51 protein-coding genes and 1 tRNA gene (1 of these 52 running past the window's edge) are annotated in these 56764 nt (G+C 69.6%); 36 read left to right on the top strand and 16 right to left on the bottom strand.

Annotated elements, in window-relative coordinates:
* The 12 genes from ACIOHC_RS00320 to ACIOHC_RS00375 form a co-directional block, all read left to right on the top strand.
* A protein-coding gene (locus ACIOHC_RS00320) for an extracellular solute-binding protein (protein ID WP_351073515.1) crosses the window boundary here: on the top strand, positions 1-238 show its 3' end. The gene continues 1067 nt to the left of window position 1, outside the view; only the last 238 of its 1305 coding nucleotides appear in the window; its start codon lies off the left edge, out of view; its stop codon occupies positions 236-238.
* Positions 239-240: 2 nt separating this feature from the next.
* Positions 241-1215 carry a sugar ABC transporter permease gene (locus ACIOHC_RS00325; RefSeq protein WP_365689139.1) on the top strand — a complete coding sequence of 325 codons (975 nt, stop codon included), beginning with the start codon at positions 241-243 and terminating at the stop codon, positions 1213-1215.
* Between the two features lie 11 nt (positions 1216-1226).
* On the top strand, positions 1227-2060 hold the full coding sequence (locus tag ACIOHC_RS00330; RefSeq protein ID WP_389635977.1) for a carbohydrate ABC transporter permease: 834 nt from the start codon (positions 1227-1229) through the stop codon (positions 2058-2060).
* A gap of 4 nt (positions 2061-2064) precedes the next feature.
* Positions 2065-3735: a beta-N-acetylhexosaminidase gene (locus ACIOHC_RS00335; protein ID WP_351073511.1), complete on the top strand. Its 1671-nt coding sequence runs from the start codon at positions 2065-2067 to the stop codon at positions 3733-3735.
* A gap of 465 nt (positions 3736-4200) precedes the next feature.
* Complete coding sequence (locus tag ACIOHC_RS00340) at positions 4201-5097, top strand: FAD binding domain-containing protein (protein ID WP_351073509.1); 897 nt, start codon at positions 4201-4203, stop codon at positions 5095-5097.
* Positions 5094-7289, top strand: coding sequence for a 2Fe-2S iron-sulfur cluster-binding protein (locus ACIOHC_RS00345; protein ID WP_365689143.1), 2196 nt, complete (start codon positions 5094-5096; stop codon positions 7287-7289). The genes ACIOHC_RS00340 and ACIOHC_RS00345 overlap by 4 nt, the downstream gene beginning before the upstream one ends.
* Complete coding sequence (locus tag ACIOHC_RS00350) at positions 7286-9622, top strand: xanthine dehydrogenase family protein molybdopterin-binding subunit (protein ID WP_401840743.1); 2337 nt, start codon at positions 7286-7288, stop codon at positions 9620-9622. The genes ACIOHC_RS00345 and ACIOHC_RS00350 overlap by 4 nt, the downstream gene beginning before the upstream one ends.
* A 194-nt stretch (positions 9623-9816) precedes the next feature.
* Positions 9817-10308 carry a hypothetical protein gene (locus ACIOHC_RS00355; protein WP_351073503.1) on the top strand — a complete coding sequence of 164 codons (492 nt, stop codon included), beginning with the start codon at positions 9817-9819 and terminating at the stop codon, positions 10306-10308.
* Between the two features lie 63 nt (positions 10309-10371).
* Positions 10372-11841 carry a translation initiation factor IF-2 gene (locus ACIOHC_RS00360; RefSeq protein WP_351073501.1) on the top strand — a complete coding sequence of 490 codons (1470 nt, stop codon included), beginning with the start codon at positions 10372-10374 and terminating at the stop codon, positions 11839-11841.
* A gap of 27 nt (positions 11842-11868) precedes the next feature.
* Complete coding sequence (mycP, locus tag ACIOHC_RS00365) at positions 11869-13266, top strand: type VII secretion-associated serine protease mycosin (RefSeq protein ID WP_351073499.1); 1398 nt, start codon at positions 11869-11871, stop codon at positions 13264-13266.
* Between the two features lie 509 nt (positions 13267-13775).
* A complete protein-coding gene (gene mycP / locus ACIOHC_RS00370; RefSeq protein WP_351073497.1) occupies positions 13776-14945 on the top strand; it encodes a type VII secretion-associated serine protease mycosin in 1170 nt (389 codons plus the stop codon).
* Positions 14946-15356: 411 nt separating this feature from the next.
* Positions 15357-16019, top strand: coding sequence for a hypothetical protein (locus ACIOHC_RS00375; protein WP_351073495.1), 663 nt, complete (start codon positions 15357-15359; stop codon positions 16017-16019).
* A gap of 203 nt (positions 16020-16222) precedes the next feature.
* On the opposite strand, the gene ACIOHC_RS00380 is transcribed toward ACIOHC_RS00375, so the two are convergent.
* On the bottom strand, positions 16223-16630 hold the full coding sequence (locus ACIOHC_RS00380) for a hypothetical protein (protein ID WP_351073493.1): 408 nt from the start codon (positions 16628-16630) through the stop codon (positions 16223-16225).
* 123 nt (positions 16631-16753) lie between these two features.
* Here ACIOHC_RS00380 and ACIOHC_RS00385 point away from each other — a divergent pair, with 123 nt between their 5' ends.
* From ACIOHC_RS00385 to ACIOHC_RS00410, 6 genes are all read left to right on the top strand, one after another.
* Positions 16754-17530, top strand: a complete 777-nt coding sequence (locus ACIOHC_RS00385; protein ID WP_351073491.1) for a helix-turn-helix transcriptional regulator — start codon at positions 16754-16756, stop codon at positions 17528-17530.
* Positions 17527-17775: a DUF397 domain-containing protein gene (locus ACIOHC_RS00390; protein WP_351073489.1), complete on the top strand. Its 249-nt coding sequence runs from the start codon at positions 17527-17529 to the stop codon at positions 17773-17775. The genes ACIOHC_RS00385 and ACIOHC_RS00390 overlap by 4 nt, the downstream gene beginning before the upstream one ends.
* Positions 17776-17783: 8 nt before the next feature.
* On the top strand, positions 17784-18338 hold the full coding sequence (locus ACIOHC_RS00395) for an AAA family ATPase (RefSeq protein ID WP_351073487.1): 555 nt from the start codon (positions 17784-17786) through the stop codon (positions 18336-18338).
* Between the two features lie 161 nt (positions 18339-18499).
* Positions 18500-18925: a hypothetical protein gene (locus ACIOHC_RS00400; protein ID WP_351073485.1), complete on the top strand. Its 426-nt coding sequence runs from the start codon at positions 18500-18502 to the stop codon at positions 18923-18925.
* Positions 18926-18941: 16 nt separating this feature from the next.
* Positions 18942-21029 (top strand): hypothetical protein, encoded by a 2088-nt coding sequence (locus tag ACIOHC_RS00405; RefSeq protein WP_401840749.1) that lies wholly within the window; start codon positions 18942-18944, stop codon positions 21027-21029.
* Entirely contained in the window at positions 21026-21610 is a 585-nt protein-coding gene (locus ACIOHC_RS00410; protein WP_365689156.1) for a hypothetical protein, read from the top strand. The genes ACIOHC_RS00405 and ACIOHC_RS00410 overlap by 4 nt, the downstream gene beginning before the upstream one ends.
* A 111-nt stretch (positions 21611-21721) precedes the next feature.
* Here the strand turns inward: ACIOHC_RS00410 and ACIOHC_RS00415 are convergent.
* A tRNA-Cys gene (locus tag ACIOHC_RS00415) sits at positions 21722-21796 on the bottom strand.
* Between the two features lie 268 nt (positions 21797-22064).
* On the opposite strand from ACIOHC_RS00415, the gene ACIOHC_RS00420 reads away from it, so the two are divergent.
* The 4 genes from ACIOHC_RS00420 to ACIOHC_RS00435 all read left to right on the top strand — a co-directional run bounded on the left by ACIOHC_RS00420 (position 22065) and on the right by ACIOHC_RS00435 (position 26024).
* A complete protein-coding gene (locus ACIOHC_RS00420; protein WP_401841211.1) occupies positions 22065-23480 on the top strand; it encodes an MFS transporter in 1416 nt (471 codons plus the stop codon).
* Positions 23481-23512: 32 nt separating this feature from the next.
* Positions 23513-23710, top strand: a complete 198-nt coding sequence (locus tag ACIOHC_RS00425) for an Arc family DNA-binding protein (RefSeq protein ID WP_114249050.1) — start codon at positions 23513-23515, stop codon at positions 23708-23710.
* Complete coding sequence (locus ACIOHC_RS00430; RefSeq protein WP_351073477.1) at positions 23710-24078, top strand: type II toxin-antitoxin system death-on-curing family toxin; 369 nt, start codon at positions 23710-23712, stop codon at positions 24076-24078. The genes ACIOHC_RS00425 and ACIOHC_RS00430 overlap by 1 nt, the downstream gene beginning before the upstream one ends.
* 164 nt (positions 24079-24242) lie before the next feature.
* Positions 24243-26024, top strand: a complete 1782-nt coding sequence (locus ACIOHC_RS00435) for a DEAD/DEAH box helicase (protein WP_365689160.1) — start codon at positions 24243-24245, stop codon at positions 26022-26024.
* A 225-nt stretch (positions 26025-26249) separates the two neighbouring features.
* Here the strand turns inward: ACIOHC_RS00435 and ACIOHC_RS00440 are convergent, their stop codons facing one another.
* A complete protein-coding gene (locus ACIOHC_RS00440) occupies positions 26250-26798 on the bottom strand; it encodes a hypothetical protein (protein WP_365689161.1) in 549 nt (182 codons plus the stop codon).
* A 303-nt stretch (positions 26799-27101) separates the two neighbouring features.
* Between ACIOHC_RS00440 and ACIOHC_RS00445 the strand changes: the two genes are divergently transcribed.
* The 4 genes from ACIOHC_RS00445 (at position 27102) to ACIOHC_RS00460 (ending at position 32734) form a co-directional block, all read left to right on the top strand.
* Positions 27102-28715 carry a hypothetical protein gene (locus ACIOHC_RS00445; protein ID WP_351073473.1) on the top strand — a complete coding sequence of 538 codons (1614 nt, stop codon included), beginning with the start codon at positions 27102-27104 and terminating at the stop codon, positions 28713-28715.
* Between the two features lie 250 nt (positions 28716-28965).
* A complete protein-coding gene (locus tag ACIOHC_RS00450) occupies positions 28966-30900 on the top strand; it encodes a hypothetical protein (protein ID WP_401840753.1) in 1935 nt (644 codons plus the stop codon).
* A 335-nt stretch (positions 30901-31235) separates the two neighbouring features.
* Complete coding sequence (locus ACIOHC_RS00455) at positions 31236-31877, top strand: IclR family transcriptional regulator (protein ID WP_148838225.1); 642 nt, start codon at positions 31236-31238, stop codon at positions 31875-31877.
* A 68-nt stretch (positions 31878-31945) separates the two neighbouring features.
* Positions 31946-32734, top strand: a complete 789-nt coding sequence (locus tag ACIOHC_RS00460; protein WP_401840757.1) for a S16 family serine protease — start codon at positions 31946-31948, stop codon at positions 32732-32734.
* Here the strand turns inward: ACIOHC_RS00460 and ACIOHC_RS00465 are convergent.
* The 8 genes from ACIOHC_RS00465 to ACIOHC_RS00500 all read right to left on the bottom strand — a co-directional run bounded on the left by ACIOHC_RS00465 (position 32673) and on the right by ACIOHC_RS00500 (position 39454).
* Positions 32673-34058, bottom strand: a complete 1386-nt coding sequence (locus ACIOHC_RS00465) for an MFS transporter (protein WP_401840759.1) — start codon at positions 34056-34058, stop codon at positions 32673-32675. The genes ACIOHC_RS00460 and ACIOHC_RS00465 overlap by 62 nt on opposite strands.
* Positions 34055-34252, bottom strand: a complete 198-nt coding sequence (locus ACIOHC_RS00470) for a hypothetical protein (RefSeq protein WP_401840762.1) — start codon at positions 34250-34252, stop codon at positions 34055-34057. Before ACIOHC_RS00470 ends, ACIOHC_RS00465 begins: the two co-directional genes overlap by 4 nt.
* Positions 34253-34446: 194 nt before the next feature.
* Positions 34447-35055, bottom strand: a complete 609-nt coding sequence (locus ACIOHC_RS00475; protein WP_351073463.1) for a winged helix-turn-helix domain-containing protein — start codon at positions 35053-35055, stop codon at positions 34447-34449.
* A gap of 86 nt (positions 35056-35141) precedes the next feature.
* Positions 35142-36125, bottom strand: a complete 984-nt coding sequence (locus ACIOHC_RS00480; protein WP_389635933.1) for a glycine betaine ABC transporter substrate-binding protein — start codon at positions 36123-36125, stop codon at positions 35142-35144.
* Between the two features lie 2 nt (positions 36126-36127).
* Positions 36128-37027, bottom strand: coding sequence for an ABC transporter permease (locus ACIOHC_RS00485; protein ID WP_401840763.1), 900 nt, complete (start codon positions 37025-37027; stop codon positions 36128-36130).
* Positions 37024-38223, bottom strand: a complete 1200-nt coding sequence (locus ACIOHC_RS00490) for a betaine/proline/choline family ABC transporter ATP-binding protein (protein WP_351073605.1) — start codon at positions 38221-38223, stop codon at positions 37024-37026. Before ACIOHC_RS00490 ends, ACIOHC_RS00485 begins: the two co-directional genes overlap by 4 nt.
* A gap of 94 nt (positions 38224-38317) precedes the next feature.
* Positions 38318-38965 carry an ABC transporter permease gene (locus tag ACIOHC_RS00495; protein ID WP_351073458.1) on the bottom strand — a complete coding sequence of 216 codons (648 nt, stop codon included), beginning with the start codon at positions 38963-38965 and terminating at the stop codon, positions 38318-38320.
* 15 nt (positions 38966-38980) lie between these two features.
* The gene (locus tag ACIOHC_RS00500; protein ID WP_351073456.1) at positions 38981-39454 is read right to left on the bottom strand and encodes an Lrp/AsnC family transcriptional regulator; all 474 of its coding nucleotides are present in this window, start codon (positions 39452-39454) and stop codon (positions 38981-38983) included.
* A 133-nt stretch (positions 39455-39587) separates the two neighbouring features.
* Between ACIOHC_RS00500 and hppD the strand changes: the two genes are divergently transcribed.
* Positions 39588-40733, top strand: coding sequence for a 4-hydroxyphenylpyruvate dioxygenase (hppD, locus tag ACIOHC_RS00505; protein ID WP_365689174.1), 1146 nt, complete (start codon positions 39588-39590; stop codon positions 40731-40733).
* A gap of 118 nt (positions 40734-40851) precedes the next feature.
* On the opposite strand, the gene ACIOHC_RS00510 is transcribed toward hppD, so the two are convergent.
* Positions 40852-42564 carry a tetratricopeptide repeat protein gene (locus ACIOHC_RS00510; RefSeq protein WP_401840766.1) on the bottom strand — a complete coding sequence of 571 codons (1713 nt, stop codon included), beginning with the start codon at positions 42562-42564 and terminating at the stop codon, positions 40852-40854.
* 97 nt (positions 42565-42661) lie between these two features.
* On the opposite strand from ACIOHC_RS00510, the gene ACIOHC_RS00515 reads away from it, so the two are divergent.
* Positions 42662-44029 (top strand): FAD-linked oxidase C-terminal domain-containing protein, encoded by a 1368-nt coding sequence (locus ACIOHC_RS00515; protein ID WP_351073451.1) that lies wholly within the window; start codon positions 42662-42664, stop codon positions 44027-44029.
* Positions 44030-44052: 23 nt separating this feature from the next.
* Here the strand turns inward: ACIOHC_RS00515 and ACIOHC_RS00520 are convergent, their stop codons facing one another.
* On the bottom strand, positions 44053-44529 hold the full coding sequence (locus tag ACIOHC_RS00520) for an SsgA family sporulation/cell division regulator (RefSeq protein WP_351073449.1): 477 nt from the start codon (positions 44527-44529) through the stop codon (positions 44053-44055).
* A 212-nt stretch (positions 44530-44741) separates the two neighbouring features.
* Here ACIOHC_RS00520 and ACIOHC_RS00525 point away from each other — a divergent pair, with 212 nt between their 5' ends.
* Together ACIOHC_RS00525 and ACIOHC_RS00530 are read left to right on the top strand one after the other, a co-directional pair.
* On the top strand, positions 44742-46385 hold the full coding sequence (locus ACIOHC_RS00525; RefSeq protein WP_365689178.1) for an RDD family protein: 1644 nt from the start codon (positions 44742-44744) through the stop codon (positions 46383-46385).
* A 191-nt stretch (positions 46386-46576) separates the two neighbouring features.
* Positions 46577-47293 (top strand): RDD family protein, encoded by a 717-nt coding sequence (locus ACIOHC_RS00530; protein WP_401840769.1) that lies wholly within the window; start codon positions 46577-46579, stop codon positions 47291-47293.
* Between the two features lie 87 nt (positions 47294-47380).
* Here ACIOHC_RS00530 and ACIOHC_RS00535 read toward each other — a convergent pair whose 3' ends face one another.
* On the bottom strand, positions 47381-47746 hold the full coding sequence (locus ACIOHC_RS00535) for a hypothetical protein (RefSeq protein ID WP_351073444.1): 366 nt from the start codon (positions 47744-47746) through the stop codon (positions 47381-47383).
* Between the two features lie 371 nt (positions 47747-48117).
* Between ACIOHC_RS00535 and ACIOHC_RS00540 the strand changes: the two genes are divergently transcribed.
* Both ACIOHC_RS00540 and ACIOHC_RS00545 read left to right on the top strand, forming a co-directional pair.
* Positions 48118-50517, top strand: coding sequence for an immune inhibitor A domain-containing protein (locus ACIOHC_RS00540; RefSeq protein WP_401840772.1), 2400 nt, complete (start codon positions 48118-48120; stop codon positions 50515-50517).
* A gap of 124 nt (positions 50518-50641) precedes the next feature.
* A complete protein-coding gene (locus ACIOHC_RS00545; RefSeq protein WP_365689180.1) occupies positions 50642-50977 on the top strand; it encodes a hypothetical protein in 336 nt (111 codons plus the stop codon).
* A 43-nt stretch (positions 50978-51020) separates the two neighbouring features.
* Here ACIOHC_RS00545 and ACIOHC_RS00550 read toward each other — a convergent pair whose 3' ends face one another.
* Together ACIOHC_RS00550 and ACIOHC_RS00555 are read right to left on the bottom strand one after the other, a co-directional pair.
* The gene (locus tag ACIOHC_RS00550; protein ID WP_351073440.1) at positions 51021-51605 is read right to left on the bottom strand and encodes an isochorismatase family protein; all 585 of its coding nucleotides are present in this window, start codon (positions 51603-51605) and stop codon (positions 51021-51023) included.
* A 199-nt stretch (positions 51606-51804) separates the two neighbouring features.
* The gene (locus ACIOHC_RS00555; RefSeq protein ID WP_351073438.1) at positions 51805-53133 is read right to left on the bottom strand and encodes a nicotinate phosphoribosyltransferase; all 1329 of its coding nucleotides are present in this window, start codon (positions 53131-53133) and stop codon (positions 51805-51807) included.
* Between the two features lie 78 nt (positions 53134-53211).
* On the opposite strand from ACIOHC_RS00555, the gene clpS reads away from it, so the two are divergent.
* The 4 genes from clpS to ACIOHC_RS00575 all read left to right on the top strand — a co-directional run bounded on the left by clpS (position 53212) and on the right by ACIOHC_RS00575 (position 56639).
* Positions 53212-53526, top strand: a complete 315-nt coding sequence (gene clpS / locus ACIOHC_RS00560) for an ATP-dependent Clp protease adapter ClpS (RefSeq protein WP_093900291.1) — start codon at positions 53212-53214, stop codon at positions 53524-53526.
* 49 nt (positions 53527-53575) lie between these two features.
* Positions 53576-54160: a DUF2017 domain-containing protein gene (locus tag ACIOHC_RS00565; protein WP_351073435.1), complete on the top strand. Its 585-nt coding sequence runs from the start codon at positions 53576-53578 to the stop codon at positions 54158-54160.
* 483 nt (positions 54161-54643) lie between these two features.
* Positions 54644-56083: an amino acid permease gene (locus ACIOHC_RS00570; protein WP_365689185.1), complete on the top strand. Its 1440-nt coding sequence runs from the start codon at positions 54644-54646 to the stop codon at positions 56081-56083.
* 124 nt (positions 56084-56207) lie between these two features.
* On the top strand, positions 56208-56639 hold the full coding sequence (locus ACIOHC_RS00575) for a M67 family metallopeptidase (RefSeq protein WP_351073431.1): 432 nt from the start codon (positions 56208-56210) through the stop codon (positions 56637-56639).
* Positions 56640-56764 lie beyond the last annotated feature (125 nt).

Genomic DNA, 56764 nt, shown 5'->3' on the forward strand with positions numbered 1-56764 from the left:
GACCTACACGGACGTGCGGGCGACGGTCGCGAAGAAGCAGCCGTTCGTCGAGCCGTTCGTCAAGACGCTCGGCGCGGGCGCGAAGTTCGTCCCGGCCTCGCCGGGCTGGGGTCAGATCGACTCCTCGCTGGTCCTGCCGACGATGTTCCAGGAGATCGTCAGCGGCCGCAAGGACGTGGCGAAGGCCTCGGACGACGCGGCGAAGAAGATGGACGCCGCGTTCACCGACGCGGGCTGACGATGGCCGCGAACAGTACGGCGTACAAAGCGCCCAGTACGTCCGGGGCGGGCGGGACCTCCGCCCGCCCGCCCCGGCGCCGCCGCCCCGCCCCGTCCGCACGCCGCTCCGGCTGGACCCCCTGGCTCTACCTCCTGCCCGCGCTCGTGCTCCTCGGCGGGCTGCTCGTCTACCCGATCTACCAACTCGGCCTGATCTCCTTCCTGGAGTACACCCAGGCCCAGGTCAGCGGTGGTGAACCGGCCACCTTCCAGGGGTTCGGGAACTACGCGACGCTCTTCGGGGACGGCCAGTTCTGGCAGGTGCTCCTGGCGACCGTGGTCTTCGCCGCCGCCTGCGTGCTGGCCACCCTGCTGGTCGGCTGCGCGCTCGCCGTCCTGCTGACCCGGATCCGGGCCGTGCCGCGGCTCGCGCTGATGCTCGCCGCGCTCGGCGCCTGGGCGACCCCCGCGATCACCGGTTCCACCGTCTGGGTGTTTCTCTTCGACCCGGACTTCGGCCCGGTCAACCGGGTGCTGGGGCTCGGCGACTTCTCCTGGACGTACGGGCGCTACAGCGCCTTCGCCCTGGTGCTCCTCGAAGTGCTGTGGTGTTCGTTCCCGTTCGTGATGGTGACCGTGTACGCGGGCATCCGGGCGATCCCCGCCGAGGTACTCGAAGCGGCCGCGCTGGACGGCGCGTCGCAGTGGCGGATCTGGCGCTCGGTCATGGCCCCGATGTTGCGGCCGATTCTCGTCGTCGTCACCATCCAGTCGATCATCTGGGACTTCAAGATCTTCACCCAGATCTATGTCATGACCAACGGCGGCGGTATCGCCGGCCAGAACCTGGTGCTCAACGTGTACGCGTACCAGAAGGCGTTCGCGTCCTCGCAGTACAGCCTCGGCTCGGCGATCGGCGTCGTCATGCTGGTGATCCTGCTGGCCGTCACGCTCGTCCATCTGCGGCTGACGCGGCGCCAGGGGGAGGAACTGTGAGCGCACGGAGCATGCCGAGCATCCGCCGGCCGGGCCGGCTGGCCGCCGAGGCCGCGGCCCTCCTGATCGCCGCGGCGGTCGCCTTCCCGCTCTACTGGATGGTGCTCTCCGCCCTCAAACCGGCCGGCGAGATCCAGTCCACCGATCCCCGCCCATGGACGCTGTCACCGTCCCTGGACTCGTTCCGCCGGGTCTTCGAACAGCACGACTTCGGGCGGTACTTCCTCAACAGCCTGATCGTCGCCGGGACGGTCGTCATCGCCTCCGCGCTGATCGCCTTCCTGGCGGCGACGGCCGTGACCCGGTTCAGATTCCGCTTCCGCACCACGCTGCTGATCATGTTCCTGGTCGCGCAGATGGTGCCGGTCGAGGCGCTGGCCATCCCGCTGTTCTTCCTGATGCGGGACTTCGGCCAGCTGAACACGCTCGGCTCGCTGATCCTGCCGCACCTCGCCTTCTCGCTGCCGTTCGCGATCTGGATGCTGCGCGGCTTCGTCAAGGCCGTCCCGGACGCGCTGGAGGAGGCCGCCTGGATCGACGGCGCCGGCCGCGCCCGTTTCCTGTGGCAGATCCTCTTCCCGCTGGTCTTCCCGGGCCTGGTGGCGACCAGTGTCTTCTCGTTCATCTCGACCTGGAACGACTTCCTGTTCGCGAAGTCGTTCATCATCAGCGACACCTCCCAGTCGACGCTCCCGATGGCGTTGCTGGTCTTCTTCAAACCCGACGAGAACGACTGGGGAGGGATCATGGCAGCCTCGACGGTGATGACCATTCCCGTGCTGGTCTTCTTCGTACTCGTACAGCGCCGCCTGGTCTCGGGACTCGGCGGAGCGGTAAAGGACTGACGCCATGGCCATGGAACTGATCCCTGCGCTGATCCCGGCACCCGTGCACGCCGCTGACGCGGCTGATTCCGGTGATGCGGCGGAACAGGGCGGATTCCCGCTGGACCCGCATACCACCATCACGGCGGCCCCCGGTACCGAGGACACCGAACGCTGGCTGCGCTCCACGCTCGGAGCCGCCTTCGGCCTGCCCCTCGCGCCGACCGGCGAGGACACCGCGCACACCATCCGGCTGCGCATCGACCCGGCTCTGAACCCTGAGGGGTACCGGCTGTCCACCGGGCCCGGCGGCCGGTGCGTCGAGATCACCGGAGGGAGCGCCGCCGGAGTCTTCTGGGGCGCGCAGACGCTCCGCCAGCTCCTGGGACCGGAAGCCTTCCGCCGCGCGCCGGTCAACCCCGGAACGCGGCGCGTCATCCCCGTCACGGACATCGAGGACCGGCCCCGCTTCCCGTGGCGCGGCATGATGCTCGACGTGGCACGGCACTTCCTGCCCAAGGACGACGTCCTGCGCTACCTCGACCTCCTCGCGGCCCACAAGCTGAACGTCTTCCACTTCCACCTCACCGACGACCAGGGCTGGCGCATCGAGATCAAGCGCTACCCGAGGCTCACCGAGGTCGGCTCCTGGCGGGCCCGCACCAAGCACGGCCACCGGGCCTCCGAGCTGTGGGACGAGACCCCGCACGGTGGCCACTACACCCAGGACGACATCCGCGAGATCGTCGCGTACGCGGCGGAGCGGCATATCCGGGTCGTCCCCGAGATCGACATCCCGGGCCACTCGCAGGCCGCCATCGCCGCGTACCCCGAACTGGGCAACACCGACGTCATCGACACCACCACCCTCTCCGTCTGGGACACCTGGGGCATCAACGCGAACGTACTCGCCCCCACTGACAACACCCTGCGCTTCTTCGAGGGCGTGCTCGAAGAGGTCCTGGACCTCTTCCCCGCCGCCACCTCGCCGTTCATCCACATCGGCGGTGACGAGTGCCGCAAGGACCAGTGGAAGGAGTCCCCGGCCGCCCAGGCCCGGATCGACGAGCTCGGCCTGGCCAACGAGGACGAGCTGCAGTCCTGGGTCATCCGGCACTTCGACACCTGGCTCACCGCGCGTGGCCGCCGCCTGATCGGCTGGGACGAGATCCTCGAAGGCGGCCTCCCGACGGGCGCCGCGGTGTCGTCCTGGCGGGGGTACGGCGGCGGCATCACGGCCGCCGAGGCCGGCCACGACGTCGTGATGTGCCCGGAGCAGCACGTGTACCTCGACCACCGTCAGGACGGCGGACCCGACGAACCGATGCCCATCGGGTTCATCCGCACCCTGGAGGACGTCTACCGGTTCGAACCCGTGCCCGCGGGCCTGACCGAGGAGGCGGCCCGTCACATCCTCGGCACCCAGGCCAATGTGTGGACCGAGGTCATGCAGAACCGGGCCCGCGTCGACTACCAGGTCTTCCCGCGCCTCGCCGCGTTCGCCGAGGTCGCCTGGTCGCCCCTGCCCGCCCCCGCGGAACGGGACTACGCCGACTTCGAACGCCGGATGACCACGCACTACGCCCGCTTGGACGCCCTCGGCGTCGATTACCGGCCACCGACGGGCCCGTTGCCCCGGCAGCAGCGCCCCGGCGTCCTCGGACGCCCACTTGAGGGACCGCCCCCGAACGTGTGATCCCGGCGCGCTCCGGGACCGGCCGTCACGCTCCTGGGGGGCGTGACGGCCGACGCGCGTCATCCGGTACGCGCGCCGCGGACACGCCGCCACGGGTAGGTCTCACCCGGTACGCACGCCCCGGACATGCCGCCACGGGTACGTCTCACCGGAACACCCGCACCCGTACGCGCCCCGCCGATACGCCGCACCGGTCCGCACCTCCGGCGGAACGCGCCCTGTCGGAACGTGAGCCGCCCGAGTGCGAACGACCCGTGGGGGCCCGCCGGGAAGCGGCGATTCACACTCCGCACGGAAGAGGGGCGAATCGGGATCATCCCCCAGGTCGGGGACGGATATGCCCTTCGTGGACCCTCGCGTCGGTCCGATCGGAAGATGTGCCAGAGTTGCCACGTCCAGGCTTTGAGCACGTACCGTACGGCGATACGAGCCGGACAGCCGGGACACCGGGAAGGGGCAGCTGGGTTGACCACGCACGCACCGCAGGCGACGCAGTCGGTGACGCTGCCGGCCTCGCTCGACGAGGCCGTGGCGGCACTCGGCGCCATGCCCGCCGCCGTTCCTGTGGCAGGCGGAACAGACCTGATGTCGGCCGTCAACAAGGGGCTGTTGCGCCCCTCGGGACTGGTCGGCCTGGGCCGGATCAGTGAGCTGCGCGGCTGGCACTACCAGGACGGCCACGCCCTGCTCGGTGCCGGACTCACCCACGCACGCATGGGGCGGCCCGACTTCGCCGCCCTCATCCCCGCTCTGGCCGCGTCCGCGCGCGCCGCGGGCCCGCCCCAGATCCGCAACGCCGGAACGCTCGGCGGGAACATCGCCACCGCCGCCCCGACCGGTGACGCCCTGCCGGTGCTCGCCGCCCTGGAGGCCGAGCTCGTCATCGTGGGCCCGGGAGGCTCCCGCCGCGAGATCCCGGTCTCGCACCTGCTGGCCGGCCGCGACATGCTCGAACCCGCCGAACTGATCGGCTTCGTCCGCGTACCGCTGCTGCACGCCCCCCAGGTCTTCCTGAAGGCCACCGGCCGCACCGGTCCCGGCCGCGCCACCGCATCCGTCGCGATCGTCCTCGACCCGGCCCGGCGTGGGGTGCGCTGCGCGGTCGGCGCCATCGCGCCGATGCCGCTGCGCCCGCTGGAGGCCGAACGCTGGATCGCCTCACTGATCGACTGGGACGGCGAGCGGGGCCTGGCCCCCGACGCGCTGGCCGCCTTCGGCGAGTACGTCGCCGCGGCCTGCATCCCGGACCAGGCACCGCCTGCCGACGGGGGAGAGGCACCACCGCTGCCCCCCGCCGTACTGCATCTGCGGCGTACCGTCGCCGCGCTGGCCCGACGCGCGCTGGGGAGGGCACTGTCGTGAGCAACGAGGAACACAACGAACAGCACGGGCAGCGGGAGCGGCCGCAGCACGGGGGCTGGCAGCCGACGCCGCAGGGCGGCGAGTACGACGCCGAGGCGACCGCGTTCGTCCACCTGCCGCCGGAGGACCTGGCGAACATCCCGCTGGCCGCGCCCGGCCACGGCTACGTACCGCCGATGATCGTGCCGCTGACACCCGCGGCCGGACTCGACCCGGCGGCCACGGGCAGCTGGGTCGTACAGCCACAGGGCCGACAGGAGCGGGGTACGGGAGCGGAGCAGCCGGAACCCGGCGCGGTGCACTGGCCGGACCCGAACCAGCAGCCGCAGTACGGGTACGGGTACCCGCAGCAGGAGCACTACCCGGGAACGCCGGCCGCGACCGGCCAGTGGAACTTCACCGAGTCCGCGCAGGCCGCCGGATCCACGGAGTTCGGCGGGCACGCCGACCACTCGGCCCATGTCGACCAGGGCGGTCATGTCGGCCACGGCGGTCACACCGGCCACGGTGGTGTGGTCGGCCACGGTGACCACGGCGGCCATGGTGGTGCGACCGGCCACGGTGATCAGGGTGGTCCGGTCGGCCACGGCGGCCACGGTGATGCGCTCGGCCACGGCGGCCACGGTGATGCGCTCGGCCACGGCGGTTCGGCTGGTCACATCAATCACTCCGACCACACGGGCCAGTCCGGACCCGCTGACCACATGGGCCAGTCCGGCCACACCGGTCAGTGGACGATTCCGGTCGCCGACGGCGACCTCCCGGAGGAGTCGGGCGAGTTCGCGGCCTCGGCCCTGGCATCCCAGTGGTACGCGGACCGGACTCCTCCGGCCACGTTGCCGGGCGGTGCTCCCGCGCCGTGGGCGACACAGCAGCCGGTCGCGGAGCCCGAGGTCGAGGCCGGGCCCGAGCCCGCGGTGGAGCCGGCCCCCGGCGCGGACATCGAGCCGCAGCACGCGCCGGAAGCCGATTCCGCACCCGATGCGCAGCTTTCCACGACGCCCTCCGCGGCGCCCCCGGAGACCGCGCCCGCATCCCCTTCCGCGACGCCCACGGCGTCTTCCGTGGCATCCTCCGCGACGTCTTCCGTGGCGTACGGGGAGTCCCCGCAGGTCCCCGGGGCGGCATCGGAGACACCGGTCGCCGCCGCGCAGGACGGCCCCGCACCCGCTGCCGGAGACACTCCGGTTCTCGGAGTGGACCTCACGCAGGTCCCCGCCGCCGACGCCGCCGCGACGGTCGACGTCGACGGTCGGCCCGAGCAGCGCCCGGCCGAGCCGTCGACCGGCGCGGCGCCCGACTCCGAGCCGGGTACGACAGCCGACACGGACTCCGGCACGCCCCTGGGGGGCACCCCGGGAGAGGCGCCACTGCCGGAGGCCCCACCACTCGAAGCGCAGACCTCCGAAGCGCAGACCTCCGAAGCCCATTCCGCCGAAGCCCGATCCCCTGAAGAACAGATCTCCGAAGTTCGATCCCACGAGGCCGAGCCGCCCGGAACCGAACCCGTCGAAGCTCAGCTCCTCGAAGCCCAACCCGTCGAAGCCCCTGTCGAAGCCCCTGTCGAAGTCCAGCCCCTCGACGTCCCCAGCGAGCACCCCGCCACCTCCTACGTCCTGCACGTGAACGGCGCCGACCGCCCCGTCACCGACGCCTGGATCGGCGAATCGTTGCTCTACGTGCTGCGTGAGCGCCTCGGCCTCGCCGGTGCCAAGGACGGCTGCTCGCAGGGCGAGTGCGGCGCCTGCAACGTCCAGGTGGACGGCCGTCTGGTCGCCTCCTGCCTGGTCCCGGCGGCGACCACGGCCGGGAGCGAGGTCCGTACGGTCGAAGGCCTGGCCGTGAACGGCGAGCCGTCCGACGTCCAGCGCGCCCTCGCCAAGTGCGGTGCCGTCCAGTGCGGTTTCTGCATCCCCGGCATGGCCATGACCATCCACGACCTCCTGGAGGGCAACCACGCCCCCAGCGAACTGGAGACGCGTCAGGCACTCTGCGGCAACCTCTGCCGCTGCTCCGGCTACCGGGGCGTCCTCGACGCCGTGAACGAGGTCATCGCAGACCGCGAGGCCGGCGCCGGACCCGCCTCGTCGGACTCCCCGTCCCCGGAGTCCGACGAGGCTCGCATTCCGCATCAGGCCGCCGCCGGCGCCGGTGGTGTCGAGTCGCACTCGCAGGACGGAGGCATGGCGTGAGCAACGACGCAGCCACCGCTGCCAACGCGACCAGCACACGGATCACCGCCCCATCGGTCGAGGGTCCCGACACCGAGCCGCCCGCACTCGGCCTCGGCGTCTCCCTCCCGCCCGCCGACGCGCGCGCCAAGACCGAGGGCACCTTCCCCTACGCCGCCGACCTCTGGGCCGAGGGCCTGCTCTGGGCGGCCGTCCTCCGCTCCCCGCACCCGCACGCCCGCATCCTGTCCATCGACACCTCGGGCGCCGCCGAGATGCCGGGGGTACGGGCCGTCATCACGCACGCGGACGTCCCGGGGGAGAGCGCGTACGGACGCAGGGTCGTCGACCGTCCGGTCTTCGCCTCCGACCTGGTCCGCCACCACGGTGAGCCGATCGCCGCGGTCGCCGCCGACCACCCCGACACGGCCCGGCTCGCCGCAGCGGCCATCGCCGTCGAGTACGAGGTCCTGGAACCGGTCACCGACCCGGAGAAGGCGTTCGAGGCCGAACCGCTGCACCCCGACGGCAATCTGATCCGCCACATCCCGCTGCGCTACGGCGACCCGGAGGTCACCGGCGAGGTCATCGTCGAGGGCCTGTACCGCATCGGCCGTCAGGACCCGGCCCCGATCGGCGCCGAGGCCGGACTCGCCGTGCCCCGGCTCGACGGCGGCGTGGAGATCTACACGGCCTCCACCGACCCGCACACCGACCGCGACCTCGCCGCCGCCTGCTTCGGCCTGGAACCGGACCGGGTGAAGGTCGTCGTCACCGGTGTCCCCGGCGCGACCGGCGACCGCGAGGACCCCGGCTTCCAGCTCCCGCTGGGCCTGCTGGCCCTGCGTACCGGCTGCCCGGTCAAACTGGCCGCCACCCGCGAGGAGTCCTTCCTCGGCCACGCCCACCGCCACCCGACGCTCCTGCGCTACCGCCACCACGCGGACGCCGAGGGCCGGCTGGTGAAGGTCGAGGCGCAGATCCTGCTCGACGCGGGCGCGTACGCCGACGCCTCGTCCGAGTCGCTGGCCGCGGCGGTCGCGTTCGCCTGTGGCCCGTACGTCGTCCCGCACGCCTTCATCGAGGGCTGGGCGGTCCGTACGAACAACCCGCCGTCCGGCCATGTGCGCGGCGAGGGCGCGATGCAGGTCTGCGCGGCTTACGAGGGCCAGATGGACAAGCTGGCCGCCAAACTCGGCATCGACCCGGCCGAGCTGCGGCTGCGCAACGTCCTGTCCACCGGCGACATCCTCCCCACCGGCCAGACGGTGACCTGCCCGGCACCGGTGTCCGAACTCCTCGCCTCCGTACGCGACCTCCCCCTCCCCGCTCTTCCCAAGGACGCCCCGGAGGACGACTGGCTGCTCCCCGGCGGCCCGGAGGGCGCGGGTGAGCCCGGCGCGGTGCGCCGGGGCGTCGGCTATGCGCTGGGCATGGTCCACATGCTCGGAGCGGAGGGCGCCGACGAGGTCTCCACGGCCACCGTCAGGGTTCACGACGGCGTCGCCACGGTCATCTGCGCCGCGGTGGAGACGGGCCAGGGCTTCTCGACCCTCGCCCGCCAGGTGGTCCAGGAGACCCTGGGCATCGAAGAGGTCCATGTGGCGTCCGTCGACACCGACCAGCCCCCGGCGGGCCCCGCCACGCACGGCCGCCACACCTGGGTCTCGGCCGGAGCGGTGGAACGTGCCGCCAAGATGGTCCGTACGCAGCTTCTCCAGCCCCTGGCCCACAAGTTCGGCATGTCCACGGAACTGCTGCAGATCGCGGGCGGCAAGATCACCTCCTACGACGGGGTGCTGTCCACGACCGTCGCGGAAGCGATGGACGGCAAGGAACTCTGGGCCACCGCCCAGTGCCGCCCCCACCCGACCGAACCCCTGGACGAGTCCGGCCAGGGCGACGCTTTCGTCGGCCTCGCCTTCTGCGCGATCCGCGCGGTGGTGGACGTGGACATCGAACTCGGCTCCGTCCGGGTCGTGGAGATGGCGGTCGCCCAGGACGTCGGCCGGGTCCTCAACCCGTCCCAACTGGCGACCCGTATCGAGGCGGGCATCACCCAGGGCATCGGCGCCGCCCTCACCGAGAACCTCCGCAGCGCCCGCGGCCTCATCCGCCACCAGGACCTCACCGGCTACGCACTGCCGACCGCCCTGGACGCTCCGGACATTCGCATCGTCAAACTCATCGAAGAACGAGACGTGGTCGCCCCCTTCGGCGCCAAGCCCGCCTCCGCGGTTCCCGTGGTGACCTCCCCCGCCGCGGTGGCCGCAGCGGTACGAGCCGCCACCGGCCGCCCGATCAACCGCCTCCCGATCCGACCCCAGGCGGCGGTGGCAGCCCCCAAGTCCTGAGCCCTGCACGGTTGGCGTGATCCGATGCGGTCCGGGTTGCAGGTGCAACCCGGAGATGCGCGCTGTCACCGGTGGTGACTAAGGTGAACCCCGAGGCTGAAGTCGAAGCATCAATCGGCTGTTGCTAAACGGGGGAGGTTGCTGTGGGACAGAGTGATCCGGGGGCGGAGTCTTCGCCGTATCCACTGAGTTTCGTGGGTGCCGTGGGTGGGATGGGGGCGGTGGCCCCGGGCGCCGCGAACGAACTGTTCACCGAGCTGTCGTCGTTCACCAAGTTCCGCGACCGCATCGACGAACTCCTGCGCAACCTCAAGGCGTCTCCGGCCGGTCCGGGGAAGGTCGGCGAGGACACGATGGGGCGCGAGAAGTTCGGCGGCGGTGAGAAGGGGTGGATAGAGGCCGAGGCTCTCCACGGCTCGTACTCCGCGGTCATCAAGGAGCTGGAAGGGCTGTCTAAGCTGCTGTCCGACTCAATCGAGGGCATGAGCATCGCGGTCCTCGCGTCCCACAAGGGTTACGAGCACGTCGACTTGGACGTCCGTCAGCGAATGCTTGCGATCCAGGGCAGCACGGAGGCGCACCACAAGGCCGAACAGGCCGCGGCGGACGTTGCTGCGAAGAGCGCACACAAGCCTCCGGCCAAGTCGGATGAGCCGGGGGACACGTCTGACAGCCGTGCCTATTGATGCCGGTGGAGTTGTTCTCTGCATGCGAAGGACAGGGACGAGGGCGGGGAGAGAGGCGGCGTCATGGGTACGGATTTTGACAAAAAAACTCACGAGGAAATGCTGAAGTGGCTGGACCAGGCACACAGCGGTGAGATCCAGGGGGCCGCTGACCGTCTGAAGAGCGCCGCGTCGGAGATCCGTAAGATCGCCGAGGAGCTGAAGGTCCGTCCGCAGTGGGTGGAGTGGAAGGGCGAGGGCGCCGAAGCATTCCGTACGTGGAGCGCGGACCTGGCCAACGCGACGCTGCGCCTGGGTGATTACAGCGAGGGCGCCTCGAAGTGGCTCGGTGAGGCATCGAACGCGATCGCGTCGGCACAGGTGTCGATTCCTCGGACGGAGGCGGGCGCACAGGCGAATCTGGAGGCCGCCCTCGCCGCACGAAACGATCCTGACGCTTCGGCGGTGGCGAAGAAGTCAGCAGAGACGTTGATCGCGTCGAGGGAGAAGAACCGCGAAGAGGCGGCTGCGCAGATGCGGAAGTTGGCGCAGACGTACAGCTTCTCGTCGACGCAGATGGCCGGCCTGGAGAAGCCGGTGTTCCCGGCTATGCCGGAGGTGATCGCGCCGCAGGCTACACAGAAGCGCGACGGGGCACAAGACGGACACGTCGCGCTTGGAGGTGGATACGGGCCTGCTGCCAGCGGCGCGGGATACACCACCACTGCATCGGGACATAGCACCGATGCAACAACTGGTGTGACGGCGCTCGGGGGCATGGGCATGACCTCGCACACCGTGTCGCCGCCCGCGTCGAGACCGGTGGACATGGGGATTGACGGACTGGCCGTGCTGCCGGATGCTCCATCCACCCCGCTGGCCAACCCGGTGTTGCCGCCGACCGGACCCAGGCAGGACACCGTCCTCCCGCCGACTGTGGGAACACTTCCGCCTGTCCCCAATATCAGCCCCTCCGCACCGCCCCGCACCAGTGGAGGAGGCAGAACGCTCGGGATGCCACGTACGCCGGTGTCTGCACCGGGTGTGAATCCGCTTGCCTCTGGGCCCGTGGGCCGTTCCGCCGGGCCTGGGATCACCGGCGGGCGTGTTGTGCCCCCAACCTCAGGCCGTCCTGCGGTCGGTATTCCGCGTGGGATGGTCATGGGCACCGAGAACGCTCACGGCTCGGCACCCATGGGACGTGCTCCAAGCATGAGCGGTGGGATTGGTCCCGGCGTCTCTCCGAACTCAGCTGGCGGCGGACGTCGACTGGCCAGCGAGGCGGGTGGCGTAGTCGGGGGGCGCCAGCAGCAGGGCCGAGCGGGTGTCCGACCGTTCACGCCTGGAGGGTCAGGTCTGCTGAGAGGTGGCGCCTCGGGGGAATCGGAGCGCGGCGCAGGGCTGGCAGGACGGGGTGGTGGGATCGCTCCTCAAGGCCCTCGGACGAATGGGGCAGGGCGTGACGAAGGCGGAAAGCGGCCGGACTACCTGGTTGAAGACGATGAGACCTGGCAACAGGGTGAACGACGGGTTGTCCCGCCGGTCATCGACTGATCAACACAGAACTGATAAGGGATTCGGATGCGCATCAGGAGCTGGGAACTAACACGACGGCAAACCGCGACGTCGGCCGCGTTGAGCCTGCTTCTGATGGGCGGCGCCGCCATGCCCGCGTCTGCCGACACCGCACGCTCCATGCAGTGGCACCTCGATGTCATGAAGGCCGAAGAGATGTGGAAGACGAGCACGGGCAAGGGAGTCATTGTGGCCGTGCTCGACAGTGGTGTGGATCCATCGAACCCTGACCTTGGCGGGCAGGTGCTCAGGGGAAAGGACTTGGAGCCGGATGCCGCAGGTGACGAGCACACCGACTACGACGGTCACGGTACGAGCATGGCGGGGCTGATCGCAGGGACGGGAAGGAGCAACGGAGGGAGGGGTGCGTTCGGGCTTGCGCCGGGGGCCAAGATTCTCCCAGTCCGTATGCCTGAGTCCGGGGTTGGTGCAAACCAGGCAGAGGGGGATGCCGAATTCAACCGAGTTGCTCCCGTGGCGATTCGGTATGCGGTCGACCGAGGCGCAAAGGTCATCAACATATCCCTGGGCGCGCACGCAGGGTCGCAGGCGCTGTCGGATGCCGTGAAGTACGCACTTGACAAAGGGTCGTTGATCTTCGCTGCGGCGGGCAACAGCGGTGACGGAGCCAACCTGGTCGAGTATCCAGCTGGTACACCAGGGGTTGTCGGTATTGGGGCCATCGACCAGGATGGGAAGAAGACTGACGAGTCCCAGCACGGGCCGCAGATCGATTTCACGGCGCCAGGCATTGACATGGTCCACCCCTGCACAGGCGGAACTCAGTTGTGCAAGACGAGCGGAACTAGTGACGCCACTGCCATCGCCTCCGCATCCGCCGCCCTCATCTGGTCCAAGCACCCTGACTGGACCAACAATCAGGTCCTCCGCGCCATGCTGAATACGGCCGGTGGTCCGACCAGCGGTGCCAAGCGGAATGACTACGTGGGTTACGGCTCTGTCCGTCCCCGTATTGTGCTGAAGAACCCGGGCAACCCCGGACCGGCAGACGTGTACCCGCTCCCTGACCTCGCAGCGGCCGAGAGCCCCAGCCCCTCCGCCGAGCCTTCCAAGGCGACCGGAAGTTCAAAGGACACTGACAAACCCGCCGCAGCAGCCCCGGCATCCGGCGACACCAGCAGCAAGACCGGCCTCTGGATCGGCCTAGGTATCGGCGGAGCCGTGCTCGTCGGCGCAGTGGCCACCGCTCTGGCTATCCGATCCCGCCGCCGCGGGTCCGCCCCCGCAGCCGCGCCACCCGCGTACCCGTACCAGCCTCCGCACTCCAACCCGTACCAGCAACCCCAGCTGCAACATCAGCCCACGCACCCGGCTTTCGGTCCCCCACCCGGCTCCAACTCGCCCTACGGCGGACCTCCATACGGTGAAGAGCCAAGGAACTGATCAGGCGCTGAAAGACAACAAAGCCGGCCAGCCGACCGTCAGACGGGGACGACATCGTCGGCGGCCATTTTTGCTCCGCAGGCTTCCGGTTGACTGACGGGCAGTCTTTCTCACGGCACTGCAATCGATGGCGAGGAACCTGCTCCAGCCGCGCGTCAATGGGGCATGGCAGGGCATGAGCGGCATCGGTGCGGCCAGAAGTGCATCGTTGGCAGTAGACGTCTGTCAGGTGCGACCGGCTGCCGCCCACAGCAGCCCGGACGTGCGAGTGCTCGCCCCTTCACTCCAGGTGGCACCGGTTTGGTACGGGGAGCTGAGGTCGCGGGTGCCAGCGGACCGGCAGGACGGGCGGGCGCATTCGCTCGGCAACGCCAGGGCGATGTCCGTCGCGACGTGGCGAAGAGAGGCCGAATTACGTCACAGAGGATGAGGCGACCTGGCATACGGGCGACCGGCGTGTCTTGCCTCCGGTCATCGACTGATCGCCAAGAGACATGTGAAGGAATCGGATGCGTAGCAGCAGCTTGGGAGTCACTCGCTGTCGAACTGTGGTTTCCGTTGCCTTGGGGTTGATGCTGGTCGGTGTCACCCCCTTGTCCGCGCATGCGGATTCTGTGCGTTCCCGGCAATGGCACTTGGATGCCATGAAGGCCAATGACATGTGGGTAGTTAGCACCGGTGAGAAGGTGACCGTTGCAGTCGTCGACTCAGGTGTGGACTCTTCGAACCCGGACCTTCTGGGGCAAGTGCTCAGGGGCAAGGATCTGGCGCCGGACTCTTCTGGCGATGAACGCGTTGACTGCAACGGTCACGGTACCGGAATAGCGGGTCTTATTGCCGGAACAGGCGAATCTGGGGGCGGAGACGGAGCCTTCGGCCTTGCACCCGACGCGAAGATTCTTCCGATTCGATTGCGGGATGACTCCGGTAAGGTCAATGGTGCTACGGGCAGTGCCAACTTCAACAGAGATCTGACCGTAGCAATTCGCTATGCTGCGGATAAAGGGGCGAAGGTCATCAACGTCTCGCTAGGAAACGAGGTTGGAACGCGACAGCTTTCGGATGCCGTGAAATATGCGCTCGACAAGGGCTCGCTCGTCTTCGCGGCTGCCGGGAATAGCGGTGACAAGGGCAACTCGCTTGAGTACCTGGCGGGGACCCCAGGTGTTGTGGGAGTGGCATCGATCGGCAAGAATCTCACGACGGACAAGACGTCGCAGCACGGGCCACAGGTTGATCTTTCGGCCCCTGGGACGGGCGTGATCCATGCATGTGGTGGTGGGGCCGAGCTCTGCGAGACAAGCGGAACCAGTGACGCGACTGCAATTACTTCCGCTTCCGCAGCCTTGATCTGGTCCAAGCACCCGGACTGGACGAACAATCAAGTTCTGCGTGTCATGCTCAATACTGCCAGTGGACCGGCCGACGGGGTCAAGCGTAACGATTATGTGAGGTACGGCGGCGGTCGGCCGAGGACCGTTCTGAAGATTCCGACGCCGCAGTCACCCCACCCGCGTACACGCCCCAATCCCCGTCCCCCAACCCGTACCAGCAATCCCAGCCTCACCAGCAGTCCGCACACCCGGCCAATGCGCCCCTCCCGACCGCTCCCCCCGGCTCCCACTCGCCCTACGGTGGGCCTCCCTACGATGAAGGGCAGCGCTGAAGCGCCGTCTTGATGCACCAGGCGATTTCGCGCGTCACCGGCTGTCGGTTCGGGTACTGGGAGCAGCAGGGCTTCCACGTCGTCAGCGTCGTCCGCGACAACGACACGCCCCGGATCCGGGGCGAGCACCCCGACGGGTCCACCGTCTCCATGGAAGTCGGCGGCATCGGCAACGTATCCCTCAGTGCGGGACTCAGCTGTGCCGAGAACTCTGCGATGACCTGTCCGACGGGTGCACCCGGCCGCCCTGGTGGACCGAAGTCGGAGGAGTCGGGGGCAGTCGGCCTTCTGGTCGTCCGGCGCGAGTCGTTGACCCGAAAAGGCTGTTGCACTCAGAGTCCCGTGTCCCGCCCGTCGAACCTGCCGCTTCGCCGCTGCCGGCCGCGGCCTCGGCGTATCCGGGTCGGGGCCCTACGATCAAGGCATGGCTAAGCGCAAGGTGCACCAGAGGACCAAGAAGGTCCTGGGTGCTGAACCGTCGGCCCTGGTGTGGTGCAGCATTCCCCAGGCCATACCGAAGCCACCGAGAGACGTACACCGGGCCGCCGGCAAGGGGCGGCTGAAAGGGCGTCACCACTGGCTGCTGTACGTGGGCGCGGTGGTGTTCTGTGTCGTCATCATCCCGGTCTATCTGATCGACATGCTCGGGAAGCGGATCGACAGGATGCTCCAGGGTCGGGCGCGGCGCAGTGAGCCCGGCCGGAGAAGAGAGACGCCGTCCAGAGACCGCGGGCCCGGGGACGGTGTCTTCGACGGAGACTGGAACCTGGCGGCAGGTCAGCTGCTGCTGCGGTGGTTCTCGCAGTCGCCCAGTCCGCGACGGCTGGTCCTGTTGGACCGGGACCGTGTCTGTGTCGCGGCCTCGCCGCGTCGCCGTCTTGCGGCAACGAAGGCCAACGACTTCGAGGTCGTGGCGGAATTCAGGGCCGACGAGGCGCGCATCGAGGCGGAGGCGGGGCAGCCGCGAGGCTTCGCCACGTTCCGTATCCGCTTCGCGGACGGCTCCTGGCTGGAGCTCGGCAATCTGGCCGAGCCCGAGGACGCCGACCACTTCCTGCGGACGGTGGCGGCCGGGGCCGGAGGCTGAGCTCGGCCGCCGATGCCTCGCTGGCACGACAAGCGGACTGCGTCCATGGACCAGACCGTGGTGCCGGGATGACGTGCGCGGTGACACCAGTACGGCTTCTGCGATGTGTGCTTCGGGCGTCGGCGCTCGCGGCTTGTCCGGACCGGTAGCGAACACGGCCGGGAGGGTCGAAGGCCGAGCAGATGAGGGCGGCGCCGTCCGCCTCACGGCTCCTCCGGAGCCAGTTGCGCCATCACCAGCCCGTACAGCAGCTCCACGTCCACGAACTCCCCTTCTTCCGGTGCCCCGCATCGCCAGCTCAGCGGGTACGTGTTGCCGTCCGGTGCGGGGATTCCTACGTACTGGTCACAGGCAGCCGGCCCGAAGCACCTGGTGCCCGGTGGCCAGTCGTACTCCTTGCTCGACCCGGGCGGGATCAGGAAGTACGTCCACCGGGCGCCCGCGATCTCCCGTACGACCGGGCCCGGTTCGCCTTCGGTGAGCGTCCCGAGGTGCTGAAGTACTGCCTCGCCTCTAACTCCTCGTAGCCGGATGGCGTCGAAGTGGATTCCGGCCAGGTGGAGTTGGAGCCCGGCAGCAGGTACCCATTCGGGGAGTTTCTTGCTCGTCATGACCTCAAGCATCCAGGCATATGCATAGCGTGACCAGGAGGACGCGGTCCACATCGACGGGATGTGGTGAGGGTGGTGGTGGCTGTGGGGACGAGTGGTGAGCCGTCGCAGGTGCGGCGGCTCGTGGGCGAACTGATCCGTATCCATCGGGTGCGGGCCGGGCTCACGCAGAAGGACGCGGCGGACAAGCTGTTGATCTCGGAGTCGCTGATGGGGGCGGTCGAGCGGGCGGAGCGCATTCCGTCGCTGGAACTGCTGGCCGACGCGGACCGGGTCTTCGTCGCGGGCGGTGCGCTGAAGGCGTGCATCGAGCTGATCGACGAGGAGAAGTACCCGGCGAAGTTCCTGGACTGGGCGCGGCTGGAACGGCAGGCGCGGGTCATCAGCGCGTACGAGACGATGCTGATCCCGGGGCTGCTCCAGACGGAGGCGTACGCGTACGCCCTCTACCGGGCGCGCAAACCCGCGTACACCGAGGACGAGATCGTCCGGCACGTCGAGGCTCGACTGGAGCGGCAGGCCGTGCTGATGCGTACGCCTCCGCCGTACGTCGGGTTCGTCATCGAGGAGTCGATCCTGGACCGGACGCTCGGCGGCGCGGAGGTGCTGAAGGAGCAGTTGCTGCATCTGCTGGAGTGCATGCGGCGGATGAACCACCTCACGGTGCAGGTGATGCCCTCGGATCAGCACACACACGCGGGATTGAACGGGCCGATGCAGTTGATGTGTACGGCGGAAGGCCGCAATCTGGTCTTCGCGGAGAGCCAGGGCGGCGATAGGTTGATCTCCAGGCCGGAGCAGGTGGGTGACACGTTCGACCTCTTCGGCATCCTGCGGGCCCAGGCGTTCAACCCCTGGAAATCGGCGGAGATCATCGAAACGAAGGCGAGGCAACTGTGACCACCGGGCCCCAGTTCTCCTGGTTCAAGTCCAGCTACAGCGGCAACGAGGGCGAAGCCTGCGTCGAAGTCGCCTACGACTGGCGCAAGTCCAGCTACAGCAACAACGAGGGCGGAGCCTGCGTAGAGGTCGCCACCTGCCCCCACACCGTCCACGTCCGCGACTCCAAGGTCACCGACGGCCCCACCTTCGCCGTCACCCCCGACGCATGGGCCGCCTTCCTGGCCGGCGCTGTCGCGGGCTGACCGCGAACGTGTCGCAAGCTGCCGATCCCGGTCCCGCTGTCATCCTCATCACCGGTGTGATGGCCTCCGGTAAGTCCACCGTCGCCCAGGCGCTCGCCGAGCGGCTGCCGCGCGCTGTCCATGTGCGGGGGGATGTCTTCCGGCGGATGGTGGTGTCCGGGCGGGCCGAGATGGTGCCGGGGGCGTACGAGGAGGCTGCCGCTCAACTCCGGCTCCGATACCGGTTGTCCGCGATGACGGCCGACACGTACGCGGACGAGGGCTGGACCGTCGTGGTGCAGGACGTGGTGCTCGGGGAGGAGTTGGCCGCGTACGTCGATCTCGTACGGACCCGGCCGCTGTACGTCGTCGTGCTCGCCCCCGAGCCGCGAGTCGTTGCCGAGCGGGAGGCCGGGCGGGGCAAGAGCGGTTACGGGGCCGGTTGGACGGTCGAGTCGCTGGACCGGGTGCTGCGGGAGGAGACGCCGCCGATCGGGCTCTGGCTGGATACGACCGGTCAGGCCGTGGAGCAGACGGTCGACGCGGTCCTCGCGGAGCTCGGCCGGGCGCGGGTGATGGAGTGAGTGGGGCGGGCCGGAGCAGGGGCGGGGCGACGCGGGCCATGTGCGAGATGCCGGGAAGGTGCCCTGACTCGCCCAGGTGAATGCGAGCGGATAGCGTTGACGCCCAGCGAACGCGGAACGCAGGGTTCGGCGCTGCTTGGGATGTTGATACGGGGGATCGCGTGACGTTCGACGCGGAATGGGCGACGCTTCGTGCGGAATCCACGCAACGAGTCAATATGCGACTCAATGGTACCGGCGGAGGACAAGGCGGATCCGGTGGTCCGGATCTGGAAGTAAATCAAGATAACCTGGGTGAAATCGGGCATGAAGCCTATGAGTTGCATACCCGGCTGTCCAAGGATGGCGATCAGGCCCGGCCCTCGACCTTCGACGCGGCGATCGCGCTCACCAACGGGAACTTCGAGAGCGGTTCGGCGCTGCTGAAGGTCCACGACCGTTGGAACACGCACTTGCACACGCTGCTCGATGCCTGCGCGCAGATCTCGAACCATCTCGACTACACGAAATCCGCGCATGCGAAGGACGACGTCCAGATCGGTGGCGACCTGATCTCGGTGTCCAAACTCAACGAATATCTCAAGTAGTTCACGGGGAATGTGCATGTTGAAGTTCGAGGACATCATTGACGCGCCGGTGGCCAAACTCAAGACGGCCGCAGAGGCGTGGTCGAACATGGTCACCCAGTTGGACCGTCTGGCGGAGGATGCACGGGACGGCATGAAGGCCAAGGCCGACAAGGCCGAATGGGAAGGGGCCAACGCGGGGGTGACCAAGGCGTTCATCGGCAAGTCCGCGAAGGAGTTCGCTGATGCCGCCGCGGAGGCCAAGGGGGTCAAGCAGCTCCTTCAGGACGCGCATACGGCTGTCCGGCAGGCCCGTGACGACCTCGTGCGCATACGTGACGACGAGGGGCCCGCCGCCGGCGTCCATGTCGATGCCAAGGGGAAGGTGACGGCACGGCACCCGCTGGAGGACGACTTCGGAGCGCGGCACGACCCGGACTACCCGGACGCTCTGCGAAAGCAGCGCGCCGCAGTCGATGCCTGGCAGAAGAAGATCGATCAGGTCGTCAAGAACTGCAATGAAACTGACGAATCGTTCAAGCGGGCGCTCGAAGCGAACGTGACGGAGCGCCCCGACTTCAACGCACCCGAGTACGAGAGCCTGGGCGAGGAGCAGAAGGATGCCGTGGAGGCCATCAAGGCGGCCGAGGACATGGCGCGGCTCGCCAAGAGCAAGGGGGACGACATGTCCCCCGAGGAGTTCGACAAGTTCAACCAGACGCTGGCGCGGTACAAGGACAATCCGCTCTTCCAGGAGAAGTTCGCCACCACACTCGGTGCGCGTGGGACGCTCGACTTCTGGGCGGATCTGGCCGATGTCAGCGACGGCGGTGATCTGATGCGTTCCCGCCGTGGCGACATGGCTGAGATGCAGAAGAACTTCAGCCTGGTTCTGGCCGGAGCGACGCATTCCGACAGTCCTGCGATGCAGAGCTGGGAACGCGACATGGTGAAGCTCGGTGACGAGCAGATCCAGAGCCGGGGCACACGTGTCTACGGTTTCCAGATCATGAGCAACTTCATGCGGGTCGGGGACTACGACAGCAAGTTCCTCAACGACTACGGAAATGCGCTGGTTGCCACCGAACAGAAGATGAAACTGCCGTCCCACTACTGGAACAACGGTATGGGTGGGCCTGGAAAACTGAACTTCATGGGCGAGGAGTTCGGTCGGGATCCGATGACGGGCTTCATGACGGCGCTGTCCAACAATCCCGATGCGGCAACGGATTTCTTCAACACGACGGAACCGAACGACAACGCGCAGTATTTGCTCTCGGGCAAGCGTGACGTGTTCGACGACACTCCGCTGAACCACGGTGACGCGAACCAGGCGAACGACGCCACGGGCAAGGCCTTGCTCGCCGCGGCCACCGGAATGAACCCGAACGATCCCGATGCCCCCCTGGCGGCACACGGCCCGCAGCACCGGGAAGTACTGGAGCGCTCACTCAAGTACATCGCGGAGGCGGGCGACGACTTCCCGCCCGAGATGCGCGACGACATGGCCATCGTGCTGGGCAATCACTCCGACGAAGTGCACTACACGGCGAGTGCCCTGGCGGACGATCCGAATGACCCGAAGCTTCTCGACCGGCACGATCTGGTCGAGGTCGCCAAACAGGTGTCACGTGATCAGAACGCCTACGGTGTTCTGAACGAGGCATTGAACAAGGAGATGGTCCGGGACATCCACGACGACCATCCCAAGGATCCCAGGGAGACCCTGCTGCGGGCCGGTCACACCACCGGGTTCCTGGAAGAGGCGCGCTACCAGGCGCTCAAGACCGACAAGGACGACCCCTCCTGGGACGCGAAGTGGCTGTACCACGGCTTCGGCGGTGCGGCGAACTTCATTCCGGTGGCCGGTGATGCCGTTCAGCGTGGTGTCGACGCCCTCGCCTACCGCTGGCAGTTGGAGGAGCAGGCCCGGATAGACGGGGAGATACAGGAGACCAACTCGAAGGTGTTCGGGCAGCGGGAGCAGCAACTGGCCGAACTCGCGCGGCAGTGGGAGGCCGCCAACCCGGAAAGCGGGCGCAGCACCTACACCGCGACCGACGAGATCAACGGGGCGGCTTTCGACGGCAACCATCGGGCCAAGGGCCTTCTGGGGGTTCAGTGAACATCTCGACCGGCCGGGGCCGTACCCGGCTCCTCACACGACACGCGGCCGTTACCGCCGGCCTGTGCGCCATGCTGCTGGCCGTATCGGCCTGTGGCGGTGACGACGGCAAAGATCGCGACTACGCCGTGCCGGACCGGCTGTGCGGGGTTGACGTCGATGAGGGCACGCTGGCCCCGTTGCTGCCGACCGGTAAGAAGCTCGAAGAGCGGGATTCCGGTTCCGTGCCGGGCAGTGCCCGCTGTGCGCTCACTGTCGACGGACTGCCGGCGCTGTCCGTTCTGGGTGACGTCCTGGACGCCGGCGCCGACCCCTTCGCGAAAGCGGACTGGTATCTGAGGCTGGGGAAGGACGCGGGGGGAAAGGACGGGGCGCGTTACGAGGGCGTTCGCGTCCTGGACCGTTTTGCGCTTTCCGTGGCGAAGTGTGCGGATCCTGATTCCGCGCGGAAGTACGCCGTACTCGTCGAACTCTCCGAGACCGATCCGGTGCCCGAGAACGTCGCCGACCGGCGAAAGGCGTTGAAGGAATTCGTCGACGGGTATGCACCCGCCGCGCTCAAGACGCACGGTTGTTCCTGAGAGGGGGCTGTTCCTGAGGCGTGGGACCGCGCCTGGGACGCGGGGCTGTTCCTGAAAGGCCGAAAGCCCGCCCGGCGCGACGTATGACGCGTGCTGGGCGGGCGTACTGCGTGGAGGCCGTGACCGGATTCGAACCGGTGTAACTCGAGTTGCAGTCGAGCCCCTGAACCACTCGGGCACACGGCCGTGTGTTTCTTGCTGTGGTTCGACCGTAGGGGCGGGTGTTCTCGGTGCTCAAGAGCGCGGGGCGGGTCGCAATGCGACTGCCACACCGCGTTCACGATCGGGTTCTGCCCCGCCCGCCCGGCACGTCGCGGTCCTACGACCAACGGACGAGCGGCGGACCGTCTCGCGACAGGGTCCATATGAGATCTTGCCCCTTACTCTTGGGCTCATGAGTGCCCTGGAACCACGAGACGCCGGTACCGATACCGGTACCGCCGTCCCTGCGGCGATGTCGACCCCACCCGTCGAATCCGAAGGCGTGCTCGGTCGCACCTATCGGGCGCTCAGTGTCGGCATCGTCTCCGTCGTGTTCCTGATCGCCTTCGAGGCGACCGCCGTGGGGACCGCGATGCCGGTCGCCGCCCGTGAGCTGCACGGCATTCCGCTCTACGCGTTCGCGTTCTCCGCGTACTTCACCACCAGCCTGTTCGCCATGGTGCTCTCCGGGCAGTGGGCGGACCGGCGTGGGCCGCTGGCGCCGCTCGCCACCGGGATCAGCGCGTTCGGGGCGGGGCTGTTGCTGTCGGGCACGGCGGGCAGCATGTGGATGTTCATCGCCGGACGGGCCGTCCAGGGGCTCGGCGGCGGGCTGGTGATCGTGGCGTTGTACGTGGTGATCAGCCGGGCCTATCCGGAGCGTCTGCGGCCGTCCATCATGGCCGCGTTCGCCGCGAGCTGGGTGATCCCGTCCGTCGTCGGACCGCTCGCCGCCGGGAGCGTGACCGAGCACCTGGGGTGGCGGTGGGTCTTCATCGGTATCCCCGTGCTCGTGGTGTTCCCGCTGGCGCTCGCGCTGCCCGCGATCCGGCGGCGGGCGTCGGGACCGGCCGATCCCGCGGCTCCCGTCGAGCCGTACGACCGGCGCCGCATCGTGCTCGCGCTCGGGATCTCGGTGGGGGCGGGGCTGCTCCAGTACGCGGGGCAGGAGCGGAACTGGTTCGCGCTGCTGCCGGCCGTGGTGGGCGTTGCCCTGCTCGTTCCCGCCGTGCGGGGGCTGCTGCCCCCGGGTACGGGCCGGGCGGCGCGTGGGCTGCCGTCGGTGGTGCTGCTGCGCGGGGTGGCGGCCGGGTCGTTCATCGCCGCCGAGTCGTTCGTACCGCTGATGCTGGTGACCGAGCGCGGACTGAGCCCGACCCTGGCGGGGCTCTCGCTCGCGGCCGGGGGCGGGACCTGGGCACTCGGTTCGTACGTGCAGTCCCGGCCGCGCCTGGAGCCGTACCGGGAACGTCTGATGGTGGGCGGCATGGTGCTGGTCGCCGCGGCGATCGCGGCGGCGCCGTCGGTGCTGATCGACGCGGTGCCGGTCTGGACGGTGGCCGTGGCCTGGGCCTTCGGGTGCTTCGGCATGGGCATGGTGATCGCATCGACGAGCGTGCTGCTGCTGAAGCTGTCGGCGCCGGAGGAGGCGGGGGCGAACTCGGCCGCCCTTCAGATCTCCGACGGACTGTCCAACGTCCTGCTGCTGGCCGCGGGCGGGGCGGCCTTCGCCGCACTCGGCGGCGGGACGGTGGGGGCGGTGCACGAGGCCGTGGAGGCGGGGGTCTCCGGATCCCACCCGGGGGCGTTCGCGGTGGTCTTCCTGCCGATGGCGGGGGTGGCGCTGGTGGGGGCGTGGGTGGCGGGGCGGGTGCGGGCAAAGTCTTAGCACCGCGTGGTACCGCGCGGTACCATTCGCGCATGGCTGGTCTGAATCTGCGGTTCACCGAGGAAGAGCTGGACGCACTGCGCGCGCGTGCCGAGTCGGAGGGGCGGAGCATGCAGTCCTTCGCGCACGACGCGGTGATCACCGCCATAAACGAACACTCGCGCCTCTTCAACGAGGCGGCGGACCACGTGCTGAAGGTGAGTGAGGAGCTCAACCGGAGGCTCGCCTGATGAAGTACCTGACCCTGCCCGAGCTGCTTAATCTTGCTGAGCGTCTTGGGGCTGCCGAAGTGCGCGATTACGGGCTGCTCGATTCGGCACTCGCCCGCCCGCAGGCGAGCGTCTTCGGCCAGGACGCCTATCCGGACGTCTGGCAGAAGGCCGCCGCACTCATGGAGTCCCTCGCACGCAACCACGCGCTCGTCGACGGCAACAAGCGCATCGCCTGGTATGCCACCTGGGTCTTCCTGCACATCAACGGGCACCGGCTGAGCGTGGACTTCGATGTCGACGAGGCCGAGAAGTTCGTGCTGGACGTGTGCCAGGGGGTCCTCGACATGCCCAGGATCGCGGAACGGCTCCCCGGGTTCGCCGCGTAGCAGCGACCTGTGAAGAGGGTCTCAGCAGGCTCGAACCACCGCTCGTCCATACGGGGTTCCGGTCGGCCCCCCGGTAAGGTGGCCCGGTTGTCGTATCGCGTACGTGCCCGTCCCGGTCCGTACGGACAGCGCCCCACGTACCCGAGAGACCCGAACCGGAGACCGTGACTACTACCGCCTCCCACCACCTCTCACCCGCCTTCCCCGGCCGCGCCCCCTGGGGCACGGCCGGCAAGCTGCGAGCCTGGCAGCAGGGCGCCATGGAGAAGTACATCCAGGAGCAGCCGCGCGACTTCCTCGCGGTCGCCACCCCCGGCGCGGGGAAGACCACCTTCGCGCTGACCCTCGCGTCATGGTTGCTGCACCACCACGTCGTGCAGCAGGTCACCGTCGTCGCGCCGACCGAGCACCTGAAGAAGCAGTGGGCCGAGGCAGCGGCCCGGATAGGGATCAAGCTCGACCCCGACTACAGTGCGGGCCCGCTGAGCAAGGAGTACGACGGCGTCGCGGTCACCTACGCGGGTGTCGGCGTCCGCCCGATGCTGCACCGCAACCGGTGCGAGCAGCGCAAGACCCTCGTGATCCTCGACGAGATCCATCACGCCGGTGACTCGAAGTCCTGGGGCGAGGCGTGCCAGGAGGCGTTCGACCCGGCCACCCGGCGGCTCGCGCTCACCGGTACGCCGTTCCGGTCCGACACCAATCCGATCCCCTTCGTCGTGTACGAGGAGGGCAACGACGGCATCCGGCGCTCCTCGGCCGACTACACGTACGGCTACGGCAACGCGCTCGCCGACGGCGTCGTCCGGCCCGTGATCTTCCTCAGCTACAGCGGCAACATGCGCTGGCGGACCAAGGCCGGTGACGAGATCGCCGCCCGGCTCGGCGAGCCGATGACCAAGGACGCCATCGGGCAGGCCTGGCGTACCGCGCTCTCGCCCACCGGGGACTGGATCCCCAATGTGCTGAGCGCCGCCGACAAGCGGCTGACCGAGGTGCGCAAGGGCATTCCGGACGCCGGTGGGCTGGTCATCGCCACCGACCAGGAGTCGGCGCGCGCGTACGCCAAGATCCTGAAGCAGGTCACCGGCGAGAAGGCCACCGTGGTCCTCTCCGACGAGAAGGCCGCGTCGAAGAGGATCGACCAGTTCAGCCAGGACGAATCGCGCTGGATGGTTGCGGTCCGCATGGTGTCGGAGGGCGTCGACGTGCCGCGTCTCGCCGTGGGCGTGTACGCGACCACCATCTCCACGCCGCTCTTCTTCGCGCAGGCCGTCGGGCGTTTCGTGCGCTCGCGCAGGCGCGGCGAGACCGCTTCCGTCTTCGTGCCGACCATCCCGATGCTCCTCGACTTCGCGAACGAGATGGAGGTCGAACGGGACCACGTCCTCGACAAGCCCAAGAACGGCAGCGACGAGGAGAACCCGTTCGCGGAGGAGGACAAGCTCCTCGCCGATGCCGAGAAGCTGGAGGACGAGGAGACCGAGGACCAGCTGCCCTTCGAGGCCCTCGAATCCGACGCGGTCTTCGACCGGGTGCTCTACGACGGTGCCGAATTCGGCATGCAGGCGCATCCCGGGAGCGAGGAGGAGCAGGACTACCTGGGGATTCCGGGACTGCTGGAGCCCGACCAGGTGCAGCTGCTGCTCCAGAAGCGGCAGACCCGTCAGATCGCCCACAGCCGTCAGAAGCCGGCCGGGGAAGCCGATCTGCTGGAGAAGCCGGCCGAGGCGCGGCCGGTGGTCACCCACAAGCAGCTGCTGGGGCTGCGCAAGCAGCTCAACACGATGGTGTCGGCGTACACGCACCAGAGCGGCAAGCCGCACGGTGTGATCCACACCGAGCTGCGCCGGGTCTGCGGCGGGCCGCCGAGCGCCGAGGCCACGGCCGGGCAGATCCAGCAGCGGATCAAGAAGGTTCAGGAGTGGGCCACCCGTATGAGGTGAGTCCGCTCCCACGAAGTGCCGGCCCGGGGCGGGGACAGCGGTCCTCGCCCCGGGCCGGCGTCGTTCGTGCGGACCTGGTGCGGATCGGGTGCTGGTCGGGCCCGGTCGACGCCGGGCGGACGGACGGACGGCCCGCTGACGGGCGGATGCCGGACGGGCCGGTGTCGGACGGACCGGTGTCGGACGGACCGGTACCGGGCGGTTACCGGGATCCCGGGCCGACGGCTACCAGGTGAAGGGCGCGGACTGGTTGACCGTGGCCACACACGGAACCGTGGCCGACGTCGGGGACGAGGCCACGATCTGCAAGGACCAGTTCGTGGCGCTCGGCGGACCGGACAGCACCACGGAGTCGGTGCGGTCACCCGCCGCCAGGGTGCCGGAGGTGAGCTTGAGCGGTCCCAGGGTGATCGGGTTGGGGCTGGTCATGCCGGGGTTGGTCTTCCCGGAGAACTGCACCTGACTGGTGACGCCGCCCGAGGTCTTGGTGAGCTTGAGCGTCGTCGTGATGCTGTTCGGGTCGGCGCTGGTGCCCGGCGGCATCGTGATCGCCGTGGAGTTGATCTTGATGGTCTTGGTCGTGCCCGAGTCGACGGCGGTCAGGGTGGCGAGACCGCTGCCCCAGGTTCCGCAGTCGTACGTGGCCGTCGCGGTCGACGGGGTCACCGCCTGGGCGGTCGGCGCCAGGGCGAGCGCGCCGGCCACGGAACAGGCCGCGGCCAGCACCAGCGGGAGGCGTCTTCGGTTCGGCGAACGCAATGAAGGGACTGACATGACGAGGGGAACTCCTTCCGGTTGAATTCCGCAGATTCGCAGGATTCGGCGCAATCCTCGATGTGCGATCTTCTTGCGGATCTGCGTGCCGGGCCCGGCATGTCGGGTGCAGTGAAACGGTGATCTTCAGAGATGTCAAGAGATGCCAACAGGTGCACTTAAAGTGCCCGTGGAAATGCTTTTCGGGCATTTCAGATAAGGATCAGTCAATTCTCTCTTGACTTCTCCGCACGCGACCTCCTCAATGTGCGCAATCAATGGGCCATGGAGGGGTGTCTGGTGATTCGACGACGAAGACCCGGCGTGACCGGTCTGCTCGCTGCCTGCTTCGTACTGTCCCTGAGCTGCGTCGGGGCCACCGCCCAGGCCGCTCCGCCGCCCGCGCCGCAGGCCGCCGGTACGGTCGCCCCGACCGTCCACTGCATCCTGCCCGCCGGTCAGGGCGAGGCCACCGGGCCGCAGCAGATGACCGTCGAACTGTCGCCCGCGGTCGTCGCGCCGGGCGGCAAGGTGCACGCGAAGGTCACACTCGGCCCGTCCCCCGCCACCAGCGCTCTCGCGCTGGACGACGTGCCCACCATTCCCAGTCTCGACCTCGCCATGTCCGGCGGGGCCACCGGCACCGTCACCGTGCGGGGCGCCGAGTTCACGATGGACATCCCGGCCGGTACGCCCATCGAACTCCCGCCGTACGAGGGGGACTTCCTGGTTCCGGCGGACGCCTCCGGCGAGATCTCCTTCGCCCCGGTCCGTACGCTGACACAGACGAAGGTGCTCGGTTCGGTCTTCGAGACGCCCTGCGACGTGGTCGACGGGGGCGGCTCCGTCGGCACCGTCACGGTGGAGGGCACCGGCTCCGAGCCCGCGCACCTGACCGCTCCCGCCGACCCCGTACGTCCCAACACCGCCGTGACACTGGGGGGTTCGGGATGGACACCGGGCGGCGCGCCCGTGCCGTCGCTCTGCGCGGCGGGCGGTGGCGGCTGCGATCCGCTGAAGTTCAAGGGCCACACCCTCACCATCGACAGCTACGGAACGCTGCACGGCACGGCCACCCTCGCGGAGGCCGGTGCGGTGCCGGACGGCGCGTACGAGGTGAAGGTCAACGACGGTACGAAGGAGGCCACTGCCCCTCTCACGGTCAGGGCCGTCGCGGCCGGCGACCGCGAGATCTCGCTGTCGCAGAGCAGCGGGCCGGTCGGCAGCGTGATCACGGTCAGCGGCAAGAACTACAACCCGGACCGCTGGATCAATGTCATCGGTCTCGACGCGACGGGCACCGGGCTCGACGACAGCGCGGTCTACGTCAAGAGCGGCCCGGACGGCACCTTCGCCGTCGAGTTCACCGTGATCTCCGACGCCGTCGTCGCCGTCCAGGCCGACGAGGGCAATGATCCGGCGACGGTACGGACCGCCCCGTTCACCGTCTCCACGGGCGGGGGAGGCGGCGGCAGCGCCGACCAGCGGCTGAAGGCCTCGGTCCGGGCCGGGACGCTGTCCATGGTCCAGGACGGCGACACCGTCGACTTCGGCACGACGGTCCTGGGCACCGGCAGCGGTGTGCAGCGCTCCCGGCTCAACCGGGTCGAGGTGGAGGACGCCCGAGGCGTCAACAGCGGCTGGTCCCTCACCGCCACCCTCACCGGCTTCACCAGCGCCGACGGGGGCACCATCCCGGCGGACGCCGTCCGGTGGACACCCAGATGCACGGCGCAGAACGGAAGCGTGGGGGTGCCGGTGGCCGGCTCGCCCGCCGCGCTCGGGAGCGAGGCGGCGAGCCTCTGCCGGATGAATCCGGACGGATCCCGCCCGTTCACGGGCGGCCGGTTCGACGCCGATGCCGATCTCACTCTGACGGTGCCCGGATTCACCCGGCCCGGAGATTACAGCGCCACCCTGACACTCACTCTTCTCTGAGATCCGTCACCGTCGGGGAAACCAGGGAAGCCAGGGAAACCAGGGAAGTCAGGGAAAGTACCGGAGACGCCCGCCTGCTCCGTATCGCAATGGAGCAGGCGGGCGTCGCCATTTCGAATTCGAAACATTTCCGTAGTCGCGAAGGAGCCGCATGTCCGTACGGCCGAGATCGAGAAGACCAGAAGGACCGGGAAGGCGAGGAGGGTCGGGTGCGGTATTACGTCGTGCCGTCGCGCTCACCGCGGGGACCGTGCTCGTCTGGACCGGTGGGACCGTCGTACTCGCCCCCGCCGCCCACGCGGGTACGGTCGCCCCGACCGTCCACTGTTCCCTGCCCGCCGGTCAGGGCGAGGCCACCGGGCCGCAGCAGATGAGCGTCGACCTCTCGCCGGCCATCGTCGACCCCGGCGGCAAGGTCCACGCCAAGGTCACCCTCGGACCGTCGCCCGCGACCAGCGGGCTCAGCCTGAGCAATGTGCCCACCACCCCCAGCATCGACTTCGCCATGTCGGGCGGCGCGACCGGCACGGTCACCGTCACCGGGCCCCAGATCAACCTCGACATCCCGTCCGGGAAGCCCATCGAGATCCCTCCGTACGAAGGGGACTTCATCATCCCGGCCGACGCGAGCGGGCCGATCTCCTTCGCCCCGGTGCGCAATCTGACGCGTACGAAAGTGCTCGGCTCCACCTATGAGACCCCGTGCGACGTGGTCGGCGGGGGCGGCTCCATCGGTACCGTGACCGCCGAGGGAACCGCGGGACATCCGGCCACCCTGACCGCGCCCGCCACCGCCGTCCGGCCGTCCGCGGCCGTCGCCCTGACCGGCAGCCTGTGGACCGTCGGCGCCACCCCCGTACCGTCGCTGTGCTCGGCGGACGGCGGCGGCTGCGACACCGGCAAGTTCGTCTCCAGCACCCTGGCGATCAGCGGCGCGGGGGAGCTGACCGGAAACGCGGTCCTCGCTCCCGCGGGCACGGTGCCGGACGGCTCGTACCTGGTGAAGGTCGGCGACGGCACGAAGGAGGCGACCGCGCCCCTGACCGTCAAGGCGTACGTCCCCGGCGGGCCGCGGGCCATCGCGCTCTCCCGCGCCGGCGCGCCGGTCGGCAGCGTCGTCCAGGTCACCGGCAGCAACTACTTCCAGGACCGCTGGATCAACACCGTCGGCCTGGACGCGAGCGGGGCGACGCTCGACGACACCGCCGTCTATGTGAAGAGCACCCCCGACGGCACGTTCAGCGTCGACTTCACCGTCTCCGACCCGGCCATCGCCGCGATCCAGGTCGACGAGGGCAACGATCCGGCCACCGTGCTGACCACGCCGTTCACCGTGACCGACGCCTCCGCGACGCTCTCCGCGGGCGCGGCGAAGGTCAAACCCGGCGGGACGATCACCCTCTCCGGCGGTGACTGGCCCACCGGCACCACACCCGTCGCCGCGCTCTGCGCCGCCGACGGCAGCGGCTGCGACAGCGCGCGGATCAGTGGTTCCACTCTCCGGATCAGCGCCGACGGAACGCTCGCCGGTACGGTCACCGTGGCCGGACCCACCCCGCGCGCCGTGTACGCGCTCCGGGTCACCGCCGCAGGAGCGCAGGCGGCCACCCCGCTGACCGTGGCCCCGTCCTTCGTCGTCCTCACCCCGTCGGCCGGCCCGAAGGGCACCGCCGTCACCGTCCTCGGTCAGGGCTTCGCGAAGGTCGCCACCGTGTCCATCGTCGGTCTGCGGGCCGACGGATCGCAGACGTCCGACCCGGCGAGGACCAAGGTGGTCGGGCTGGACGGGGCGTTCTCACAGACCTTCACGGTCAACGCCACCGACACCGTCGCGATCCGGGTCCGGGAGGTCCTCGTCAACCCCAGGACCGAGACGGCGGCGTTCACCGTGCAGGACGGGAGCGTTCCCGCCGGGCCGGCCTTCGCGCTCTCGCCGCCCGAGGGCCCGGTCGGCACGGCGGTCCAGGTGACCGGGCGGGGCTTCGCCCCCGTTGCCACGGTCTCGGTGACCGGCCGCACCGCGGACGGGAAGCAGACCTCGGACTCGTACGTCACCCGGGTCATCGGACTGGACGGCACCTTCGCTCTCAACTTCACCGTCCGCGACCCGGCGACGAAGGCGATCAGGGCCTGCGAGGTGCTCGTGAACGGAAAAATTGTGCAACAGTCGTTCACGGTGAGCTAACGCCCGTTCACGTCCGGTGCACGAAGCGTCGCCGGGACGTCGGCCGACCTGGACGCGCGTAGACGTCCAGGATTCGGCCGACGCCGCGCTGACCGGCCCTTATGCTTCTTCAAGCCAACTCCCCTTCCGCTGACGCCCGGATTCTGGACGAGGTCTTCCGCTGAGCGGACTGGCTCGCTACTGTCCCCAAAAATGAACGCCCCGTGGCAACGCCGCCGCGGAGCGCAGCCGGTGCCTTGGCCAGGCCGGCGGCCTCTCCGTGCGCAGCCGCTGGGACCGGCGGCGCACCTTCCGTGGGACCAGCCGCCGCCGCTCACCAAAGAGGAGAGGGCGTCGTGACCGCGGAAACCTCCCAGACGCTCGACCGGGGACTGAGGGTCCTCAAACTGCTCGCCGACACCGACCACGGCCTGACCGTCACCGAGTTGTCCAACAGACTCGGCGTCAACCGAACCGTGGTCTACCGTCTGCTCGCCACCCTGGAACAGCACGCACTGGTGCGCCGCGATCTGGGCGGCCGGGCCAGAGTGGGTCTCGGCGTGCTGCGCCTGGGCCGCCAGGTGCATCCGCTCGTCCGGGAGGCCGCGCTCCCCGCGCTGCGCTCCCTCGCCGAGGACATCGGCGCCACCGCTCATCTCACACTGGTCGACGGCAGCGACGCGCTGGCGGTCGCGGTCGTCGAGCCGACCTGGACCGACTATCACGTGGCCTACCGGGCCGGCTTCCGCCACCCGCTGGACCGGGGCGCCGCGGGCCGGGCGATACTCGCCGCCCGCCAGAAGCCGGTGGGGGAGACGGCCTTCACCCTCACCCACGGCGAACTGGAAGCCGGGGCGAGCGGGGCCGCGGCCGCGCTGGTCGGGGTGACGGGGGTCGAGGGCAGTGTGGGTGTGGTGATGCTCGCCGACTCCGTACCCGAACGGGTCGGCCCCCGTGTGGTGGACGCGGCCCGCGAGGTGGCGGACGCGCTCAGGTAGGGCTTTCGGTGGGTGCGGTCCGCGCCACCCGGCCCGCGCGCGGTCGCCCCGGCGGTTAGATTGGGCGGGTGCTCACTCGTCTCTCGCGCTCCCGCACCCTCACCCTGTGCGCCCTGCCCGTCCTCGCCCTGTTCGGTGTGGCGGCCTTCGCGCCGCTGCCGTTCACGCTGGCGCAGCCCGGCACGACCGCGAACGTGCTCGGGAACGATCACGGCACGCCGGTGATCAGCATCAAGGGCGCGCCCACCCGCCCCACGAAGGGCGAGCTGCGGATGACGACGATCGTCGCGACCGGTCCCACCGCCGACGTCGGCATCGGCGATGTGATCGACGGCTGGTTCCGTACGGACCGGGCGGTGCTGCCCCGCAACTCCGTCTACCCGACCGGCGGCTCCGAGAAGGAGATCGAGAAGCACAACCTCGAAGACATGAGGAAGTCGCAGAACTCCGCCGTCGACGCGGCCCTGAACTACCTCGGCAAGCCCAAGGGCTCGGTCGACGTCACCCTGCACCTCGCCGATGTGGGCGGCCCGAGCGCGGGACTGTTCTTCGCGCTCGGCATCGTCGACAAGCTCGCGGGCGACGGCTCCGGCGGCGATCTCACCGGTGGCCGCACCATCGCGGGCACCGGAACGATCCAGGCGAACGGCGAGGTCGGGGCGGTCGGCGGGGTGTCGCTGAAGACTCAGGCCGCGCACCGCGACGGTGCGACCGTCTTCCTCGTCCCGAAGGCCGAATGCACCGAGGCGGGCGCCGAGCTTCCCAAGGGGCTCCGGCTGATCCCGGTCACGACCCTCAAGAACGCGGTGTCCTCGCTCCGGGCGCTGGAGCAGGGCCACAAGGTACCGAGCTGCTGACCTCGGCGGCGGCCGGTGACGGGACGGCGGCCTCCACCGCTTCCACCGCCCCGGACCCCGGCCTCTCCTCGACCCCGGACCCCACCTCGTCCATCGTGCGCCACACCGGGAACACCACCGGGCTCAGCGTCGCCAGCAGATACACCCCGCCCATCGCCAGCAGCGCGCCGCGCGCACCCGCGCTCTCCACCAGCAGGCCCGCCGCGAGACCGCCCACCGGCATGGCGAGTTCGCCGCCCGCCGTGAGGACCCCGGAGACCCGGCTGCGCAGCTCGTCGGGCACGCTTCCGTAGATCACCGTCGTCAGGACCGGGTTCAGCACCCCGCCCGCGATGCCGCTCAGCGCCATGGTCACGGCGAGCGGCAGCGTCGTACCGGTCAGCGCCGCGACGGCGTACCTGGGCGCACCGCACAACAGCACGCACACCGTGAACACGGCCCGCCGCGAGAAGCGGTCGCCGAACCATCCGTACAGCAGCGCCCCGGTCAGTCCACCGGCGCCGAAGAGCGCGGTGAGCAGCCCGATGTCCCGGGCACCGCCCAGTTCGGCGGAGGCGTGCACCGGCAGCAGGACGGCGTTCCAGCCCTGATCGGTGCCGTTCATGAACATGACCATCACCACGACCGCCAGCAGCAGCCGGTTGCCCAGCAAGTAGGTGTATCCCTCGCGCAGTTCGGTGCGGTACGCGCGCAGCGACACCGGTGCGGCGGCCCTGCGGGGTTCGGCCGCCCGCACTCCGCGCACCCCGAACGCGATCAGCAGCGCGGACGTCAGGAACGTCGCGGCGTCCAGCAGCAGCACGGTCTCCGCGCCGACCAGCGCGATCAGCATGCCGGCCAGCGCCGCGCCGACCATCCGGGCGCCGCGTGAGACGGCGTCGAAGAGGCTGGCGGCACGGGCGAGGGTGGTGACGGCGTGTTCGGCGAGATCCGGCACGAGGACGTAGCGCGCCGTGTTGCCCGGGGTGTGCAGGAGCCCGCTGACGGCCATCAGCGCGCACAGCGTCCAGAACGCCAGGGCGTCCGCGTAGTACAGCAGCGGGATGGCGGCGACGGCGAGGCCGCACACCAGGTCGGAGGCGACGGAGACCCGGCGGCGTCCGATCCGGTCGATGACGGGCCCGCCGATCAGTGCGGAGACGACGATCGGCAGCGTCGCGCAGAAGGCGACGGCACCGGCCCGCCCCGCACTGCCCGTGGTCTCCAGGACGAACCACGGCACCCCGATCAGTGTGAGTGAAGTACCGGCCGTGGAGATGGAGTTGGCGGACAGTACGGCGATGAGCGGGATGCGGTCGCGACTGCGGTCCCCCCGGCCGCTCATGCCGTACCGGGCGCGATGGAGGGGCGGTCGGGGCTGTGGGGCATGATGCGCAGCCCCGATTCCACGAGGATCCGGCCCAGTCGGGCGCGCAGCGAGGCGCGCGGATCAGCCGGGACGAGATCGAAATCCGTTGCCTGTTGCCGTAGTTCGGCGGAGCGCTGGTCGTGCAGCAGCAGATGAGTGTCGGAGTGCATGGTGGTGTCCTTCCGGTCGGAGGGGCTCGTTCCTCGGCGACTTCGTTCCTCGGTGACTTCGTCGCACGGCCGGCCCGGGGTCCGGCGGGCTTCCCGCACGGCCGGCAGGCGGCGTCGCGCGGTGGACCCGCCCGTCGGACGGGTCCGTCGCTCTTCGGGTCGTCGCCCGGTGGGTTCGTCGCTCGGTGGGTTCGTTACTCGGCGGGGCGAGGGAAGAGGTGCACATGGCTGCGGACGGTGGCCGAGCCCTCCGTGCCCTCCGGCACCCGGTCCTCATAGCTCGTGATGAGAGCGTGGATCTTCCCGATCAGCTCCCTGGAGAGATCGGGGGTGAGGCGCACCTTGAAATCGCTGGCGTCCCAGCCGTGCAGCCACTCCTCGGGCCACTCGTGCATCGTGCCGAGCCAGGTGTTCAGTTCCTGGGCGTGTGCGGTGGCGATCTCGTGGAGTACGACGCCGACCGCGCCGCGCACCTCGGGATCCGGGTGGCTCAGGAATCGGTCGCTGTTGAAGGCGGTGCCCGTGTGGACGGCCCGCCACCAGCGTTCGCGGCCCTTGCCGCGCTCGGGGTCGTCCTCGACGAAGCCGTACGTCGCCAGCTGCCTGAGGTGGTAGCTGGTGGCGCCGCTGGACTCGCCCAGCCGGTCCGCGAGACCGGAGGCGGTGGCGGGGCCGAACTCGCGGAGCGCGCTCAGCAGGCGCAGTCGCAGGGGGTGGGCGAGCCCGCGCAGGGTGCGGGCGTCGACCGTGTGGACCGTCGGATCGACGACGGCGCTCTCGCCGTCGTCCTCTGTTGCGGACATGGTTCAACCGTAGGGTTGCAAAACTCTCTTTGCAACGGTTTTTTTGCAGCGATTTCTTTGCGACCTGCCCGGAGGCTCGCGACGGCTCACCCCTTCTTGATGAACCCCTCCTGGATCAGCCACTCCTTCGCCACGTCGTGCGGGTCCTGGCCGTCGACGTCCACCTTGGCGTTGAGCACCTGGGCGACCTCCGTCGTCAGCTTCCTGCTGACCGGGTCGAGCAGCCCCGCGATCTGCGGGTACTTCTCGAAGGTCTTGCTGTGGACGACGGGCGCCGCGTTGTAGTTGGGGAAGAAGTGCTTGTCGTCCACGAGCACTTCGAGGTCCATGGCCCTGATCCGGCCGTCCGTGGTGAACACCTCGCCCAGCAGGCACGAGTTGGACTTCGAGACCTGGGTGTAGATGATCCCGGCGTCCATCTTCTTGATGTTGGCGGCCGGGAGACTCATCCCGTACGCCTTCTCCATGCCCGGCAGCCCGTCGTCGCGCGAGGCGAACTCGTTCTCCACGCAGATCGTCACCGCCGACGGGTTCTTCCCGGCGAGCGCGGCGACGTCGGAGAGCGTCCTCAGGTGGTACTTCGCGTTGTTCTTCCGGCTGATGGCGAGTGCGTAGGTGTTGTTGAGGGTGGACGGCGGCAGCCAGGTCACGCCGTTGTGCCGGTCCTCGTCACGGACCGCCTCCCACTGCTTCAACGGGTCGGCGATCGGCTTCGCGTGGCCCAGGTAGGTGATCCAGCCGGTGCCCGTGTACTCGTACATGGCGTCCGCCCCGCCCTTGACGATCGCCTCGCGCGCGCTGATCGACCCGGGCAGGTTCGTCCGGTCCAGGACCTCCGCCCCGGCGGCCTTGAAGACCAGGCCGATCATCTGGCCCAGGACGATGTTCTCGCTGAAGTTCTTCGAGGTGACGGTCAGCGAGGCGCCGGACAGCGGCCTGCCCCGGCCTACGGAGCCAGGCACCACGTCGTCCACCATCGGCGAACCGCTCTTCAGCCCGCACCCGGAGAGCAGCAGTGCCGGAGCGAGCACCCCCACGAGCCCGGCACGCACCAAAATTCGCGGGCCCATCCTCACCCCACCTCCAGGCCACGCGGCGTGAGTGCCAACTCGACCAGCGAGGCCAGCCAGTCCACCAGCAGCGCCAGCACCACCGTCAGCACGGAACCGAGCACCAGCACCGGCATCCGCTGGGTCTGGATGCCCGAGGTGATCAGGTCGCCGAGTCCGCCGCCGCCGACGAAGGTGGCCAGGGTCGCCGTACCGACGTTGAGCACCAGCGCCGTCCGTACACCGGCCAGGATCAGCGGCACGGCGAGCGGCAGTTCGACCTTGGTGAGCGTCCCCATCGCGGACATGCCGATGCCGCGCGAGGCCTCGACCAGGTTCGGTTCGATCGCCTTGAGACCGGCCACCGTGTTCGAGAAGACCGGCAGCACCGCGTAGATCACCATGCCGATGATCGCCGTCGACGGGCCGATGCCCAGCCAGATCACCAGCAGTGCCAGCAGGCCGATCGCCGGGGTCGCCTGCCCGATGTTGGCGATCGCGGTGACCAGCGGGGCGCCCCTGCGCAGCCTGCGGCGGGTCAGCGCGATCCCCAGCGGGATGGCGATGATCAGCACCCAGAACGTCGAGATCGCGGTCAGCTTCACATGCTGCCACCAGCGCAGCTGCACATTGCCGCCGGTGAGCGAGTTCCGCGCGATCGAATCGAGGTGGACGCTGGTGATCCACAGATAGGTGACGGCCAGGACGACCGCGAGCGCGAGCGGCAGGAACACCAGCTTGGGCCAGGTGACCCGGCGCCGCGGCCCGGCCGGTGGCGGTGCGGGTTCCTCCTCCTCGTCGTGGAAGGCGTGGCCGCTGACGTCGTGTTCGCCAGGCGGGCGGTCCTTGTCGGACGCGGGCGCCGGGCGGAGTGAGCGCGGGGACCGCCTCGATTCGGGGTTCAGCGGGTTGTCGGGAGTCATGAGCCCGCACCGCCCTCCGGCTCCTGTTCGGTCTGGTGGGTGCGGAGCTCCTCCAGGTCGTGCTGGTGCTCGATGGCGGCGAGCCGGTCGGCCTCCAGCAGTTCATGGACGGAGTTCATCAGGGTCTCCATGTCGACGACCCCGATGAACTCGCCGCGCCGCCCCGTCACCGCGACCCGTCCGCCGCTGTCGGTCAGCACCGCCTCCAGCGCGTCGTGCAGCGTCGCGTCGCGCGTCACGGTGTCGTGGACCAGCTGCCCGGCACGCGCGAGCGAACCCCGGGCCCGCATCAGGTCGCCGCGCCGCAGCCACTTGTACGGGCGGTTCCTGCGGTCCAGCATCAGCAGTTCGTTGTGCGGACCGCCGCGCAGCCTGTTGAAGATCGACTGGAGCGGGTCGTCGACCGTCACCGTCGGGAACTGGGCCATCTCCACATCCCGTACGCGGGTGAGGTTGAGCCGCTTCAGCGCCGCCCCGGCACCGACGAAACCCGAGACGAAGTCGTCCGTCGGGTTGGTGAGGATCGCCTCGGGGGTGTCGAACTGCGCGATGTGCGAACGCTCGCGCAGCACGGCGATCCGGTCACCCAGCTTGATCGCCTCGTCGAAGTCATGGGTGACGAAGACGATCGTCTTGTGCAGCTCGTGCTGGAGGCGGATCAGCTCGTCCTGGAGGTGGTCACGGGTGATCGGGTCGACCGCGCCGAACGGCTCGTCCATCAGCAGCACCGGCGGATCGGCCGCCAGGGCCCGTGCCACGCCCACCCGCTGCTGCTGTCCGCCGGACAGCGCCCGCGGATAGCGCCCGTGGAACTCCCGCGGGTCCAGGCCGACCAGATCGAGCATCTCCTCGACCCGGTCCTTCACCCTCGACTTCGACCAGCCGACCATCCTCGGTACGAGGGCGATGTTCTCGGCGACCGTCATGTGCGGGAAGAGCCCGGACGACTGGATCGCGTATCCGATCTTGCGGCGCAGCTTCACCGGGTCGATGTCGGTGACGTCCTCGTCGTTGATCCTGATCCGCCCGGACGTCGGCTCGATCAGCCGGTTGATCATCTTCAGGGTGGTGGACTTCCCGCAGCCGGACGGGCCGACGAAGATCACCGTCTCGCCGGCCTTGATGTCCATCGAGACGTTGTCCACCGCCGGGCTCGGATTGCCCGGGTAGCGCTTGGTCAGGTTGTCCAGATGGATGGTGGCGCCTGACGTGGTCCGCGTCGTCGCGGTGTCGCCGGCGGCCGTGCTCCCGTGGGCGGCGCCGGAACCGGCGCCTTCGGGACCGGCGGTCTCAGACACGGATCCCCCTGGGAATGGTGAGCCGCCCGAGCAGGACGTACGCGGCGTCGAAGAGCAGGGCGAGGACGACGATGCCGAGCGTGCCCGCGAGCACCTGATTGATCGCGTTGGCGCTGCCCAGCGAGGCGATGCCGCGGAAGATCTCGTTGCCCAGGCCGGGGCCCGAGGCGTACGCGGCGATGGCGGCGATGCCCATCAGCATCTGTGTGGAGACCCGGATGCCGGTGAGGATCGGCGGCCAGGCGAGCGGCAGTTCCACCCGGCACAGCCGGGCCGTCCGCGACATCCCGATGCCCCGCGCCGCGTCGACCAGCGCCGGATCGACGCCGCGCAGCCCCACGATGGAGTTGCGGACGATGGGCAGCAGCCCGTACAGCGTCAGTGTGATCACCGTGGGTGCGACCCCGAGCCCGACCAGCGGGATGAGCAGACCGATCGCGGCGAGCGAGGGAATGGTGAGGACCGTCGCCGTCGATGTGATGGCCAGCGACCCCGCCCATCCGCTGCGATAGGTGACGACGCCGATCAGGACGCCGAGCAGCGTGGCGATGACCATGCACTGGAACACGGCGCTGACGTGCTGGTACGCGTCGGTGAGCAGCTGTTGGTGCCGGTTGCCCAGATACTCCCAGAAGCTCACACGTCACTCCTCGGCTCAGTCGTCGTCCCCCGCGGCCTGCTCGACGAGCGGGATGACGCGCAGCGGAACCGGGTTCTCCATGACGATGGCCGTGGAGGCCCGGACGATGCCATCAAAACCGACGACCCGGTCGATCACCCGTTGAAGATCGGCGTTGGAACGTGCGACGAGACGGCAGAGCATGTCGCCGTGGCCCGTGGTCGTGTGCAGCTCCAGCACCTCCGGAACACCGCTCAAGTGGGCCCGTACATCGACGCCTTGACCCTGCTTGATCTCCAGGGTCGCGAACGCGGTGACGGGGTAGCCGAGCGCCGCCGGATCGACGGTCGGGCCGAATCCGCGAATGACTCCATTCGACTGAAGCCGGTCGAGGCGGGCCTGCACCGTCCCGCGCGCCACGCCGAGCCGGCGCGATGCCTCCAGGACGCCGATACGGGGTTCGCGGGCCAGCAGCACGATGAGCCGCCCGTCCAGATGATCGATCGCCATGGTCCGCCTCCGGGGGTCGCTGTGATGGTCATCATGTACAGATAGCCCGGCCATGGTCCCTTTCGGCTGTGCAGATTGCCCAGTGAATTCGCGAACTGTTGCGCACCTTGCGAAGCGGCGAGAGCCTTCGAACATGACTGAGACTCTGCACACCACCCCCGACACAGCCCGGCAGGCCGACCCCTTCCCGGTCAAGGGAATGGACGCGGTCGTCTTCGCCGTCGGCAACGCCAAGCAGGCCGCGCACTACTACTCGACGGCCTTCGGCATGAAGCTGGTCGCCTACTCCGGACCGGAGAACGGCAGCCGCGAGACGGCGAGTTACGTCCTGACCAACGGCTCCGCCCGTTTCGTCCTCACCTCCGTCATCAAGGCGTCCACCGACCACGGCCGCTTCCTCGCCGACCATGTCGCCGAGCACGGCGACGGTGTCGTCGACCTGGCCATCGAGGTCCCGGACGCCCGAGCGGCCTACGCGTACGCGGTCGAGCACGGCGCCCTCGGTCTCGCCGAACCGCACGAGGTCAAGGACGAGCACGGCACGGTCGTGCTCGCCGCCATCGCCACGTACGGCAAGACCCGTCACACCCTCGTCGAGCGCACCGGCTACGAGGGCCCCTACCTGCCCGGCTTCGTCGCAGCGGCCCCGGTCGTAGAGCCGCCCGCCAAGCGCTTCTTCCAGGCCATCGACCACTGCGTCGGCAACGTGGAACTCGGCCGGATGAACGAGTGGGTCGGCTTCTACAACAAGGTCATGGGCTTCACCAACATGAAGGAGTTCGTGGGCGACGACATCGCCACCGAGTACTCCGCGCTCATGTCCAAGGTCGTCGCCGACGGCACGCTCAAGGTCAAGTTCCCGATCAACGAGCCGGCCATCGCCAAGAAGAAGTCGCAGATCGACGAGTACCTGGAGTTCTACGGCGGCGCGGGCGTCCAGCACATCGCGCTCGCCACGAACGACATCGTCGCCTCGGTACGCGCGATGCGGGCGGCCGGCGTCCAGTTCCTGGACACCCCCGACTCGTACTACGACACCCTCGGCGAGTGGGCGGGCGAGACCCGGGTCCCCGTGGAGGTCCTGCGCGAGCTGAAGATCCTCGTCGACCGGGACGAGGACGGCTACCTGCTGCAGATCTTCACCAAGCCGGTCCAGGACCGCCCGACCGTCTTCTTCGAGATGATCGAACGCCACGGCTCGATGGGCTTCGGCAAGGGCAACTTCAAGGCCCTGTTCGAGGCGATCGAGCGCGAGCAGGAGAAGCGCGGCAACCTCTGATCCCCAGGACGTGACGGCGGGGCCTCCGGCGAAACAGGGGCCCCGCCCCAGGTGCGGTCGGCACCGGGCGGGCACCCCCCGGCACCCGGCGCGCGGGCGGATCGGCCCCGGCGGCCTGTCAGCGGCTGCCCGACGCGTGTGTGCCAGGGCCGGGCGCTCCCGCCGCCAGTCGCAGGTCCGGATCCGGCGGTCGCGGCCCGGCGCCCGGCGCGCGCGGCTCCGCCACCGGGGTCGGGACCGGGGCCGGGGTTCTCGCGGTCACCTGCCGCTGCGGCGCCGGCGCGGGCGTCTCCGGATCGGCCCGCGCAGCCGGCTCGGGTTCCGGGGCGGGCCGCATGTCCTGCGGGCCGCCCGACGGGAGCTGGGCCAGCGAGTCCAGTGCCTCCTGGGACGCCGGGGCCTCCAGCGGTGAGAAGTGCGGATTGGTGCGCAGTGCCGCCGCCAGATTGCGGCGCGCCGGACCGTAGTCCCTCAACGCCTGTTGAATCGCGCCCAGGTGGGACATGTACGAGGCGTTCCGCCCGCCCGTGCCGACCGCCTGCGTCGCGTACTTCAGCGCGGCGGACGAATCGCCGGAGCGGTGCAGCGCCCAGCCCAGTGCGTCCGCCACGGCCGCGCTGCGGTGCGATCGGCCCCACTCCGCCCGCAGCAGCTTCACCGCCACCGCCGGATCCCCGTGAGCGGCCTCGAAACGGCCGCGCAGCAGCGCGTTGTCCACTCCCTGGGCGTCGCCGCGCGTGAGAGCCTCACCGAGCTGTCCGTACTGGCTCCGGGCCTCGTCGTCCCGCCCCAGCGACTCGTACAACTCACCCAGTTCGAGCATGTACTCGGGCCGGGGAAGATGAGCCAGCGCCGCCCGGTAGTCGCGCAGCGCCTCGTCCGTACGGCTGAGCGCTGCCAGCGCCCTGGCCCGGCCCGCGAGCGACGGGGGGTGGGCACGGTCGGTCCGCAGCGCCGCGCCGTACTGCGCCACCGCCTCCTCGGGCTCGCCGCGTTCCCAGGCCAGTTCGCCCAGCAGATACAGGCATTCCGCCTTCTGCGCCGGGGTCGTGGCCCGGTCGGCCGCGGCCTGCGCGTTCGCCAGCGCGTCCTCCCGCCGGCCGTCGTCCCGGTACATCCGCGCCGTACGCAGCAGCGCGGCGCCGCCGGGGCGCAGCGCCGTGAACTTCCCCACCGCCGTGCGCGAGGCCTTGTAGTCACCGAGGCCGTTGTACGCGTCGATCAGGGGCGGGTAGACCGTCCACTGCTTCGGCTCCCGCGCACGGACCTTCTCGCCCCACTTCTTCGCCGCGCCGAAGTCGCCCCGGGCATCGGCGAGCGTCGCGAGTCCCACCCAGGCCGCGGTGTTCCCCTTCTCACCCGGCTCGACGTTCAGCGAGCGCTGCAGCGCCTGCTCGGCCCGGCCGTAGTACGCCGCGTCCGCGGAGCGCTGCCCCCACTCCACATAGGACGCACCGAGCAGGGCCCACGCCCCCGCGTCGGAAGGATGCGTGCCCACCCACTGCTGCCGGTCCCCCATCAGCGCCGTCAGATCGGAGAGCGAGGCGGGATAGCCCAGGTCCGTCGCCTTCAGGGCCCGCGAGACCGGACCCGGCGCGGGCGGTGGCGCGGACTTCTTCTCGTCCTCCGGCACCGCCACCACCGCACCCGTCACCAGCACCGCACCCGCCACCATGCCCATGGCCGCCCTGCGCAGCGTCGTCCGCAGCGACAGGGGTGGCAGCTCGTCCGACGACACCGGGTCCGGCGGTGCCGACCGGGTTCCGGGGGGCTCAAGAGGGGGCTCGGTCGAATCGGGGGACTCCGGAGGCTGCTGCGGCATGACATCCATGCCGATCACTCTGCGTCAGTACGAAGAGCACACCGCGCCTTGCGGAGGCAGCCGCAGACGGGTTCACACCAATGGGCCCGGGTGTCACGCTTGGATCATGAACGGTCTTCTCGAACGACTGCGTGCGGGGCTGCCCGACGAGGCCCTGATCACCGATCCCGACATCACCGCCTCGTACGCCCACGACATGGCGAGCTTCTGCGCATCGGGCACACCGGCCGTCGTCGTGCTCCCGCGCACGGTCGAGCAGGTCCAGCACGTCATGCGCACGGCCACGGCCCTGCGCGTCCCGGTCGTCCCGCAGGGGGCCCGCACCGGTCTGTCGGGCGCGGCCAACGCCTCCGACGGGTGCGTCGTGCTCTCCCTGGTGAAGATGGACCGGATCCTGGAGATCAGCCCGGTCGACCGGATCGCGGTCGTCGAACCGGGCGTCGTCAACGCGGTGCTCTCCCGGGCGGTCGAGGAGCACGGTCTCCACTACCCGCCGGATCCCTCCAGCTGGGAGACGTGCACCATCGGCGGCAACATCGGCACCGCTTCCGGCGGTCTGTGCTGCGTGAAGTACGGGGTCACCGCGGAGTACGTGCTCGGCCTGGACGTCGTCCTCGCCGACGGGCGGCTGCTCACCACCGGCCGCCGCACCGCGAAGGGCGTCGCCGGCTACGACCTCACCCGGCTCTTCGTCGGCTCGGAGGGCAGCCTCGGCATCGTCGTCAAGGCCGTGCTGGCGCTGAAGCCCCGGCCGCCGCGGCAGCTGGTCCTGGCCGCCGAGTTCCCGAGCGCGGCCACCGCCTGCGACGCGATCTGCCGGATCATGGAACGTGGTCACACCCCGTCACTCCTCGAACTGATGGACCGTACGACGGTCCGTGCCGTCAACAGGATGGCCTCCATGGGCCTCCCCGACACCACCGAGGCGCTCCTGCTCGCCGCCTTCGACACCCCGGACCCGTCGGCCGACCTGGCCGCCGTCGCCGAGCTGTGCACCGCCGCGGGCGCCACCGAGGTGGTCCCCGCGGCGGACACCGCCGAGTCCGACCTGCTGCTCCAGGCCCGGCGGATGTCGCTCACCGCGCTGGAGACAGTCAAGTCGGCCACGATGATCGACGACGTCTGCGTTCCGCGCTCGAAACTCGGCGCGATGCTCGAAGGCACCGCCGCCGTCGCCGAGAAGTACGGCCTCACCATCGGTGTCTGCGCACACGCGGGCGACGGCAACACCCACCCCGTCGTCTGTTTCGACCACACCGACGCCGACGAGTCCCGGCGGGCCCGTGCGTCCTTCGACGAGATCATGGCGCTCGGCCTGGCACTCGGCGGCACGATCACCGGCGAACACGGGGTCGGGGTCCTGAAGAAGGAGTGGCTCGCGCGCGAACTCGGCGAGGTGGGCGTGGAACTGCACCGGGGCATCAAGCAGGCGTTCGACCCACTGGGGCTGCTCAACCCGGGCAAGGTGTTCTGACGGCCTGTCGGCGCCGTGGCCGTTCACGCGTCGCCGTCCCGCGAATCGTCCGGCCCCCACGGGTCGCTCAGCCACACATCGTCGGCCGGCAGCGGCGCGAGCAGCTCGGCGAGACCCTCGTCGATACCCAGCCGCTCGGACTCCGTGCCCGGCGGTACCAGCCGCAGCGTCCGCTCCACCCAGGCGGCCACCGCGGCGGACGGAATCTCCAGCAGCGCGTCGCCGTCCGGCGAAGTCAGCGCCACGAAGATGACGTTGCGGACGTCGACCTTGGTCGGCCAGATCCGTACGTCCCCCTGGCCGCACGGCCGGAACACGCCCTCGACCAGCAGCTCGCGGGCGAACGTCCAGCGGACGGGGAACTCGGAGCCGATGTGGAAGGCGACGTGCACGGCGTACGGATCCTCCGTGCGATACGTCAGCCTGGCGGGGACGGGGATGCTGCGCTCGGGCGACAGAACCAGCTTGAACTCCAGCTCGCGTTCCACGACGGTGTGCATGAGTGCGTCCTTCCAGTGCCTGTGGGCCGGTCCCGTGACCGGTCCGCACTGGGAGAGAGCGCCCTCCCCGCCACCTATTACGCGACTTCGGGAAAAAATTTCCGGGTGACCGGAAAGTGGCCCAATCCCCTGGAGCCGCCCAGGGGTACGCGGGCGTCTGATAGATGTGGACCCGTTGAAATGCGGCCTCGAAGAGATACGGGACCACGGTGATGAGCGCCCCAACCCCGGCACCCGGTGACGAAAGCCCCCGCGAGGGGTACTACCCCGACCCGTCCATTCCCGGATACGTCCGGTACTGGAACGGCGCCTCGTGGGTGCCCGGCACGAGCCGGCCCGCCCCTCCGCAGGGCGATTCGGCGCCCGCGGCGCCCGCCGGAGCGGCGGGTGGACCGCAGCCGACGGCCCCGGCATCCGCGTCGGCCGACGCACCGGTGGACGAGACCGGTCCGGTCTTCCTCGACGAGGAGCCGCTCACGGACAACCGTCCTGAACCGGCCACCGCCTGGCAGGCGGACGCGTCCCGGCAGACCGGCTTCGGCGGAGAACACGACCGGCGGGTCTCCTGGGGCGGCACCGGGCACCCCGGCGCGCAGGACGAACGCGGTGAGCCGAGTCGGCCGTCGGGGCCGGAGTCCGGGGCCGGGTCCGGCCCGGGGCCGAAGGCCGACCGTCTCCCCGCGGTCCGGGCGCCGGGCGGCCTGGTCCCGGCCGATCGCGCCCCCGCGGTCCGGACGCCCGTCGACCGGGCTCCCGCGGACCCGCGCCGGCCCGCTTCCCCGGACCCGGCGGCCGGTTCGCTGCCGGCCGTGCGCGGCGGCGGCCAGGCACCCGAGAACACCATCGCGATCCGCAGCGACCGCACGGGCCGCCCCGGTGGCAGCGGTACGGGCAGCGGCGACGAAGCCGGAGGGCCGCCCACCGACGGTACGGTCGCGATCCGCGCCGTGGGCCGGGGCACCCGCCCGCCCGCTCCCAGGGCGACGGAACAGCCGCCCGCGGACGGGACGATGGCGATCCGCGCGCTCTCCCCGGGGACCGGTCCGCGGCCTCCCGCGCAGACCCCGGCGCAGCCCCCCGCCCCGGCTCCGGACCCGCGTCCCGCGCCGGCCCCCGCCCCGGCCGCCCCCGCCCCGGGCGAGCCCCACGGCCCTCTCACGCCGGGTCCGGGCGGTGGGGCGGCCTCCTGGGCGCAGCACGTCCATCAGCCGGCCCATCCCGAGCAGGCCGCCCGCCCCCAGCCCCAGCTCCCGCTCCAGGCGCAGCAGCCGCCTCCGCGGTTCGGTGCGCAGGGCGGACAGCCTGATCAGCCCGTCGTGCCCTGGAAGCCCCCGGTCGACGACCCCTTCCAGCAGCTCGCGCAGGCCCAGGCATCGGCGAGGCCCGCCGGACTCGGCAAGCGGTTCGCCGCCCGGCTCGTCGACACGGTGGTGCTGGCCGCGCCGGTCGGCGCGATCGGGTTCCCGCTCGTCTCGCGGGCGATGGACCACATCGACGAGAAGATCAGCGCGGCGAAGCTGTCCGGCGAGACGGTCACCGTCTGGCTGGTGGACTCCACCACGGCCGGTCTGTTCGGCGCGGTGCTCGGCGCGTTCCTGGTGCTCGGCGTCCTGCTGGAGGCGCTGCCGACCGCCAAGTGGGGCCGTACGCTCGGCAAGAAGCTCTGCGGGCTCGAAGTACGGGACATCGAGTCCCACGGGGCCCCGGCCTTCGGTGCCGCGCTGCGCCGCTGGCTGGTCTACGGCGTGCTGGGCGTCCTGGTGGTCGGGGTGGTCAATGTGCTCTGGTGCCTGTTCGACCGGCCGTGGCGGCAGTGCTGGCACGACAAGGCGGCGCACACCTTCGTCGCGGGCTGACCCCGGGCGCCGACGCGTCGTTCCGACCACGCGGGTCGGCTTCGGGGCATCGGGGCCGACCCGCGTGGGGAGCCGCCGCGCGCACTCCTCCGGGTGACGGCCCATCGGGTGAGGGGTCTCGGGGGAGGCCCCGTTCCCCCGAACGCACCTGAGCCGTTGCGGGCGCCCGTGGGCCGGGATGCACTGCCCCCATGAGCAACGATCAGCCGACGTCCGGTGAGCCGCCCGAGGACGACCCGTTCCTCAAGAAGCCGCAGGGGTCACAAGGGCCGCAGGAGCCGCAGGGGCCTCACGGGCCCCAGGGGCCCCAGGGGCCTCAGGGGCCGTCATCGGGTTCGCCCTACGGCGGCGCTCCCCCTCCGCCGCCGTACGAACCCGGTCCCTACGGCGGCGGTGGCCCGTACGGGGGCGTCGATCCACTGGCCGGTATGCCGCCGCTCGGCGAACCGGGAAAGCGGATCCTGGCCCGGCTGATCGACTTCCTGATCATCTCGATCCCGCTGTATCTGATCTCGTTGCCCTGGGGCGGCGCGGTCGAGGTGACGAACGACAACACCAGCAACAACGGTGTCGGCAACGTCTTCAGCCAGACGTACAGCAGTCACCAGCTGCTCTGGTCGCTGATCGGGCTGGTGGTCTACGTCGCGTACGACACGTACTTCACGCACAAGGACGGCCGGACCATCGGCAAACGGCTGCTGAAGCTGCGGGTCGCGATGCTCAACGACGGCCGGGTGCCGGACACCGGGGCGGCGTTCCTGCGGGCCGTGGTGCTCTGGTTGCCGGCGCTGCTGTGCTGCCCCTGTCTGTGGTGGCTGATCAACATCGTGCTCATGTTCACGGACAAGCCCTACCGTCAGGGCCTGCAGGACAAGGCGGCGAAGACGGTGGTCGTCCAGACCAACTGAGGCAGGCCCTCATCCCGCGCCACAAAGACCTCGGTCTCCGTACGGGCTCGTTCGCCGGACCCGTACGGAGACCGAGGCCTTTGAGCGTCAGCGCCTCAGGGAGTGCTCGTTCGGGCGCTGGTCCGCACGCGCCCTCACGCGCTGCTCGGCCGCACGGGCCGCCGGGATCGGGGTGGGGACCCCGTCGCGGGCGAGGCCCTCGGCCTCGACGGCGGCGGAAACCACGTCCTGGTTCGTACGGGCTGCGGCCCCGGCCCTCGACGACTTCGCTGTTTTCGCCCGGGACGGGAGGGGTACGGTCACGGCCACCAGCAGGCCGAGCGCGAGCGCCGCGGTCCCGATGACGGCGATGCCGAGGCCCGAACCGGTACGGGAGAGCAGCAGCATGGCGAGGGTCGAGAAGACGACGGTGACCGAACCGTAGGAGAACTGTGCGGCAGTGATACGCGGCATGGCGGTATCCGTCCTCGGGGCGTCGGATGGGCAGTCTCTCAACACGGTCGCACTGTCGAGCGACTCTACGACGGTGGATGCCCGAGCGGGGCCGGTGGTAAGCGTGACCTAACCCACGGTACCGGTGCATGGGGGGCGCACGGAGTCATTCCGCACTCCGGGCCTGGGCTGTGACGCGCCGGTTGCCTGCCTGGGGAACGTCCGGATAACGGAAGTGTGCTCCTGCATAGTGCACTTGGCCTGTTCAAGTCAAGATCTGTCTTTTCTCTCGTAACTCCGGTCGAATGTCGTCACTTGTGACGCGTATCCGCGCGCGGCCCCACCACACCACCCCAGGCCGCAGCCGCGGGCGCCGGGGAGGACTGCATCAAGTGACCACTCACAGACGGGCGCTTCGCGCCGCAGCGGTTGTCGTGGCCATGGCCGCCACTGCCGCCACGGCGTCAGCTTTCGCCACCGCTCAGGCGGATGACCAGGCATCAGGGGCCAAGGCCTCCGCGGTCGAGCGCCGCGACCCGGGCTCGGCCAAGGGCAACGAGCACGATCTGAAGGGCCCCTTCAGCGAGCAGCAGGACGCGCAGCGTCAGGCCGCCCTGGAAAAGGTCATATCGGGCGACAAGAAGATATCGAAGCGGAACGGCTCCCAGGTCGTGAAGCTCGACGACAAGAAGTACGTCGAGCTCGGCCGCGAGAAGACCGACAAGATCTTCACGATCCTGGTCGAGTTCGGCGACAAGGTCGACGACACGACCATGTTCGACCCGGACGGGGACGGCCCGAAGCCTCCCGTCAAGAAGTACGGCGGCACGCCCGGCCCGGCGCACAACACGATCGCCAAGCCGGACCCCAAGAAGGACAACAGCACCGCCTGGCAGGCCGACTACAACCAGGCGCACTTCCAGGACCTCTACTTCGGTGAGGGCGCAGGCAAGGACTCGCTGAAGACCTACTACGAGAAGACGTCCTCCGGGCGCTACTCGGTCGACGGCGAGGTCTCCGACTGGGTCAAGGTGCCGTACAACGAGGCGCGTTACGGCTCCAACTACTGCGGCGCGACCAACTGCGCCAACGCCTGGGACATGATCCGCGACGGCGTGAACGCCTGGGTCGCAGACCAGAAGGCCAAGGGCCGTACCCAGGAGCAGATCAAGGCGGATCTCGCTCAGTACGACCAGTGGGACCGTTACGACTACGACAACGACGGCGACTTCAACGAGCCCGACGGCTACATCGACCACTTCCAGATCGTCCACGCCGGTGAGGACGAGTCCGCGGGTGGCGGCGCGCAGGGCACCGACGCCATCTGGGCGCACCGCTGGTACGCCTACGGCACCAACGCCGGTGCGACCGGCCCGGCCGAGAACAAGGCCGGCGGCACCGAGATCGGTGACACCGGCTTCTGGGTCGGCGACTACACCGCGCAGCCCGAGAACGGCGGCCTGGGCGTCTTCGCCCACGAGTACGGCCACGACCTGGGCCTGCCCGACCTGTACGACACCACCAACACCGCCGAGAACTCGGTCGGTTTCTGGTCCCTGATGTCGGCGGGCTCCTGGCTCGGCACCGGCAAGAACCAGATCGGTGACCTGCCCGGCGACATGACCGCCTGGGACAAGCTCCAGCTGGGCTGGCTCAACTACGGCGAGGCCAAGGCCGCGACGAACTCCACCCACAAGCTGGGCGTGTCCGAGTACAACACCAAGGACAAGCAGGCGCTCCTCGTCACGCTGCCCGACAAGCCCGTCACCACCGCTGTCACGAAGCCCGCGGAGGGCTCCAAGCAGTGGTGGAGCGACATGGGCGACAACCTGAACAACACCCTGACCCGCTCGGTCGACCTGACCGGCAAGTCCAAGGCCTCCCTGGACCTCGCGGGCTGGTGGGACATCGAGAAGGACTACGACTTCCTCTACACCGAGGTGTCGGACAACGGCGGCACCAGCTGGACCGCGATCGACGGCACGGCCGACGGCAAGGCGATCCCGCGCGACGCCAGTGACAAGCCGGCCCTGACCGACGTCTCCGGCGCGTACCAGAAGCTCTCCTACCCGCTGGACGCCTACGCGGGCAAGAAGATCGACATCCGCTTCCGTTACACCACCGACGGCGGTGCGGGCGGCGTCGGCTTCGCCGCCGACACCATCGCGGTCGACGCCGACGGTGCCGCGCTCTTCACGGACAACGCCGAGGGCGACGACAACGGCTGGACCGCCAAGGGCTTCTCCCGCGTCGGTGAGTCGTTCACCAAGGACTACCCGCAGTACTACATCGCGGAGAACCGCCAGTACGTCAGCTACGACAAGACCCTCAAGGTCGGCCCGTACAACTTCGGCTTCTCCAAGACCCGTCCGGACTGGGTCGAGCACTACCCGTACCAGAACGGTCTGCTCATCTGGCAGTGGGACCGTTCCCAGAAGGACAACAACGTCTCGGCCCACCCGGGCAAGGGCCTGATCCTGCCGATCGACGCGCACGCCAAGCCGCTGAAGTGGGTGGACGGCACGATCATCCGCAACAAGATCCAGCCCTTCGACGCACCCTTCAGCCGGTACGCGACCGACGGCTTCACCCTGCACAACGCCGATGTGCCGGTGCAGATCAAGCCGCAGCTCGGCATCCCGGTCTTCGACGACCACAAGGGAACCTACTGGTACAAGGAGAACAAGACCGGAAGCGTTCAGGTCACTGACACGAACACCCGGATCACGGTCGTCAGCGAGCCGCGCGACGGCTCGACGATGATCGTCAAGGTGGGGCCCTCGCACAAGTAGTTCCACATCACCGCAGGTCAGAGCTTGATCGGCCGTCGCCCTCTAGCGGGCGGCGGCCGATCGTGTTTAGGTGCCTCTTGTTCAGATCCTTATTGACACGACGTCTCACGGGGGAGCGCGGAGCATGGCAGGCGGAGGGTTCAGCAAGTTGCCGAACGGCACGGTGGTGGTGGCGATCGCCCTGACCGGCCCGACGGACGGAACGGGTCCGGGCACCCCGGTCCGGGTCCTGGTGCACGCGGCCAACCGGGCCCGCGCGCTGACCAGGCTGCGCAATCTGGGCCTGCGCGCCGTCTATCTCCGCGGCAACGCCGAGCCACCCACCCCCGACGAGATCACCGCCGTGCTCCACCACCCCGACGGGATGCTCTGGCGGGCCCGGCCGCAGCGGGCGCAGGAGCTCTGGCATCCGATCCGAGCGCTGCTCCGCCCGACCGTACCGGCCCGCCGCCCGGCCTGAGGCCGGGGCGACGGCGGGGGCGACCCGTGGCTGTTCGGCCCGGCTACACCACGGGCTTGCCGGAGAGCTTCACGCCCGCCCTGCGGAGCTCCTCCAGCGCCCGTTCCGTGGTCTCCTCGGCGACCCCCGCGGTCAGGTCGAGCAGCACATGCGTCGTGAGGCCGGCCCGGACCGCGTCCAGCGCCGTCGCCCGCACGCAGTGGTCGGTCGCGATGCCGACCACGTCGACCTCGGTGACGTGGCGGTCCCGCAGCCAGTCGGCCAGTCCCACACCGTTCTCGTCGAGGCCCTCGAAGCCGCTGTACGCCGCGGCGTAGGCACCCTTGTCGAACACCGCGTCGATCGCTCCCGAGGCGACCGCGGGGGCGAAATTCGGGTGGAAGCCCACCCCCTCCGTACCGGCGACACAGTGCGCGGGCCAGGAGTGCTCGAAGTCCGGCTGTGCGGAGAAGTGGCTGCCGGGGTCGACGTGGTGGTCACGGGTGGCCACCACATGACGGTACCCGGGCTGGGCCTCGCCGATCAGGTCGGTGATGGCGGCGGCGACATCGGCGCCGCCCGCCACGGCGAGGCTGCCGCCCTCGCAGAAGTCGTTCTGGACGTCCACGACGATCAAGGCGCGGTGCATGGCGGGTGTCCTTCGGTGGGGGACGGGTCGGCGGTCATGGGGGACGTGTTCGAGCCTAGGGAGTCGGGAGCGGTTCAGGGAGGGGGCGGTGCGCCGGCGGCGGGCTCAAGCGCTGCCGGCGGCACCGTCGGGCCCGTTCGGCGACGAGGGGACGACACGGCCGCCGGGCCGCCCGTTCACCTTCCCCGCGCCCGCCCCGTCACACGAACTCCGTGGGGATCACGGGCTCCCCGCGGGACAACTGCATCGCCGACATCGGCAGCCCCGCCCGCGCCGCGACGTGCCGCTCGCGTGCCGCGTCCAGCGGCTCACGGGCGATCGCCTCGCCGCCCCTGACCAGCTCGACCAGCAGCTGCCGATCGGCCAGCTCCGGGGGTACGGGACCGGTGCCGACCACCTCCGCCTCGGCCACCCCGTTCTCGTCCAGCCTGCGCGCGGCCCACTTGCGACCGCCCACCGACGCCTTCGAGCCGAGCGACTTCTTCGCGACCGGGCGCAGCGGCTCCGCGGGGTCGGCGGATCCGGCGCGGGCGACCAGCTTGTAGACCATCGAGCAGGTGGGCTGCCCGCTGCCGGTCACCAGCTGCGTGCCCACCCCGTACGCGTCGACGGGCGCCGCGGCCAGCGAGGCGATCGCGTACTCGTCCAGATCCGACGTCACCACGATCTTCGTCCCGGTGGCGCCCAGCTCGTCCAGCTGCTGCCGCACCCGGTGCGCGACCAGCAGCAGGTCCCCGGAGTCGATGCGTACGGCACCGAGGTCGGTCCCGGCGACCTCGACCGCCGCACGGACCGCCTCGGCGACGTCGTACGTGTCGACCAGCAGCGTCGTCCCCCGGCCCAGCGAGTCGACCTGGGCCCGGAACGCGTCGCGCTCGGTGTCGTGGAGCAGGATGAAGGCGTGGGCGCTCGTCCCGACGGTGGGGATGTTGTAGCGGAAGCCCGCGGCCAGGTCGGAGGTGGTGTCGAAGCCGCCGATGTACGCGGCCCGCGCCGACGCCACCGCCGACAGTTCATGGGTGCGGCGTGCACCCATCTCGATCAGGCCGCGTCCGCCCGCCGCCGCGGACATCCGCGACGCCGCCGCGGCGATCGCCGAGTCGTGGTTGAGGATCGAGAGGATCACCGTCTCCAGCAGCACGCACTCGGCGAAGGAACCCTCGACCCGCAGGATCGGCGAGCCGGGGAAGTACACCTCGCCCTCCGGGTAGCCCCAGATGTCGCCGTTGAAGCGGTAGTCGGCCAGCCAGGCGAGCGTGGGACCGTCGACGACGTCCTGTTCGCGCAGGAAGGTGAGCATCTCGTCGTCGAAGTGAAAGTTCTCCACCGCGTCGAGCACCCGTCCGATGCCCGCGACCACGCCGTAGCGCCGGCCCTCCGGCAGCCGGCGGGTGAATGCCTCGAAGACCGAGCGCCGGTCGGCCGTGCCGGCCTTCAGCGCGGCCTGCACCATCGTGAGCTCGTACTGGTCGGTGAAGAGTGCCGTCGACGGCACACCGACCCGTCGCCCAAGGTCCGCAGAGTTCATGTTCCGGATGCTACCCCTATTTCGTCAGAGTGACGAGATCCCGGGTCGTTTGTGCGATGACCCCTCCCGAGTGGCAGCATGGGGTGGGTGAGCGTCGCCCCCACAGAGATCGAGCGTCCCGAATCGGCCGAGGAGAGTCTCGTCGTCCCCGAGCCCGACGTCCCCTGGGTGACGCTGGTCCACAACGACCCGGTCAATCTCATGAGCTATGTGACCTATGTCTTCCAGGCCTACTTCGGCTACTCCAAGGACAAGGCCCACAAGCTGATGCTGGACGTCCACCACAAGGGCCGGGCCGTCGTCTCCAGCGGCAGCCGCGAGGAGATGGAGCGTGACGTCCAGGCCATGCACGGCTACGGGCTGTGGGCCACCCTCACGCAGGACCGCAACTAGACCGATCAGTTCCCCTCTGCCCCGCCCGACCCACCATCGGAGAAAACCCATGGCCGGCCACTTCGAGGCCACCCCCGGCGGCGGCGCGGCCGTCGCGCTCGACGACGTGGAGATCGCGATCCTGCGTTCCCTCGCCGTCCAGCTGCTGGAACTGATCGGCCCCGGCGACGAACCCGCCGACGGCGAGGACCCGCTGGCCGCCCTCTTCGCGGAAGGGCCCAGTGAGCCGCCCACCGACCCCGCGCTGGCCCGCCTCTTCCCCGAGGCGTACGGCGACGAGGACAACGAACTGCGAGCCGCCTCCGCGGAGTTCCGCCGCTTCACCGAGAACGATCTGCGCGCCCGCAAGCGTGATGACGCCCTCACCGTCGTACGCACCCTGGACGCCCTGTCCGTCGCCGAGGACGGCGGCGCCGTACTCAAGCTCTCCGGTGACGAATGCCGTCACTGGCTCGGCGCCCTCAACGATCTCCGGCTGACCATCGGCACCCGTCTGGAGGTGTCCGACGACGACGAGGGCGAGGCCGGATCGCTGTACCGGCTTCCCGACAGCGATCCGCGCAAGCCGATGGTCATGGCCTATCTCTGGCTCGGCGCGCTCCAGGAAACCCTGGTGGAAACCCTGATGCCGTAGCTCCCGCCTTTCCGGTCTCCCGGCTCCCGGCCCCGGTTCTGCGGCTCCGCCGGGCGGTCCCGGTTTCCGCGCTTCCCGGCCCCGGCTTTCGTGCTGCCAGGCCCCGATTCAGTCGCGGCTTTCGCGCTTCCGGGCCCCGATCCGGGTTTCCGCGCTTCCCGCGTCCCGATTCCCCGTCTCCCGGGCGAGGCGGGTTCGCTCAACGGATGCTCAAATCCGAATAACGATCCCGTCACCTGAACGGTCGCTTATGCGGCGACTGAAAACCCTTGTCCGCTTTTTCCTGTGCTGTCTGCCACATCGGCTCCGATGATTCACCCGTGTGCCCGTGATAAATCTTCACGACCACTCGGGGACGCCACCCTTGTTCCCGAGGGCGCTACAAACCGGCGACCGCCGGTGGCACTCCATCCATATCCGGGGGGATCAGGACCCGGTCCGCGGCTCCGACCGCGCGGACCGGCGTGGAGAAAGGCGCAGCACATGACATCGGCACAGGTCGACAAGGGACAGAGCGGCCGACAGGCCGCACCGGCCGCGGATGCCGGCGCGACGGGCGAGGGGTACCAGCGGGCCCTCGGCGCCCGTCAGATCCAGATGATCGCCATCGGCGGGGCCATAGGCACCGGCCTCTTCCTCGGCGCGGGAAAGGCGATCTCCAAGGCCGGCCCCAGTCTCGTCCTGGCTTATGCCGTCGCGGGTCTGGTGATCTTCTTCATCATGCGCGCACTGGGCGAACTCCTCATGTACCGCCCGGTGTCGGGATCCTTCTCGGAGTACGCCCGCGAATTCATCGGGCCCTTCGCAGGCTTTGTCACCGGCTGGACCTACTGGCTGTTCTGGGTCGTCACCGGAATCACCGAAGTCACCGCCGCTGCCCAGTACATGACATTCTGGTTCGACATTCCGCAATGGGTGTCGGCACTGGTCTTCACGGTCATCCTGTACGGCGTGAACCTGATCTCCGTAAAGCTCTTCGGGGAACTCGAATTCTGGTTCTCGATGGTCAAGGTGACGGCCATCGTCGGCATGATCCTCATCTGCGCCGGAATTCTCACCCTCGGCTTCTCCGACGCCGGGGACACCGCGTCCGTCGCCCACCTCTGGGCCGACGGCGGCTTCTTCCCACACGGCATCAAGGGCACCCTGATGACCCTGCAGATCGTGATGTTCGCGTTCCTCGCCGTGGAACTCGTCGGCGTCACCGCGGGCGAGTCCAAGGACCCGAAGACCGTCCTGCCCAGGGCCATCAACACCGTGCCGTGGCGCATCGCGGTCTTCTACATCGGGGCCCTCGTCATGATCCTCTCCGTGGTTCCCTGGGCCGAGTTCCAGCCCGGCGTCTCACCGTTCGTCGCCGCGTTCCGGAAAATGGGCCTCGGTGTCGGCGCCGGCATCGTCAACTTCGTCGTACTGACCGCGGCCCTCTCCTCCTGCAACTCCGGCATGTACTCCACCGGCCGCATGCTCCGCGACCTCGCGCTCAACGGACAGGGCCCGAAGTTCTTCACCCGGCTCACCAGGAGCGGCACCCCGCTGGTCGGCACCACCTTCTCCGCCGCCCTGATGCTCGTCGGCGTCTGGATCAACTACCAGTGGCCCGGTGACGCCTTCACCTACGTCGTCTCCTTCGCCACCATCTCCGGCATGTGGGCCTGGATCATGATCCTCGTCTGCCAGATCCGCTACCGCCGCCTCGCCGACCTCGGCGTACTCCCGCGATCCGGCTTCCGGGCTCCCGGTGCCCCGTACACCAGCGTCTTCGCACTGGCCTTCATCGGCCTGGTCGTCGTGATGATGGGCATCGACAAGGACACCAGGGTCTCGCTGTACTGCGCCCCGCTCTGGGCGGCCGCCCTCGGCGTCTCGTACTTGGTGCTCAGGGCCCGCAACCCCGAGAACAAGGCCTTCGCGAAGAGCTGAGGCCACGTCGTACGAACCCCGAACCATCCCCGGGCGACCGCCGTCCCAACGGCCGCGTCCACCATGCGGGCCCGCGCGTACCACTCCTCGGTACGCGGGGGCCCGCCCGCCTATCCTGGGCGCCATGCTGACCATCACCCAGGCGCTCTACGACCAGATCGTCGCGCATTCCCGCGCCGACCACCCCGACGAGGCGTGCGGCGTGGTCGCGGGCCCGGCCGGAACCGGCCGGGCCGAACGGTTCATCCCCATGCTCAACGCCGCCCGCTCGCCCACCTTCTACGAGTTCGACTCGGGCGACCTCCTCAAGCTCTACCGCGAGATGGACGACCGCGACGAGGAGCCGGTGATCATCTACCACTCCCACACCGCGACCGAGGCCTACCCCTCCCGCACCGACGTCACGTACGCCAACGAACCCGGCGCGCACTACGTCCTCGTCTCCACCGCGGACACCGACGACGCGGGCCCCTTCCAGTTCCGCTCCTACCGCATCGTGGACGGCGAGATCACCGAGGAGCCCGTCGAGGTCGTCGAGGCGTACGAGCCCGTCTGACCTCCTCGCGCCGCCCGACCCCGCCGCCCGACCCCGCCGCCCCGGCGCCCCGTCGGCCGGGCGGGGCCGGGCCCTTCACGGCCCTGTCCGCCTGGCGAACATCAATCATCCATCAGGTGAGATCA

Source organism: Streptomyces sp. NPDC088252 (genome assembly GCF_044740965.1).
Lineage (GTDB): Bacteria > Actinomycetota > Actinomycetes > Streptomycetales > Streptomycetaceae > Streptomyces.

Bases quoted from the DNA above. Each gene is read 5' to 3' on its own strand.
- ACIOHC_RS00325 (WP_365689139.1), top strand. From the start codon at position 241: ATGGCCGCGAACAGTACGGCGTACAAAGCGCCCAGTACGTCCGGGGCG.
- ACIOHC_RS00330 (WP_389635977.1), top strand. From the start codon at position 1,227: ATGCCGAGCATCCGCCGGCCGGGCCGGCTGGCCGCCGAGGCCGCGGCC.
- ACIOHC_RS00335 (WP_351073511.1), top strand. From the start codon at position 2,065: ATGGCCATGGAACTGATCCCTGCGCTGATCCCGGCACCCGTGCACGCC.
- ACIOHC_RS00360 (WP_351073501.1), top strand. From the start codon at position 10,372: ATGGGTACGGATTTTGACAAAAAAACTCACGAGGAAATGCTGAAGTGG.
- mycP (WP_351073499.1), top strand. From the start codon at position 11,869: ATGCGCATCAGGAGCTGGGAACTAACACGACGGCAAACCGCGACGTCG.
- mycP (WP_351073497.1), top strand. From the start codon at position 13,776: ATGCGTAGCAGCAGCTTGGGAGTCACTCGCTGTCGAACTGTGGTTTCC.
- ACIOHC_RS00375 (WP_351073495.1), top strand. From the start codon at position 15,357: ATGGCTAAGCGCAAGGTGCACCAGAGGACCAAGAAGGTCCTGGGTGCT.
- ACIOHC_RS00380 (WP_351073493.1), bottom strand. From the start codon at position 16,630: ATGACGAGCAAGAAACTCCCCGAATGGGTACCTGCTGCCGGGCTCCAA.
- ACIOHC_RS00405 (WP_401840749.1), top strand. From the start codon at position 18,942: ATGTTGAAGTTCGAGGACATCATTGACGCGCCGGTGGCCAAACTCAAG.
- ACIOHC_RS00420 (WP_401841211.1), top strand. From the start codon at position 22,065: ATGTCGACCCCACCCGTCGAATCCGAAGGCGTGCTCGGTCGCACCTAT.
- ACIOHC_RS00425 (WP_114249050.1), top strand. From the start codon at position 23,513: ATGGCTGGTCTGAATCTGCGGTTCACCGAGGAAGAGCTGGACGCACTG.
- ACIOHC_RS00430 (WP_351073477.1), top strand. From the start codon at position 23,710: ATGAAGTACCTGACCCTGCCCGAGCTGCTTAATCTTGCTGAGCGTCTT.
- ACIOHC_RS00440 (WP_365689161.1), bottom strand. From the start codon at position 26,798: ATGTCAGTCCCTTCATTGCGTTCGCCGAACCGAAGACGCCTCCCGCTG.
- ACIOHC_RS00465 (WP_401840759.1), bottom strand. From the start codon at position 34,058: ATGAGCGGCCGGGGGGACCGCAGTCGCGACCGCATCCCGCTCATCGCC.
- ACIOHC_RS00470 (WP_401840762.1), bottom strand. From the start codon at position 34,252: ATGCACTCCGACACTCATCTGCTGCTGCACGACCAGCGCTCCGCCGAA.
- ACIOHC_RS00475 (WP_351073463.1), bottom strand. From the start codon at position 35,055: ATGTCCGCAACAGAGGACGACGGCGAGAGCGCCGTCGTCGATCCGACG.
- ACIOHC_RS00480 (WP_389635933.1), bottom strand. From the start codon at position 36,125: ATGGGCCCGCGAATTTTGGTGCGTGCCGGGCTCGTGGGGGTGCTCGCT.
- ACIOHC_RS00485 (WP_401840763.1), bottom strand. From the start codon at position 37,027: ATGACTCCCGACAACCCGCTGAACCCCGAATCGAGGCGGTCCCCGCGC.
- ACIOHC_RS00500 (WP_351073456.1), bottom strand. From the start codon at position 39,454: ATGGCGATCGATCATCTGGACGGGCGGCTCATCGTGCTGCTGGCCCGC.
- hppD (WP_365689174.1), top strand. From the start codon at position 39,588: ATGACTGAGACTCTGCACACCACCCCCGACACAGCCCGGCAGGCCGAC.
- ACIOHC_RS00510 (WP_401840766.1), bottom strand. From the start codon at position 42,564: ATGGATGTCATGCCGCAGCAGCCTCCGGAGTCCCCCGATTCGACCGAG.
- ACIOHC_RS00515 (WP_351073451.1), top strand. From the start codon at position 42,662: ATGAACGGTCTTCTCGAACGACTGCGTGCGGGGCTGCCCGACGAGGCC.
- ACIOHC_RS00520 (WP_351073449.1), bottom strand. From the start codon at position 44,529: ATGCACACCGTCGTGGAACGCGAGCTGGAGTTCAAGCTGGTTCTGTCG.
- ACIOHC_RS00525 (WP_365689178.1), top strand. From the start codon at position 44,742: ATGAGCGCCCCAACCCCGGCACCCGGTGACGAAAGCCCCCGCGAGGGG.
- ACIOHC_RS00530 (WP_401840769.1), top strand. From the start codon at position 46,577: ATGAGCAACGATCAGCCGACGTCCGGTGAGCCGCCCGAGGACGACCCG.
- ACIOHC_RS00535 (WP_351073444.1), bottom strand. From the start codon at position 47,746: ATGCCGCGTATCACTGCCGCACAGTTCTCCTACGGTTCGGTCACCGTC.
- ACIOHC_RS00545 (WP_365689180.1), top strand. From the start codon at position 50,642: ATGGCAGGCGGAGGGTTCAGCAAGTTGCCGAACGGCACGGTGGTGGTG.
- ACIOHC_RS00550 (WP_351073440.1), bottom strand. From the start codon at position 51,605: ATGCACCGCGCCTTGATCGTCGTGGACGTCCAGAACGACTTCTGCGAG.
- ACIOHC_RS00555 (WP_351073438.1), bottom strand. From the start codon at position 53,133: ATGAACTCTGCGGACCTTGGGCGACGGGTCGGTGTGCCGTCGACGGCA.
- clpS (WP_093900291.1), top strand. From the start codon at position 53,212: ATGGGGTGGGTGAGCGTCGCCCCCACAGAGATCGAGCGTCCCGAATCG.
- ACIOHC_RS00565 (WP_351073435.1), top strand. From the start codon at position 53,576: ATGGCCGGCCACTTCGAGGCCACCCCCGGCGGCGGCGCGGCCGTCGCG.
- ACIOHC_RS00570 (WP_365689185.1), top strand. From the start codon at position 54,644: ATGACATCGGCACAGGTCGACAAGGGACAGAGCGGCCGACAGGCCGCA.
- ACIOHC_RS00575 (WP_351073431.1), top strand. From the start codon at position 56,208: ATGCTGACCATCACCCAGGCGCTCTACGACCAGATCGTCGCGCATTCC.